The 42,204-nt window shown below is 68.6% G+C and carries 42 protein-coding genes (1 of these 42 running past the window's edge); 16 read left to right on the plus strand and 26 right to left on the minus strand.

Going from position 1 to position 42,204, the window contains the following annotated elements; translation table 11 throughout:
* On the plus strand, positions 1-703 hold the 3' portion of the coding sequence (locus tag VSO01S_RS02995; RefSeq protein WP_068640310.1) for a maleate cis-trans isomerase family protein. The gene continues 44 nt to the left of window position 1, outside the view; only the last 703 of its 747 coding nucleotides appear in the window; its start codon lies beyond the left edge, outside the window; the stop codon is at positions 701-703.
* 32 nt (positions 704-735) lie between these two features.
* Entirely contained in the window at positions 736-1,590 is an 855-nt protein-coding gene (locus VSO01S_RS03000) for an alpha/beta hydrolase (RefSeq protein WP_068640311.1), read from the plus strand.
* On the opposite strand, the gene VSO01S_RS03005 is transcribed toward VSO01S_RS03000, so the two are convergent.
* On the minus strand, positions 1,584-2,669 hold the full coding sequence (locus VSO01S_RS03005; RefSeq protein WP_084241645.1) for a GlxA family transcriptional regulator: 1,086 nt from the start codon (positions 2,667-2,669) through the stop codon (positions 1,584-1,586). The genes VSO01S_RS03000 and VSO01S_RS03005 overlap by 7 nt on opposite strands.
* 104 nt (positions 2,670-2,773) lie before the next feature.
* On the opposite strand from VSO01S_RS03005, the gene VSO01S_RS03010 reads away from it, so the two are divergent.
* Both VSO01S_RS03010 and VSO01S_RS03015 read left to right on the plus strand, forming a co-directional pair.
* Positions 2,774-3,562 (plus strand): alpha/beta fold hydrolase, encoded by a 789-nt coding sequence (locus VSO01S_RS03010; RefSeq protein WP_068640313.1) that lies wholly within the window; start codon positions 2,774-2,776, stop codon positions 3,560-3,562.
* A gap of 141 nt (positions 3,563-3,703) precedes the next feature.
* Entirely contained in the window at positions 3,704-4,588 is an 885-nt protein-coding gene (locus tag VSO01S_RS03015) for a tripartite tricarboxylate transporter substrate binding protein (RefSeq protein ID WP_068640314.1), read from the plus strand.
* A 330-nt stretch (positions 4,589-4,918) separates the two neighbouring features.
* Here the strand turns inward: VSO01S_RS03015 and VSO01S_RS03020 are convergent, their stop codons facing one another.
* The gene (locus VSO01S_RS03020; RefSeq protein ID WP_068640352.1) at positions 4,919-5,767 is read right to left on the minus strand and encodes a universal stress protein; all 849 of its coding nucleotides are present in this window, start codon (positions 5,765-5,767) and stop codon (positions 4,919-4,921) included.
* A gap of 272 nt (positions 5,768-6,039) precedes the next feature.
* Here VSO01S_RS03020 and VSO01S_RS03025 point away from each other — a divergent pair, with 272 nt between their 5' ends.
* The 8 genes from VSO01S_RS03025 (at position 6,040) to VSO01S_RS03055 (ending at position 13,069) form a co-directional block, all read left to right on the plus strand.
* Positions 6,040-6,465 carry an Hsp20/alpha crystallin family protein gene (locus VSO01S_RS03025; protein WP_068640315.1) on the plus strand — a complete coding sequence of 142 codons (426 nt, stop codon included), beginning with the start codon at positions 6,040-6,042 and terminating at the stop codon, positions 6,463-6,465.
* Between the two features lie 29 nt (positions 6,466-6,494).
* Complete coding sequence (locus VSO01S_RS03030) at positions 6,495-6,977, plus strand: universal stress protein (protein ID WP_068640316.1); 483 nt, start codon at positions 6,495-6,497, stop codon at positions 6,975-6,977.
* 67 nt (positions 6,978-7,044) lie between these two features.
* A complete protein-coding gene (locus VSO01S_RS03035; RefSeq protein WP_068640317.1) occupies positions 7,045-7,575 on the plus strand; it encodes a flavodoxin in 531 nt (176 codons plus the stop codon).
* A gap of 51 nt (positions 7,576-7,626) precedes the next feature.
* A complete protein-coding gene (locus VSO01S_RS03040; protein WP_068640318.1) occupies positions 7,627-8,001 on the plus strand; it encodes a TraR/DksA family transcriptional regulator in 375 nt (124 codons plus the stop codon).
* Between the two features lie 12 nt (positions 8,002-8,013).
* Positions 8,014-10,710: a bifunctional acetate--CoA ligase family protein/GNAT family N-acetyltransferase gene (locus tag VSO01S_RS03045; RefSeq protein WP_068640319.1), complete on the plus strand. Its 2,697-nt coding sequence runs from the start codon at positions 8,014-8,016 to the stop codon at positions 10,708-10,710.
* 26 nt (positions 10,711-10,736) lie between these two features.
* Complete coding sequence (locus tag VSO01S_RS27000; protein ID WP_153305114.1) at positions 10,737-10,982, plus strand: hypothetical protein; 246 nt, start codon at positions 10,737-10,739, stop codon at positions 10,980-10,982.
* Between the two features lie 60 nt (positions 10,983-11,042).
* Positions 11,043-11,717: a response regulator gene (locus VSO01S_RS03050; protein ID WP_068640320.1), complete on the plus strand. Its 675-nt coding sequence runs from the start codon at positions 11,043-11,045 to the stop codon at positions 11,715-11,717.
* Positions 11,714-13,069, plus strand: a complete 1,356-nt coding sequence (locus VSO01S_RS03055) for an ATP-binding protein (protein WP_068640321.1) — start codon at positions 11,714-11,716, stop codon at positions 13,067-13,069. Before VSO01S_RS03050 ends, VSO01S_RS03055 begins: the two co-directional genes overlap by 4 nt.
* 14 nt (positions 13,070-13,083) lie before the next feature.
* On the opposite strand, the gene VSO01S_RS03060 is transcribed toward VSO01S_RS03055, so the two are convergent.
* From VSO01S_RS03060 to VSO01S_RS03105, 10 genes are all read right to left on the minus strand, one after another.
* A complete protein-coding gene (locus tag VSO01S_RS03060; RefSeq protein WP_068640353.1) occupies positions 13,084-13,713 on the minus strand; it encodes a tetratricopeptide repeat protein in 630 nt (209 codons plus the stop codon).
* 102 nt (positions 13,714-13,815) lie between these two features.
* Positions 13,816-14,697 carry an SDR family oxidoreductase gene (locus tag VSO01S_RS03065; RefSeq protein ID WP_084241647.1) on the minus strand — a complete coding sequence of 294 codons (882 nt, stop codon included), beginning with the start codon at positions 14,695-14,697 and terminating at the stop codon, positions 13,816-13,818.
* Entirely contained in the window at positions 14,694-15,374 is a 681-nt protein-coding gene (locus tag VSO01S_RS03070; RefSeq protein WP_068640322.1) for an iron-containing redox enzyme family protein, read from the minus strand. The genes VSO01S_RS03065 and VSO01S_RS03070 overlap by 4 nt, the downstream gene beginning before the upstream one ends.
* Positions 15,371-16,861, minus strand: coding sequence for an AMP-binding protein (locus tag VSO01S_RS03075; protein ID WP_245684091.1), 1,491 nt, complete (start codon positions 16,859-16,861; stop codon positions 15,371-15,373). Before VSO01S_RS03075 ends, VSO01S_RS03070 begins: the two co-directional genes overlap by 4 nt.
* Positions 16,858-17,508: a thermostable hemolysin gene (locus VSO01S_RS03080; protein ID WP_068640323.1), complete on the minus strand. Its 651-nt coding sequence runs from the start codon at positions 17,506-17,508 to the stop codon at positions 16,858-16,860. The genes VSO01S_RS03075 and VSO01S_RS03080 overlap by 4 nt, the downstream gene beginning before the upstream one ends.
* Positions 17,509-17,782: 274 nt before the next feature.
* Positions 17,783-19,378: an MFS transporter gene (locus VSO01S_RS03085; protein ID WP_068640324.1), complete on the minus strand. Its 1,596-nt coding sequence runs from the start codon at positions 19,376-19,378 to the stop codon at positions 17,783-17,785.
* Entirely contained in the window at positions 19,375-19,773 is a 399-nt protein-coding gene (locus VSO01S_RS03090) for a DoxX family protein (protein WP_068640325.1), read from the minus strand. The genes VSO01S_RS03085 and VSO01S_RS03090 overlap by 4 nt, the downstream gene beginning before the upstream one ends.
* A gap of 21 nt (positions 19,774-19,794) precedes the next feature.
* Positions 19,795-21,687: an amidohydrolase gene (locus VSO01S_RS03095; RefSeq protein ID WP_068640355.1), complete on the minus strand. Its 1,893-nt coding sequence runs from the start codon at positions 21,685-21,687 to the stop codon at positions 19,795-19,797.
* Positions 21,688-21,803: 116 nt separating this feature from the next.
* On the minus strand, positions 21,804-22,109 hold the full coding sequence (locus VSO01S_RS03100; RefSeq protein ID WP_068640326.1) for a DUF1427 family protein: 306 nt from the start codon (positions 22,107-22,109) through the stop codon (positions 21,804-21,806).
* Positions 22,110-22,149: 40 nt separating this feature from the next.
* Positions 22,150-22,803, minus strand: coding sequence for a hydrolase (locus VSO01S_RS03105; protein WP_068640327.1), 654 nt, complete (start codon positions 22,801-22,803; stop codon positions 22,150-22,152).
* A 172-nt stretch (positions 22,804-22,975) separates the two neighbouring features.
* Between VSO01S_RS03105 and VSO01S_RS03110 the strand changes: the two genes are divergently transcribed.
* Positions 22,976-23,893, plus strand: a complete 918-nt coding sequence (locus tag VSO01S_RS03110; protein WP_068640328.1) for a LysR family transcriptional regulator — start codon at positions 22,976-22,978, stop codon at positions 23,891-23,893.
* Positions 23,894-23,911: 18 nt separating this feature from the next.
* Here VSO01S_RS03110 and dhaK read toward each other — a convergent pair whose 3' ends face one another.
* From dhaK to VSO01S_RS03160, 10 genes are all read right to left on the minus strand, one after another.
* A complete protein-coding gene (dhaK, locus tag VSO01S_RS03115) occupies positions 23,912-24,901 on the minus strand; it encodes a dihydroxyacetone kinase subunit DhaK (protein WP_068640329.1) in 990 nt (329 codons plus the stop codon).
* Positions 24,902-24,919: 18 nt separating this feature from the next.
* Positions 24,920-25,552, minus strand: a complete 633-nt coding sequence (gene dhaL / locus VSO01S_RS03120; RefSeq protein ID WP_068640330.1) for a dihydroxyacetone kinase subunit DhaL — start codon at positions 25,550-25,552, stop codon at positions 24,920-24,922.
* A gap of 22 nt (positions 25,553-25,574) precedes the next feature.
* Positions 25,575-26,612, minus strand: coding sequence for an ABC transporter ATP-binding protein (locus VSO01S_RS03125; protein ID WP_068640331.1), 1,038 nt, complete (start codon positions 26,610-26,612; stop codon positions 25,575-25,577).
* A complete protein-coding gene (locus VSO01S_RS03130) occupies positions 26,605-27,717 on the minus strand; it encodes an ABC transporter ATP-binding protein (protein WP_068640332.1) in 1,113 nt (370 codons plus the stop codon). The genes VSO01S_RS03125 and VSO01S_RS03130 overlap by 8 nt, the downstream gene beginning before the upstream one ends.
* A gap of 4 nt (positions 27,718-27,721) precedes the next feature.
* A complete protein-coding gene (locus tag VSO01S_RS03135) occupies positions 27,722-27,922 on the minus strand; it encodes a hypothetical protein (RefSeq protein WP_068640333.1) in 201 nt (66 codons plus the stop codon).
* The gene (locus VSO01S_RS03140) at positions 27,919-28,878 is read right to left on the minus strand and encodes a carbohydrate ABC transporter permease (RefSeq protein ID WP_068640334.1); all 960 of its coding nucleotides are present in this window, start codon (positions 28,876-28,878) and stop codon (positions 27,919-27,921) included. The genes VSO01S_RS03135 and VSO01S_RS03140 overlap by 4 nt, the downstream gene beginning before the upstream one ends.
* A 16-nt stretch (positions 28,879-28,894) precedes the next feature.
* A complete protein-coding gene (locus VSO01S_RS03145; protein ID WP_245684092.1) occupies positions 28,895-29,872 on the minus strand; it encodes a carbohydrate ABC transporter permease in 978 nt (325 codons plus the stop codon).
* 11 nt (positions 29,873-29,883) lie between these two features.
* Positions 29,884-31,209 (minus strand): ABC transporter substrate-binding protein, encoded by a 1,326-nt coding sequence (locus VSO01S_RS03150; RefSeq protein WP_153305118.1) that lies wholly within the window; start codon positions 31,207-31,209, stop codon positions 29,884-29,886.
* 82 nt (positions 31,210-31,291) lie between these two features.
* Positions 31,292-32,329 (minus strand): LacI family DNA-binding transcriptional regulator, encoded by a 1,038-nt coding sequence (locus VSO01S_RS03155; RefSeq protein ID WP_068640336.1) that lies wholly within the window; start codon positions 32,327-32,329, stop codon positions 31,292-31,294.
* Positions 32,330-32,469: 140 nt separating this feature from the next.
* A complete protein-coding gene (locus VSO01S_RS03160) occupies positions 32,470-33,525 on the minus strand; it encodes a CAP domain-containing protein (RefSeq protein ID WP_218002312.1) in 1,056 nt (351 codons plus the stop codon).
* A gap of 218 nt (positions 33,526-33,743) precedes the next feature.
* Between VSO01S_RS03160 and VSO01S_RS03165 the strand changes: the two genes are divergently transcribed.
* Positions 33,744-35,342 (plus strand): MFS transporter, encoded by a 1,599-nt coding sequence (locus tag VSO01S_RS03165; protein WP_068640338.1) that lies wholly within the window; start codon positions 33,744-33,746, stop codon positions 35,340-35,342.
* Between the two features lie 97 nt (positions 35,343-35,439).
* The gene (locus tag VSO01S_RS03170; protein WP_153305116.1) at positions 35,440-36,930 is read left to right on the plus strand and encodes an alkaline phosphatase PhoX; all 1,491 of its coding nucleotides are present in this window, start codon (positions 35,440-35,442) and stop codon (positions 36,928-36,930) included.
* 52 nt (positions 36,931-36,982) lie between these two features.
* On the opposite strand, the gene VSO01S_RS03175 is transcribed toward VSO01S_RS03170, so the two are convergent.
* From VSO01S_RS03175 to VSO01S_RS03185, 3 genes are read right to left on the minus strand one after another with little or no spacing between them, the layout of a single operon-like run.
* Positions 36,983-37,429, minus strand: a complete 447-nt coding sequence (locus tag VSO01S_RS03175) for a DUF6691 family protein (protein ID WP_068640340.1) — start codon at positions 37,427-37,429, stop codon at positions 36,983-36,985.
* Between the two features lie 11 nt (positions 37,430-37,440).
* Complete coding sequence (locus tag VSO01S_RS03180) at positions 37,441-37,875, minus strand: YeeE/YedE family protein (protein ID WP_068640341.1); 435 nt, start codon at positions 37,873-37,875, stop codon at positions 37,441-37,443.
* A 9-nt stretch (positions 37,876-37,884) separates the two neighbouring features.
* The gene (locus VSO01S_RS03185) at positions 37,885-38,247 is read right to left on the minus strand and encodes an ArsR/SmtB family transcription factor (protein ID WP_068640342.1); all 363 of its coding nucleotides are present in this window, start codon (positions 38,245-38,247) and stop codon (positions 37,885-37,887) included.
* A 102-nt stretch (positions 38,248-38,349) separates the two neighbouring features.
* Here VSO01S_RS03185 and VSO01S_RS03190 point away from each other — a divergent pair, with 102 nt between their 5' ends.
* Positions 38,350-39,216: an MBL fold metallo-hydrolase gene (locus tag VSO01S_RS03190; RefSeq protein WP_068640343.1), complete on the plus strand. Its 867-nt coding sequence runs from the start codon at positions 38,350-38,352 to the stop codon at positions 39,214-39,216.
* A gap of 19 nt (positions 39,217-39,235) precedes the next feature.
* Here VSO01S_RS03190 and treY read toward each other — a convergent pair.
* Positions 39,236-42,204: malto-oligosyltrehalose synthase (treY, locus tag VSO01S_RS03195; RefSeq protein ID WP_153305117.1), on the minus strand; the 2,969-nt coding region annotated here is incomplete at its 5' end.

Consider the following 42,204-nt stretch of genomic DNA (forward strand, 5'->3'; position numbering starts at 1 on the left):
CACCACGATGGAGACCGAGATTCCCGCCATGCTGCGCGCGCGCGAGGCGCTGCGGCCCGAGGAGCACTTCACCTTCCACTCCAGCCGCATGCGCATGCACAAAGTGACCAAGGAGGAGCTGGCCGCGATGAACAAGGAAGGCCTGCGCTGCGCCGCCGAGCTGGCCGACGCGCGGGTCGACGTGATGAGCACGGCCTGCCTGGTAGCCATCATGGCCATGGGCCTGGGCTACCACCGCCAGACCGAGCAGGAACTCACCGAGGTGGCGCGGGCGAACCATTGCCTCGCCCCGGTCATGACCTCGGCCGGCGCGCTGGTGGAGGGGCTGAAGACCCTGGGCGCCAGGCGCGTGTCGATCATGGCGCCCTACATGCGGCCCCTGACGGACCTGGTGGTGCAGTACATCGAGAACGAAGGCATCGAGGTGATCGACTCCATCTGCTTCGAGATTCCGGACAACCTCGAAGTCGGGCGCCGCGACCCGCTGCAACTTCTGGACGACGTGAAGCGCCTCAATACCAAGGGCGCGGACGTGATCGTCGCCTCCGCCTGCGTACAGATGCCCTCGCTGCCCGCCGTGCAGCGCATCCAGGACATGACCGGCATCCCCACCGTGTCCACCGCGGTGTGCACCGTGCGCCGCATGCTGGAGCATCTGAAGCTGGCGCCGGTGGTGCCCGGCGCCGGCGCGCTGCTCGCCTGACGCGAAGCCTTCTTCAAGCCAAAGGACAAGCGATGAAGACCGAGGACTGCTTTGTCGACACCCCGGCAGGTCGCCTGTCCGGGCGCCTTTCCGGCCCAAAGTCGCGCCCACGCGGGCTGGTGGTGGCGCTTCACGGCGGCACCTACGACGCCGGTTACTACGACATGGGGCCGGACTCGCTGCTGTCGCTGGGCGCGGCGCTGGACCTGTGCGTCCTGGCCCTGGACCGGCCCGGCTACGGCTTGGGACGCGCCCTCGATTCGCGCTGGTTGTCCTTCGACGGACAAGTCCAGCTCCTGGCCGCGGCCCTGGATCGGGCCGCGGGCGACATCGATCCGGAGACCGGCGTGGTGCTCATGGGCCACTCGATCGGCGGCATGCTGGCCCTGCGCGTGGCGGCCGAGGCGAAGCAGGCGCTGCGCGGCGTGGAGGTCAGCGGCATCGGGTTGCAGTGGCGCCCCGGCATGCAGGAGTTGTGGAGCTCGTTTGTCGGCGACCAGGCTGCGATCGACGTGCCGCCACAGGCCCACGCGCATGTGATGTTCGGGCCGCCCGGAACCTATGCCGAGAGTCGGCTGGCGCTCGATGCGCAGTTGCTCCGGCCCATGCCCATGCCCGAACTCATGGACGTGGTCCGCTGGGCAGATGCCTTCCCCTCGGTGGCCCGCGGCGTGACGGCCCCAGTGAGCATCACCTTTCCGGAGAACGACAACATTTGGATGACCGATGCGGATGCACGGGCCTGCGCTGCCGCCCTGTTCACGCACGCCGCGTCCGTCCGTGTCGAACTGCTGCCACAAGCTGGGCACTGCATCGAACTGCACAAGCGGGCCCGCAGCTACTGCCTGCGCCAACTCGCGTTCGCCGAGGAGTGCCTGGGCTACTGATGCGGCCGGGCCTGGGACTGCGGTTCGTTCTCCATCTGCTCCAGGCGCCAGCGGGCGCGCGGCGCCCGTTGCGTGTATTGCCGGCGATAGTCGGCGGGCGTCAGGCCGAACTTGCGCTTGAAGGCCCGCCGGAACGCGGTGACATCGACGTAGCCGCAATCGTTGGCGATGTCCTCCACTGACCGCAGCGTCACTTCAAGCCACATCTGGCTCTTCCTCATGCGCACGTCCGTGAGGAATTCATGGGGCGCAGTGCCCAACTGGCTCTTGAACAGCCGGCCCAGGGTTCTCTCGCTCACCGCGGCGTGCCGCGCGGCGTCCGCCACGGTGATGGCGGTCTGCGCATAGGTCGTCATCCACTGGACCGCGCGGTAGAGCGGGCTGTCGCGCGTGAGGCCGCCAACCTTCTCGATGGGCAGGGTCGATGCGATGAACTGCCTGCTCGCGTCGAAGACCAGCCGGTCCCGCGATGCACCCGCCAGGCCCTCGAGGCCGGCGCGCGCCATTAATTCCAACACGCATTCGTAGGCTAGCGAAGGCGTGCTCGCCAGCAGGATGCGCTCGGTGGCAAGGACGATCGGCTCGTTGGAGATCACGGCGTCCGGATAGGCCCGCCCGAAGCCCGCTTGATAGGCCCAGTGCACAGGCACCCGGCGCCCACCGAGCGCGCCGGCCGCGGCCACCATCCATACGCCGGCTCCCACTGCGCACACCAAGCGGTTTTCCATCACGGCGGCGCGAATCTGGCGCAGCGCGGCCTCGTCGGCTTCAATGCTCGCGCGCAGTTGAGGCACGGAGACCATTTCCAGCGGCGGGACAAGGAGCGCTCGCTCGCGTGCGCCCTCGGGCGCGCCTGGCGGCATGAAACCGGCGGGGATCGACGCTTGGGCCGTGGCGGGCGGCTGTCTATCAAGGCAGCGCCAGGTCACCACATGCCGGGATGCGCGCCCGCTTCGGCTGCGCTCGAAGCTGTTGGCCGTGCGAAATACATCGACTGCGGCGTGGATCACCCCGTCGAGCGCGCCGGCAGGCCGCAGCAGGTCGACATGGAGGGGGTAGTTGTCTGAAACGGCACCCACGATGTCCGGTTATAGCACGCTGGTTTTCCGAGGAAGGATCAAGAATTTCAGTGCGCGCACCGATCGATCTTTCTTATTTATTCCAACCTATTCAGGAGACCCGAATGTCTTACGTCACCTCATTCGACGGCACCCGCATCTACTACGAAACCTACGGCCAGGGAAAGCCTCTTCTTTTCATTCACGGTGGCGGTGGCAACACGATCTGCTGGTATCAGCAGGTGCCGTTTTTCGCGAAGAAATACAAGGTCATCGTGATGGACCTGCGCGGCTTCAAGAATTCGCCCTGCCCGGTGGAACTCAACCACACCCGCCATTACCCGGCCGACGTGCTCGCCCTGCTCGACCACGAAGGCATCGACAAGGTCAACCTGGTGTGCCAGTCGCTGGGCGCCTGGGCCGGCCTGCCGCTGGCCGTGAAGCACCCCGAGCGGGTCGAGTCGCTGTTCATCAGCGGCTCGCCCACCCCCGCCTATTCCCCGCAGACCTGGCAGATCCTCACCAACGCCGGCGAAGTCTTCGACGCCGCCGGGAAGGATTTACGCAGCAAGAGCGTGGGCTGGAACCGCCAGAACGTCGAAGCCCACCCCGAGATGCTGCACCTGTATAGCTGCATCAAGGCGCTCAATCCGGCCGGCTTCACGGCGCGCACCATGCAGTCCGACGATGTGAAGATTCACCCGGAAGAATTCAATAACTACAAGATTCCGACCCTGATGACTGGCGGCAGCCACGACGATTTCCTGACCCCCGACAGCCACCATCTGGTTGCGGCGCTCATTCCAGGCGCGAGCAAATACACCTTCGAAAATTCCGGGCATTCACCTTATTTCGAATCGGCCGATGAATTCAATCGAGTTCTTGCCGAATTCCTGAAAAAGACGATCGATTGAGCGTTGATTCAATTTTAAATTCATCGATTAAAGGAATTGAAAATGACTGCCACAAGAAGAACCTCCAGCCTCGCCCTGGCCGCCGCGCTCGCCCTTGGAGGCGCCGCCGCCGTGGCGCAAACGGCATACCCATCCAGGCCCGTGAAATGGGTTATCCCTTCGCCCGCGGGCTCGCCCATCGACGCCGTCGGGCGCAAGCTGGGCGAGCTGGCTTCGGCGCGCATCGGCGCACCAGTCGTGATCGACAACAAGCCCGGCGGCGCCGGCACCATCGGCGCGGGAGAAGTGGCCCGCGCCAAGCCGGACGGCTACACCCTGCTGCTGAGCGTGGGTGATCCGCTCATCTCCGCCGTGGCGACCATGAAGATCCCCTACAAGCCCGAGCGCGACTTCAAGCTCATCAGCAAGATCGCGGCCTCTGGGCCAGTGCTCATCGCGTCCAAGGCGGTGAAGGCCAACACGCTGACGGAGCTGGTGCGCGACGCCAAAGCATCGGCCGAGCCCCTCACTTACGGCTCGTACGGGCCGGGCTCTTATCCCCAGCTGATCATGGAGACGATGGGCAAGCAGGCGTCGATCAAGTTCACCGAGGTGCCCTACAAGGGCTCGCCGCCTGCGCTGACCGACCTGATGGGCGGCACGCTGGCGCTGTCCTTCACCTCGACCAACATCGCGGCGCCGCTCATCGCGGATGGCAAGGTCAAGGCGATTGCCGTCATCGGCGACCAGCGCTCGCCGCTGCTGCCGCAGGTCCAGACCTTCGCCGAGGCGGGCTACAAGTCCTTCGTCTTCCACAACAAGGTCTGGGTGGGCCTGGCCGGGCCCGCGGCGCTGCCGGACGAGGTGCTGCAGAAGCTCTCGGCGGCCGTTCAACAGTCGGTGCGCGACCCGGCCTTTGGCCAGTACCTACAGAACATCGGCTTCGATGCGGTGGGCAATTCGCCGAGCGAATTTCTCAGCGAATACCGCGAGGAATTCTCAGTCGTGCCGAAGCTGATCAAGGAACTCGGGGTCGTTGTGCAGTAGCGGCCGGTTCGGACTCTGCGGCTTGGCGTTCCTCGGGCTCCATCACCCGTCGCCCCTGCGCCGTCAACGGGTTGTGACGTAATCTGTACGTCCGCATAGGGCACGCAGGGGCCGAACTGCTTGAGTTCGATCGTTGGCTGCTTCGGCCGCAGAAAGCGGCCCTTCCGATCGGGCCGTGCGTACTTCCGCAACGGGCCCGAACCCGGAGTTCGACCTATCCAGATAGCCGACGTTCTTGCATGACCAGTCCCCCACTCTTACGGTGGCAGATGGCGGCGTTTCATATCCACAGCCAGGTCCTGGTGGCCAGGCGTTACACGCGGCCTGCCCTCAGTGCGCCATGAAGACCGGCACCGTCATCGACTCGAGCACACGGCGCGTTGCTCCGCCGAGCATCAGTTCGCGAAAGCGCGAGTGGCCGTACCCGCCCATCACCAGCAGGTCGGTATCCAGGTCGGCCAGGCGCGACAGCAAGGCATCGCCGATCTCGAAGTCGACCGTGTCGCGCTCGGCGCTCGCTGCCACGCCGTGGCGGCTCAGGTGCTGCAGCAGCAGCGGGACCTGCAGGTCCGCGCTCTCGTCTTCCTGCGCTGCGCCGGGCTTGCCATAGCTGACGACGGTGACGTGCGCTGCCCGCGCCAGCGCCGGCAGCGCCGCGCGCACCGCCATCGAAGCCTCCCGGGAGCCATCCCACGCGACCACCACCCGCCGGGGCATCCGGTCGAAGCGGCCCGCGTAGGGGTGCATGAGAACGGGACACCCCGTCTCCATCAGCACGCGCTGCGGCAGGGCGCCCAGCACCGGAAGGCTTTCGGGGTCGGAAGGATCGTGCTGGCCGACGATCACCAGGTCGCTGCAGCGCCCATGCCTGACCAGCGCGTCGATGACGACCATGTCGACCACCCTCACCTCGTGCTGGACCTGCTCGCCCACCTGCTCGCGAAAGCTGCGGCTGATGCGCTCGGTGCGCTCGGCCAGGAACTGCGCCGAGCGCGCCATGAAGTCCGAGGGCCCGCTGCTGAAGGCTTCGGCCGGAATGACGAGCCCGTCATACAGCCCGGAGGAAACGAGCCCGACCAGGTGCGCCTGGTGCGCCTTGGCCCACCGGACGGCGAATGCAACGCGGTCGTTGCCGCGGGCGGAAGAATCCAGATGGACGAGGATGGTCCTGTAGCTCATGGTCTGCTCCATTGGGCGAGTCTTTCTGCAATCCGCGATGCGGGTCCCGCGGCGAACTGCGGCCATCGTCCGCCCCCCGTTGCCCGGCACATTTGACGTGCATCAAGAAAAGCCTCGCTACCCTCCCTCGCCTGCAGCGCGCAATCGGCTTTGGTTTGACGCAGCGCAAAGACTGCGCGGCCGCTCGTTCCTACATTGAGCCTGCCTGGCCGGATTCGCAGTGGCGCGTTGTCCAAGGGCCAGCGAACCGATCAACCCTGGAAGGACGCACCATGAACTCGCTGACACGACTGGACCGCATCGAATCCATGTTTCCCGAACTCTTCCGGCGCTGGGCCCGGCCCATGCCGTTCTTCGAAGACGTCGAGCTTCCGGCGGACATCCGGATCGACGTCACCGAGAACGACAAGGAATTCATCGTGACCGCCGACCTGCCCGGCGCCAGGAAGGACGACGTGCATGTTTCCGTCGACGGCAACTACGTCTCGATCTCGGCCGAGGTGAAGAAGGACGAGGAGAAGAAGGAAGGCCGGTCGATCATCAAGGAGACCTATCGCGGCAGCATGTCGCGGGGCTTCACGCTGGCCAGCGAGGTGGACGACAAGGCCTCGATCGCCAGGATGGAAGACGGCGTGCTTCGGCTGACCCTGCCCAAGCGCCATGGCGCGGGCGGCAGCAAGCAGCTCACCATTCAGTGAACGGCCGGAACCGACCGGCCGCAAACGCCATGTACAGCAAGATTCTGGTACCAGTGGACGGCAGCCACACCGGCAAGCTCGGCGTGCAGGAAGCCATCCGGCTGGCCGCATCGCAAAAGGTGCCGGCCCGCCTGCGGCTGATCCACGTGATCGACGACTTTCCGATGCTGGTGGAAATGTCCAGCGTCGTGAGCTTCGACAAGGCCATGCACGTGCTGCGCGAGAGCGGGCAGGCCATCCTCGAGCAGGCCAGGCAGCTGGCCAGCGCAGCCGACGTGCATGCCGACGTGACCCTGCGCGAGGCGACCGGCAAGCGCATCGCCACCGAGGTCCTGGCGGAAGCCAGGGAATCGGGCTGCGACCTCATCGTGATGGGAACCCATGGGCGACGCGGCCTCACCCGCGTGGCACTGGGCAGCGACGCCGACATGGTGGTCGCCGCCAGCCACGTCCCGGTGCTGCTGGTGCGCGGCCAGGACAAGCCGGATGAAGGCAAGGGAGCAGGCACGTGAAGCCGGACGCGGGCTATCGCAGGCCGGCTGCGCGCACCATGGGCTCGTTCGCTGCAGGAGAAATCAGATGAGCAGGATCCTGGTGGTCAGCTTTTCATGGACGGGCACGTGCACCCGCCTGGCCAAGCTCATGTGCAGCCAGCAGCCGGGCTGGCAGCTTGGCGAGATCCGCCTGGAGAAGCCGCGCAAGGGCCAGGCCGGCTATTGGCGCTGCGTGCTGGATTCCGTCTTGCGGCTTCGCCCGGCCATTCGCTACGAAGGGCCGTTTCCGCGCGACTTCGATGCCGTGGTGCTCGTCTCGCCGATCTGGGCCTTCAGCCTGGCCGGGCCGATGCGAAGCTTCGTCCACACCCGGCGCGAGCATCTGCCCGACGTTGCGGTGATCTCCGTGATGGGCGGCGCCGGCGCAGCCAACGCCGTGCGCGAGGTCGAGCGCATCATCGGCCGGCCGAGCGCGCTGCATGCCGCCTTCACCATGCAGGACGTCGAGAGCGGCCATGCCGGCATCGGGTCCAGAAGGTTCGGCGACGCCCTGCGCGAGCTGGAGGACTCCAAGCATCCCGAAAGCTTTGCCGCCCTCTCGCCCCGCCCCGCGTGAGCCGGCCCTGCATGAGCCATCGCACACACACACCAGCGACAGAGGACGTCCATGAAGCATCTCACGCGCGAACAACGCAACGCACTGGCTCGGCAGCTCGACACGATGCGCCGACAGGTGCTCGACGAACTGAGCAACAGCACACCCGGTACCTTCGCCCAGCCCGCCCTCAACGCGGGTCAGGAAGTGCACACGCGTGCCGACGAAGCCGAGGCCGAGCGCGAAGACGGCGTGCACCAGGCCGAGATCGAGATCGACCGCCGGCGGCTGCAAGACATCGAACGGGCCCAGCTGCGGCTGAGCGAGGGGCGCTACGGCATCTGTGCCACCTGCGGGATGGAGATTCCCGCCGCACGCCTGCTCGCCCAGCCCACCGCCATCCGCTGCGCGGCGTGCCAGGCCGAGCTGGAAGCCCGGTCGCGCTAGGCACGGATCAGCATGAGCCTGCGCAACCTGGCCCAGTTGATGTCGCCGGCCTCGGTGGCCGTGTTCGGTGCTTCGAACCGGCCGTGCAGCGTCGGTGCCACGGTCTGGCACAACCTCCGGCAGGGGCGCTTCGCGGGTCCGCTCTGGCCGGTGAACCCCAAGCACTCGCAACTCGATGGCGTGGCGGTCTACCAGAATGCCCAGCAGCTGCCCGGGGTGCCGGAACTGGCCCTGCTGTGCACGCCGCCGCGCACCCTTGCGCCCCTGGTCAAGCAGCTCGGCGAAATGGGCACCCGCGCGGTGGTGGTCTACACCGCCGGCCTGAACGCGCAGCAGCGCCAGGCCATGCTGGAGGCCGCCCGCCCTCACCTGCTTCGGGTGCTGGGCCCCAACGGCATCGGCCTGATCAACCCCTATGCCGAACTCAACGCCAGCTTTTCCCACTGCGGCGCCCAGCCGGGCAAGCTGGCGTTCGTCTCGCAATCGGGCGCGCTGGTCACCGCGGTGCTCGATTGGGCCCGGGGCCGCGGCATCGGCTTTTCGAGCGTGGTGTCCCTGGGCGAGCAGGCCGATGTGGATTTCGGCGACATGCTGGACTACCTGGCCGGCGATCCGCAGACGCGCGCCATCCTGCTGTACATCGAATCGATCAAGGCGCCACGCAAGTTCATGTCGGCCGCACGTGCGGCCGCGCGCAACAAGCCGGTGATCGTGGTCAAGGGCGGGCGGTCCAGCCCGGGGCAGCGGGCCGCGGCCTCGCACACCGGCGCGCTCGCCACGTCCGACCGCGTCTACGACGCCGCCATCCGCCGTGCAGGCATGCTGCGCGTGGAGACGCTGCAGGCGCTGTTCGGCGCCGCCCAGGCCCTGGCGCACCTGCGCTTCACGCCCACGGAAGACCTGATGGTGGTCACCAACGGCGGCGGCGCCGGTGTGCTGGCGGCCGACGCGGCTGCGCGCCTGGGCGTGAACCTGGCCGAGCTCGGCCCGACGCTCGGCGCCCGGCTCGATGCATGCCTGCCGCCCGGATGGTCCGGCACCAACCCGGTGGACATCGTCGGCGATGCGCCCGCCAGCCGTTATGTCGACGCCGTCCGATGCCTGCTCGCCGCCGCACCGAAGGCCACCGTGCTCTTCCTGCACGCGCCGACGGCTATCGTGCGCAGCGAGGAAGTCGCCAAGGGGGTGCTGCCCTTGCTCGAAGAAGCACGGGGGCGCGTCATGACCTGCTGGCTGGGCGATGCCGCCGTGGCGAGGGCGCGCGAGCTGACCGCGCAGGCCGGCATTGCCGACTACGCCACGCCCGAGGAAGCGGTACATGCCTTTGCGGCATTGCAGACCTACAGGCGCAACCAGGAAGCGCTGATGCAGACGCCGGAATCCAGCGCGAACGCCGGGCCAGGCAAGGCGCAGGCCATGTCCGTGATTTCCACTGCCTTGAAGGAAGGCCGGGGATGGCTCAGCCAGGCGCAGGCCTTCGCCGTGCTGGCGGCCTACGGCGTGCCGGTCATCGAGGGCGAGACCGTGGCGCCGGATACGCGCTCGGTGCTGGAAGCCGCGGCCCGGCTGGGCTACCCGGTGGCGCTGAAGGCTGCGTCCGCCCAACTCATCCACAAGTCCGACGTGGGCGGGGTGTGCCTCGGCATTGCGGACCCGCCGGCTCTTGAGCGCGCGGTGGAGATCATGCGCGCCAGCGTCGCCCTCGCCCGGCCCGACGTGACCATCGAAGGCTTCACGGTGCAGGCCATGGCGCAGCGCCCGAAGGCCCGCGACGTCATCGTGGGGGCCGGCATCGACCCGGTGTTCGGGCCGGTGATCCTGTGCGGGCAAGGCGGCACCGCGGTCGAGGTGATGGACGATTGCGCCATCGCCCTGCCGCCGTTGAACCGCGGCCTGGCGAGCGAGCTGATCGGGCGCACCGGCCTGCCGCGGCTGCTGGGTGCCTGGCGCGACAGGCCCGCCGCGAAACAGCAGGCGCTGCAGGATGTGCTGGTGGCTGTTTCCAGCATGCTGGCGCAGCTGCCCATGCTGGCCGAGCTGGACATCAACCCGCTGCTGGTCGACGAGCATGGCGCCCTGGCCCTGGATGCACGGATCCGCCTGGCCCCGGATTCACCCTGCGGCATCGAACGGTTCGCCATCCTGCCCTACCCGGCCGACTGGGTGCGCACGCTCGAATGGCAAGGCCGGCAGGTGACCTTGCGCCCCATCCGCCCGGAAGACGAGCCGCAGCACGCGCGCTTTCTGGAGAGCGCGCCGCCCGAGGACATGCGCATGCGCTTCTTCTGCGCCCGCCATGCGCCGGCGCACACCGAGCTGGCCCGCCTGACGCAGATCGACTACGACCGCGAGATGGCCTTCATCATCGAGGCGAAGGACGCACGCGGCCAGGACGAAACGCTGGCGGTCGGGCGCACCGTCAGCGACCCCGACCTGGTGGAGGCGGAGTTCGCCTTGATGGTCCGCTCCGACCTCAAGCGCCACGGGCTTGGACGCCTGCTCCTGGTTGAACTGATCCGCCATGCCCGCCACCGTGGCATCGAACGGCTGTCCGGTATCGTGCTGCGGGAAAACCTTGCCATGCTGGCGCTGGCGCGAGACCTCGGCTTTGTCGAAGAAGCGGACGCCGCGACGGCGCCCGACGCCCGGCGCGTGGTGCTGCATCTGCGCGAGAGCGCCGGCGCACCCGCTCCTTCAGTCGTCTCTTAAGCAAAAACAAATCTCTGCGCGCGACGATGGCCGGATTTCGCCGGGAGGCCAATTTGCGCCCTTCATTGCCAGTCAGGTTCCGCGGACGACCCAAGTCCGAGTTTCGCCAGCGCGCTGCACGCATGTTTGCCGGCGCGGTCATCGTCACCGTGGTGCTCGCCGCGCTGGCCCTCCAGTGCGACATCTACCAGGCTGCCGGCGGCAACGGACTGCAGTTCGACGGTTCGGCATTGCGGCAGCTGCTGAGGTCCATCGGTCGCGAAAACCGGTGACGCAGCAGCCCATCCGCAGGAAGATCGCAGCAACCTCGTTCACACGGACCCTGCCCGCCAATGCGACTGATGATCGTCGAGGATGACAACCTGCTGGGCGATGCGATCGCCCAAGGCCTGCGCCAGCGCGGGCATGCCGTGGATTGGTTCCAGAACGGCGCGCTGGCCGACGGGGCGCTGTCGAGTGCGCCGTTCGATGCCATCGTGCTCGACCTGGGGCTTCCGGGCGGGGACGGCATGACCTGGCTGCAGCGCTGGCGCGAAGGCGGACTGAAGACGCCCCTGCTCGTGTTGACCGCGCGCGACGGTGTGGACCAGCGCATTGCCGGGCTGGACGCCGGTGCCGACGACTACCTGGTCAAGCCCATCGCGATCGACGAACTTGCCGCCCGCCTGCGGGCCCTGGTGCGACGGGCCGCGGGCCATGCCGAGGCGCTTTGGCAGCATGGCGCGCTGGAATACGATCCGGCCAGCAAGCTCGTGCGCTGGCGCGGGGAAAGCGTCGATCTGACGGGGCGCGAACTTGCGCTGCTCGAGGTGTTCCTGATGCAGTCGCAGCGCGTGCTGTCCAAGTCCTACCTGCTCGAGAAGCTGTACGACTGGAGCGGCTCCGAGCCCGAGGGCAACGCCTTGGAGGTCCATATCCACCACCTGCGCCGCAAGATCGACCCCGGCATCATCAGGACCGTGCGGGGCGTGGGCTACGCGCTGGGCACGGGCGAGGCCACGCCATGAGCCTGCAACGCAGGCTGTTGCTCTACCTGCTGGTCTGCGCCCCGCTCGTGTGGGGGGTCGCGCTGGTCTTCTCCATCCGGCAGGCACGGCTGGAGGTCAACGAGATGTTCGACACCGAGTTGATTCGTCTGGCGCGCCAGATCGAAGCCACGCTCGAGAACGCGCAGTCGCACCAGACGGTGACGTTGCCGCCGCCACCCGCGGAAGGCGCACCCAACGCCGGCCAATCCGATGTGCGGGACCTGGCAGTCGCCGTCTGGAACAGCGAGGGACGCGTGTCGTTGTCCGACAACGAAGGCATCGCCCTGCCCTACAGGCCCGATGCCACCGGATTCGTCGAGGTTCTGGTGGATGGAGATCCATGGCGCGTGTACTACGTCAGATCGCCCGAGAAGGGCTGGGTCGTTGCCGCAGGTCAAGCCGCATACGAGCGCGACGAGCTGGTCTACGGCCTCACGCTCGCGCAGGTCGTGCCATGGTTGCTGGTGCTGCCCGTGCTTCTCCTGGTCATGACCTGGGCAGTGCGCCGGGCGCTCGCGCCCATGCGCCATCTCACGGCCGAGCTGGCCCGGCGCGACGCGCAGGACTTGCGGCCCGTGGCTGGCGAGCGTGCACCCGCGGAACTCAAGCCCTTGCTGGCCGCCATGAACGGGCTGTTTGCTCGGATCGAGGAATTGCTCGTGCGCGAGCGCCGGTTCACGGCCGACGCCGCGCATGAGCTGCGCACGCCGCTGGCGGTGCTCGGAGCGCAGTGGGACGTGGTCCGCCATGCTGCCAGCGCCAAGGAGCGCCTGCAGGCAGAAGAGCAGCTGAGCAAGGGGCTCGACCGGATGGGCCGGCTGGTCACGCAGATGCTGTCGCTGTCCCGTGCGGAGTCGGGCAACACGCCCGCCATGAAGACCGAGATCGACTGGCACGCCATCGTGGAGCAGGCCATGAGCGATTGCCTTTCCCTGGCCGAGCGCAGAAGCATCGAGCTCTCCTGCGAATGGCCGCCGCCGGGCGTTCATCCGATGCCTTTGCTCGGCGACCAGTACCTGCTGACCGTGCTGCTTCGCAACCTGCTGGACAACGCGGTTCGATATGCGCCGCAGGCAAGCGCGGTCGTGCTGCGCATCGGGCGCGAGCATCTGGAGGTCGAGAACGGGGGAGCGCCGCTGTCCGAGGAGCAGCTTCTGCGCCTGGGGGAGCGCTTCCACAGGCCGGACGGCCAGGCCGAAGTCGGCAGCGGCCTGGGCGTCTCGATCGTGCGCCGCATCGCCCAGTTGCACGGCCTGGAACTGGTGGTCGGTTCGCGCAAGGACGGCACGGGTGTGCGCGCCGTGCTGCAGTTCGACGCGGCCCACCGCTGATTCGGACGCGCGTCTCAACGGCCCTTGATCTTGTCGAGCAGCGCCCGTGCCTCGTCCTTGCGGCCCGCATCGGCGACCTGACGTCCTGCGCGCGGCGGGGCATTCAGTGCTTTTTCCAGATAGGCCGAGGCCTGGTCCGCCTGGTTGGTCTCCACAAGGTACTCGGCGTAGAAGAAATTCGGGTCGACTCCCCTGGGATTGATCGACAACGCCTTCTGCAGCAGCTCCTTCGCCTTGGCCTTGTCGCCGAAGCCGATCGGCCAGCCGGGCACCTTGTAGTACAGCACGCCCAGGCTGTTGTACGCGGAGCCGTCGAGCACGCTGCCGTCGATGGCGATCGCCGACTCGTACAGCGCCTTCGCTTGCTTGACCAGTCCCAGGGCGCCAAGCCCGCCCTTCTCGCCGGCCACGGAGCTCACGACGATTCCTTCCCACACCAGGGGTTCGGCCCGGCCCGGATAGGCTTCGCTCGCCTTGCGGGCCTTGGCTGCGAGCGCCTCGAATCGCTTCTCGCGTTCGGCCGCCGGCGCCTGATAGCGGATGACCTCCCATTCGTGCTGGATGTCCTTGACCGCGTCGTCAACGGGTGCGGCAAGGCTGCCCGCCGGCACAAGAAGCACGGTACCTGCCGCCAGTGCGAGCATGCCGGCCAGCCACTGGCGGCGCGCGGACTCCTTCGGCGGGGCTGGTTGTCGATTGCGCATGATGCGTTCCTCCAAGGTCGTGTCGAGTTCAGTGGGTGGGACTCAAAGGGTGCGTTTGAGGAGCGAGTGGGAATCGACAATGGATCCCAGCGACTCTTCGGACCATTCGAGGACCGGTTTGGGGGGTTGGCTCAAGGGCTCGAGGCTGCTTCGGTGCTTGGCGAACGCGCCGTCGAGCCAGGCGGGCGCCAGGCCGTTGATGAGAACTGCCAGCTTTTCCGGAAAGCCGAGGAAGCGCTCGGCCGCCCCGCTTTCGATCAGCTGGACGAGCGCCCTGGCCACGGTGTCGGCCGAGTCCATGCGCGCCCCCGTCGCGTCGTTGTAGCGCTCGACCTGTTCGCTGTTGAAGTCCGTGCGGGTGCCGCGCGGAGCGAGGTACTGCACCCGGATGCGGGTGTCGCCCAGTTCCCGCCGCATGGACTCCGCGAAACCGCGCAGGCCGAACTTGCTTGCGCTGTAGACGCTGAAGCCCGGAAGCCCCAGGCGGCCGACCGCCGAGCCGATGAAGACGATCCGTGCCTGCGGCTGCTGCCGAAGGTGCGGGAGCATGGCCTGCGTGAGCAGCATCGGCACGAACAGGTTCAGGTGCAGCACCTTGGCCATCGACATCGTGTCGAAGGATTCGAGCCGTCCGAAGCCCGGCGTACCGGCGCCGTGCACCAGGACGTTGCACTGCCATTGCGCGGCGACGTCGGCCAGGGGGCCCAGGCTCGCGACCCGGGTGAGGTCGGCCGCATACCACTCCACGCGAGCGCGCTCCACGCCCAGGTCGCGCACGAGTGCGCGCGCCTGGGCCGACAGTTTGGCAGGCGAGCGCCCCGCAAGCATCACGCAGGCTCCGGCCTTCAACAGGTGCGAGGCGGCCGCGGCGCCGATGCCGCCGCTGGCACCTGTCAGGAGAACCCTGCTTTGCGAGACTCTCATGCGCCGGCTCCGGCCGCGATGCCCTCCGTCGGAGCCGGAAGACTGCGGAAGACCTCCCCGTAGAGGCGATAGAAGGCGCGCGCGGCGTGCACGATGGCTTCCTGGTCGCCCGGGTCCTGCACCTGGTTCATCAGCAGCTCGAAGTGCGCCGTGTGCTCGCGGTCCAGGGTGCCATGCGAGCGCAGGTAGCTGAATGCCGCGTCGGGCAGGCCCAGCGCTTTCTGGATCTGGTCGGCAGCCATCAAGGCAAGGGAAACGCTGGTGCCTTCCAGCACATGCACCATGCCGAAGAAGCCGACCGGGTTGCGCCGGTGGATGGTGTCGTACGCATAGGCCACCATCACCTCGGTGGCATGGCCGGGTGCACCGTTGCGCACGGCATCGGCATTGCCGCCGCAGGCGCGAATGTCATCCAGGATCCACTCGTCGTGTCCCTGCTCTTCCTCGGCGTATTCTTCCAGCGGCCCGTCGAGCCAGCGGTTGCGCTCGGGCAGCGCCTGCTTGCATGCCCGCATCAGCGGCACGGTGTGGCGCACGTGGTGATAGGCCTCTCGCAGAAAGGCCAGGTAGCTCGGCAACGAGACCTCTGCGCGCAGGCAGTCCTGGATGATGGGGGTGCTCAGCAGGCCAGCCCGCTCGTTGGCGGTCTGTGCGACCAGGCGGTCATGAAAGCTCATGAAGACTCCGATTTCGTCGGGTTGGAGGAAGCGTCCAGGCCGCCTGTGCCGCACAGACCGAGTGCCGCCGCGTGGAGCCGGAGGATGGCTGCGCGCTGGGGCCGTCCGTTGGCCGTGGCCATGCCCGCTTGCGGCGTGAAGGCGGCATGCGCGCGGCACCAGCGGCGCACCTGCGCGTAGTCGGGCAGTTGCGCATTGGCGGCGTCGACCGCGGACTGCAGCGCACCGTCGCCCAGTTCATCGCGCACCGGCCACAGCACCGCGCTCAGGGCGGGTTGCGCATCGCCGAACACCACCGCTTGCGCGATGGCGTTCTCGCCACGCAGCGCCGTCTCCACCCACTCGGGCGACACGTTGCGGCCAAAGGCGGTGATCAACAGGTTCTTCTTGCGGCCGTCGACATGCAGGAAGCCATCCGCATCGAGGTGACCGAGATCGCCCGTGGGCCACCACGGCGGTACAGGCGCGGTGTCGCCCAGGTAGCCGGCGAACAGGCTGCCGGCCACTTCGATTTCACCATCCGGCGCAATGCGCACGCTTGCATGGGGCAAGGCCCGGCCGGCGCTGCCGGCCCGATCGCCGTGCGGCAGATTGAGCGTCTGCACCGACGCGCCTTCCGACAGGCCATAGCCCTCGAAGGCCGGGATGCCCAGTGCGCGCGCCGACTGCAGCAGGCGTGCGCCGACGGCGGCGCCACCCACCGCCACCAGCTTCAGGGACGACGGCGCACGGCGGCCGGACTGCGCGAGCCAGGCGGCCCAGGCACGCAGCATCTGCGGCAGGAGGATCAGGCTGTGGGGCTGCTGCTGCACCACGGCCTCGTGGAAGCGCGCCGGGTCGAAGGCCGAGGACCCGGTCAGCCCGAGGGATTGCAATGGCAGGGTGATGCATGTCGCGCCGCGCCGCAGCGGTGCCATCAGGCCCGCGACGTTTTCCAGCAGCACGGCAAAAGGCAGCGCGCACAGGTGGCGGCGGATGTCCAGCGGCGCCATCGCCTCCACCAGGCCGTCCGCCACGCGCTCCATTGCGGCTGCCGTCAGGCATACGCCCTTGGGCGCACCGGTCGTCCCCGATGTGAAGGTGATCTTGACCGTGCCTTCTGGCATGGGTGGGGCGCGCCCCGGCAGGCGCAGCATGGCCAGGCCCTGCCCCGCCAGTTCGCACGAGACGGACGGTGCCTGTGGCCATCGCGCAGCCAGCTGCGGCAAGGCGAGCAGCGTGTCGGCGCCCGACGCAGCCATGGCGTGCTTGATCTGCTCGGGCGTGAAGAAGGCCGGCAGCGGCACATGGATCACGCGTGCGCGCTGGGCGGCGGCATCCGCCACCACCCAGGCGGGCGAGTTGTCCAGCAGCGTTGCGAGCACCCGGCTGCCCTGCTCTTGCAGGCGCTGGGCAAATGCCGCCACGTGCGCCTCCACCTCCCCGAAGGTCCAGTGCTGCTGGCCGTCGTCGAGGGCGACTGCGTCCAGGGACGGCCGCGCGTTCACCAGCGATCTCCCGCCGCCGCCCGGGCATGGCGCGCCAGGTACTGGCGCAGCGCCCGTCTCAGATGAATGGCCAGCACCACCGGACCATGCTCGTAGTACGTGCCCCAGTGCCTTGCCTCGCCGCCCAGAGACGAGGGATCGGCCGGCCCCAGCGTCAGGGGGGCCACGCCCAGGCGAACAAGCATGGCTCGCAGTTCCTGCGTCACCGTTCCCACCACCCACTGGAAGCCTTCGGCCACCAGGTAGGGGCCGAGGAACTGGATGAGCCGGCGGCCCTCGCCGCCGCGCTTCGTTGCAAGATGCCCCACTTCCACGATGCCTTCGCGGCCGACCACCTTGCCGGTCTGCGCACTGATCAGCGCTTCGACGGGCCGATCGAGGTAGGCCTCCAGAAACAGCGGGCCGGCTTTGGCGAGGCGATAGCCTGCGGCCGCGAGCAGGTCATCGCCGTGCTGCAGGGCCAGGAGCATGGGTGCGAAGGCGGGCACCCGTGCGCCATAGCGGCGCGCATAGATTTCTCGGATATAGCGCTCGACCGGAGCGCGATGCGGATCGCCTGGCAGATGCAGCACGAGCCGGCCTGCATCCAGGCGGTTGTGCGAGGGCGACAAGGGTTCGGGGTCGCGAAACGAAAGGGACTTGAGCATGCGTTTCATCCGCAAGCCACGCACATGCGCGGCTTGTCGATGAGCAATGCTCCGTTGCGGGCATTAAGGGCAGATTAAGGGACCGCGAGGCCATGCGCAGTTCCCCCGCCAAGTGACGGTGACGCGATGGGTTCGGCAAACCGGATGAAGCCATGAACGAGGATCCCTCCCCTGCATCCCGCTGGCGTTCGCCGCTGGGCATCTTCATGCTCGCGGCCCAGCCCATCGACAACAGCGCCCGCGCTCGCAGGCGCATCAGCCCCAACTAGACGGATCAGAGCGACAGGAAGTGATGCACCTGCGGCCGCTGTGCCCCCTGGTGGTAGCGGATCGCCTCGTTCTGCAGGTCCGCATCGGCATGCGACACCCGGTGGTGCTGGCGCATGTGCTCGGCCCACGATTCCACCAGGAACCACTCGACGATGCGCTCGCCGTCCTGCGAGTGCTCCTGCAGGCCCCAGGCGTAGGCGCCGTCGCGGCGGCGCTCGTGCGACAGGCGCTTCATCACCTCGATGAAGGCCGGCCGGTCTTCCTTGCGGATGCGGTATTCCACCTGCACCATCACCGGCCCGCGGTCGTGCGCCACCGGCTCGGCCAGCAGCGGCTCGGGCCAGTGGTTGGAGGGCTGCAGGTCGGCCTCGCCCGCGGGCAGCTTCACGCGGTGGAACACGAAGCCGGCCAGCGCCAGCCCCGCCGCGCCCACCACCAGCGTGGCCGGCACGCCGATGGCCTGCGCCACCAGGCCCCAGCCCAGGCTGCCGGCCGCCATCGCGCCGTTGAAGACCGTCAGGTAGACCGCCAGGCCCCGGCCGCGCACCCAGTTGGGCAGGATGGATTGCGCCACGCTATTGAGCGTGGTCAGCGCAATGATCCAGCCCAGCCCCAGCAGCAGCAGCAAGGCCACCGCCACCGGCTTGGGCGGCGCCAGCACCAGCACGCCCATCACCGCGGCGGTGAGCAGCGCGGCCAGCAGCAGCATGCCGTCGGCATCCAGCTTGGCGCGCAGCCGCGGCATCACCAGGGCGCCGCCGATGGCCCCTGCCCCCACCGCGCCCAGCAGCACGCCGTAAAAGCTGGCATCGCCGCCCAGCATCTGGCGCGCCACCAGCGGCAGCAGCGCCCACACCGCGCTGGCAAAGGCGAAGAACACGGCAGCGCGCAGCAGCACCACATGCAGCTCGCGGCTGGCGCGGGCGTAGCGCAGGCCGGCGCGGAAGGCGCCGAAGAAGCTTTCCGCGAGCGCGCTGTCTGCCGTCTCGGGCCGCTTCCACCACAGCAGCGCCGCGATGACGAACACATAGCTCAGCACGTCCAGGCCGTAGGTGGCGGCCGCGCCGAAGCTGGCGAGGATGAGGCCGCCGGCGGCCGGCCCGATGGCCCGCGCGATGTTGATGCCCAGCGAATTCAGCGCCACCGCGCCCTTCAGGTCGGCGCGCGGCACCAGTTCGGGCACGATGGCCTGCCAGGTCGGCCCCATCAGCGCCGCACCCACGCCGCCCACGAAGGTCAGCGCGATCAGGTAAGGCACCGTGAGCGCGCCCGATTGCGACAGCACCAGCAAGGTGGCACTGACGGCCGCCAGCAGGATCTGCACGAAGATCAGGAAGCGCCGCCGGTCCAGGATGTCCGACAGCACGCCGGCCGGAATGGCCAGCAAAAACACCGGCAGCGTGGCGGCGGTCTGGATCAGCGCCACCGCGGTCGGGCTGGCCGACAGGTCGGTCACCAGCCACGAGCTGGCCACGTCGCGCATGAAGCTGCCGATGTTGCCCAGCACAGTGGCGGTCCACAGCACGGCGAAGACGGTCTGGCGCAGCGGGGCGAATGCGCCCGGCGCGGGCGTGCTTTTTGTGGTGGTGGTTTCAGTCATTGATTGGCGCCTTCCTTCAGGTCATGCCAGGCGACCAGCAGGAAGCCGCCGACCAGCCCGAGATGCTCGAAGAAGGAGTTGGCGGCCATGAAGCGCTCATGTCCAGCGGGCATCTCCCAGAAGCGCAGCGCCACGAAGGTGGCCATGAGCGTGAAGCCGCCCAGGGCCAGGGCACCGAGCCAGCGCAGCCGGCCCGTGAGGATGAGCGCCGCGGCGCCCAGCTCCAGCACGATCACCGCCACGGCCAGGGGTGCCGCGGGCGACAGGCCGAAGTGGTTCATCTCGGCCATGGCCCCCGGAAAGTCGAAGGCTTTCTGCAGGCCGCCCTGCAGGTAGGCCGCGCACAGCAGCAGCAAGGCGATCCAGCGGATGGCGGGGGAAGTCGTCCAACGCATCTTGTTCCTTTTTCTTTCGCGTCAGACGGCCCAGCAGGCGCAGCCCAGCGCGCCCCAGAAGCTCTTCAGGTCCGACACCGGCGCCTGGCTGCCCCACGCGCTGGCATGCTGGTGGCCGTGCAGGTTGCAGTTGTTGGCGCAGCCACAGGACAGGGCTGCCTTGCGCACCGCGTTCTGCAGCGGCTTGCCTTCTTTCTCGCCCCAGGCGCCGTAGCCGCCGAAGCGCCGCACCGGCGACCAGTCGGGCATGGCCGGCGGCACCGAACCTTCGTCGTTCTTCGCAAAGGGCCCCGCGCCCCACACCACCTTGCCGCCCACCATGGTGAGCAGCGAGGTGATGTCGGTGATCTCCGATTCCGGGCAGGCGAAGTAGTCGCGGTCGGGCACCATCAGGTCGGCAAACTGGCCCACCGCAATCTGACCCTTCTTGCCGTCTTCGTTGGAAAACCAGGTGCCCTTCTCGGTCCAGAGGCGCAGCGCCTGTTCGCGGTCGAGCAGGTTGCGCTGGGGCGTGATCTGCAGCCCGCCCACCGTCTTGCCCGTGACCAGCCACGACAGCGACACCCATGGGTTGTAGCTGGCCACCCGCGTCGCGTCGGTGCCGGCCGAAACCTTCAGCCCGCGCTCGAGCATGCGCTTGACCGGCGGCGTGGCCTCGGCGGCCGCCGCGCCGTAGCGCTCCACGAAGTACTCGCCCTGGTAGGCCATGCGGTGCTGCACCGCCACCCCGCCGCCCAGCGCGGCGATGCGGTCGATGGACTGGTCGGAGATGGTCTCGGCATGGTCGAAGAACCAGTTCAGGCCGGCCAGCGGCGTGTCCTTGTTGACCTTCTCGAACACGTCCAGCGCGCGCGTGATGGTCTGGTCGTAGGTGGCATGCATGCGCCACGGCCAGCGGTTCTGTGCCAGCACGCGCACCACGCCTTCCAGGTCGCCCTCCATCTCGGCGGGCATGTCGGGGCGGGGCTGGCGGAAGTCCTCGAAGTCGGCCGCGGAGAACACCAGCATCTCGCCCGCGCCGTTGTGGCGGAAGTAGTCGGTGCCCTGCTTGTACTTCGACGTGGCGGTCCAGTTCAGGAAGTCTTCCTTCTCCTGCTTGGGCTTTTGCGTGAACAGGTTGTAGGCCAGGCGGATGGTCAGCTGGTTCGCATCGGCCAGCTGCTGGATGACCTGGTAGTCCTCGGGGTGGTTCTGGAAGCCCCCGCCCGCGTCGATGGCGCTGGTCAGGCCCAGGCGGTTGAGCTCGCGCATGAAGTGGCGCGTGGAATTGAGCTGGTATTCCAGCGGCAGCTTGGGGCCCTTGGCCAGCGTGGCATACAGGATGGCCGCGTTGGGCTTGGCCAGCAGCAGCCCCGTGGGGTTGCCGGCGCTGTCGCGCACGATTTCGCCGCCCGGGGGCGCCGGCGTGTCCTTGGTGTAGCCCACGGCGCGCAATGCTGCGCCGTTGAGCAGCGCGCGGTCGTACAGGTGCAGCAGGAACACGGGCGTATCCGGCGCCACCGCGTTGATTTCTTCCAGCGTGGGCAGGCGCTTCTCGGCGAACTGGTGCTCGGTGAAGCCGCCCACCACGCGCACCCACTGCGGCGCGGGGGTGATGGCCACCTGCTTGCGCAGCATGGCCATGGCGTCGGCCAGGCTCTTCACGCCGTCCCAGCGCAGCTCCATGTTGTAGTTCAGGCCGCCGCGGATGATGTGCAGGTGGGTGTCGATGAGGCCGGGCAGCACGCGCTTGCCCTGCAGGTCGATCACGCGGGTGGCGCGCCCGGCCAGCCGCACGATGTCCCGGCTGCGGCCCACGTGGGTGAAGCGGCCTTCGCGGATGGCCACCGCGTCGGCTTGGGGGTTGGCGCGGTCCAATGTGGTGAAGCGGCCGTTGTGAAGGATCAGGTCTGGGGTCTGGGCGTCGTTCTTCATGCGCTGTTGGCTCCAGGATGGGGACGGGATGAGGCCGGAGGCCGCCAGGGTGGTGGCGCCGGCCGCGCCGAGGATACGGCGCCGGCCCGCGTCGGGCGCGTGGGTGGTGGTGTTGGTCATGCGCGATCGCCCCGCGAAGGCGCCCCCGCATCGGCTGTCTTCACCGCGGCGCCGGGCTGTGCGCACTTGGGCAGCTCGCCGAACATGTGCGGCTTGACCTGGTCGCGCAGCCATGTGCCCGAGACCGCCGCCTGGCGGTGGTCGAAGGCCTGCTTGACCAGCGGCGGAATCTGCTCGCCCAGCAGGATGCCCAGGAGCCCCACCAGCGCGATCACCGGCGGCGCCGGCGAGCGCACCTGGAACAGCGCGTAGATCACGCCGACCAGCAGGCCCAGCGCGAGGGAGACAAGGTAGGTTTTCATGGCCTGTGTCGTGCGTGTTGGCATGCGCGCTGCGTGCGGTTCAGCCTTCGTGCGCGCCGAACATGGTCTTGGCGTAGGTGATGCCCAGCCCGTAGGCGCCGCCCACCTTCTTCGCGATGCCGGTGGTGAGCTCGTAGGTATCGCCGCGCGCCCAGTCGCGCTGCAGCTCCAGCAGGTATTGCAGCGAGGTCATGGGGCGTGCGCCGGCCTGCACCATGCGCTCCATGGCGCGGTTGTGCGCTTCGGCGGAGACGTCGCCGCAGGCGTCGGCAATCACGTAGACCTCGAAGCCCTGGTCCAGCGCCGACAGCGCCGGGCCGACGATGCACACGCTGGTCCACAGGCCCGCCAGCACGATACGCGGCTTGCCGATGCGGTTCACCTCCTCGATGACGGCCGCGTCTTCCCAGGTGTTCATCGAGGTGCGGTCGAGCATGGCCTTGCCGGGGAAGGCCTCGCCGATCTCGCTGAACATGGGGCCGGAGAAGCTCTTCTCGGCCACGGTGGTCAGGATGGTGGACACCTTGAAGCCGGCCGCCGCCTGGGCCACCAGCGCCGCGTTGTTGCGCAGGGTCACGGCGTCAATGGAATGCGTGGCAAAGGCCATCTGCGACTGGAAGTCGATCATCACCAGCGTGTGGTCGTTGGGCGAGAGCAGCGTGGCGCCGGGTGCGGGGGTGGCTTTGACGGTCATGTGAGGCTCCTGATGGTCTGTTGAAATGGGTCAGAATTCAATTGAATTCACGATCTGCTTTCGGATTCGAATTCCTTGGCAGTGACGCGATCATCGGCACCTGGCCCGGCCGATTTGACGAAAGTTTTCGCCCCCTATCATCGAAATCTTCGAACATTCCCGAAGACGCCCCATGCTCAAGCTCACCCTCGAAGCCATCGAAGTCGTCGACGCCATTGCACGCCACGGCTCCTTTGCGGCGGCCGCGTCGCGGCTGAACAAGGTGCCCTCCACCATCTCCTATGCCGTGGCCAAGCTGGAAGAGCAGCTGGGCCTGCCCCTGTTCGAGCGCAACGGCCCCCGGGTCAGCCTCACGGCCGCGGGCGAAGAGATGCTGCGCGAAGGCCGCTGGCTGCTGGGCGCCGCCGGCGACCTGGAGTCGCGCCTGCGCCAGATCGCCACCGGCTACGAGTCGGAACTGCGGCTGGTGCATGACTCGGTCATTCCCACCGAAACGCTCATCGGAGACATCCGCGCCTTCGAGGACCTGCGCTGCGGCACCCGCCTGCGCGTGGGCACCGAGGCCCTCACCGGCACCTGGGAGGCGCTGCGCGAAGGGCGTGCCGACATCGTCATCGCGGCCGGCGAAGGCCCGGCGGGCGGCGGCTACCAGGCGGTGTCGGTGGGCAGCATCGACTTCGCCTTCTGCGTGGCGCCCGCCCACCCGCTGACGCGCCTGGGCCGGCCCTTGCGGCGCGGCGACCTGATGGAATTCAACGCCGTCGTGGTGGGCGACAGCGCCCGCACCCTGTCGGACCGCACGGTGGGCCTGCTGGCCGGGCAGCCGCGCATTGCCGTGCCGACCATGACGGCCAAGATCGCCTGCCAGGTGGCGGGCCTGGGGCACGGCTTTCTGCCGCGCAGCTGCGTGGCCCTGGCGCTGGAGCGCGGCCTGCTGGTGGAGTTGCCCACCGAGGAGCCGCGCCCGCCCGAATCCTTCTGGCTGGCATGGAAGACCGGCGCGCAGGGCCAGGCGCTGCGCTGGTGGCGCGAGCGCCTCAACCGCTCGCTGGTGCCGGCGCTGCTGCCGCGCACCTTCTGGATGCCCTGAAGGCGGGGGCCGGCCGCTTCACATGCCCCAGCGCAGCGCCGCGGTATGGACGGGCGCATCCCACAAGGCCAGCTGCGCCTCGTCGAGCGCACTGACCGTCACCGAGCAGCCCGCCATTTCCAGCGACGTGACGTAAGAGCCGGTGAGGTGTCGCGCCACCTTCACCTGGTGGCCGGCCAGCACCTTGTGCACGGCGTTGACCATGAGGTAGAGCTCCAGCATGGGCGTGCCGCCGAATCCGTTGACCAGCAGCAGCACCTGCTGCCCGGCCTTGAGCGACAGGTCCTTCAGGATGGCGCCCGTCAGTTCATGCGCGATGTCGTCGGCGCTGGCCAGCTTGATGCGGCGCCGGCCCGGCTCGCCGTGAATGCCCACGCCCATCTCCATTTCGTCCGCGCCGATCTGGAAGGTGGGCTTGCCGGCCGCCGGCACGGTGCAGGAGGTGAGCGCAACGCCCATCGAGGCAGTGGCCTTGTTCACCGCGTCGCCCAGCTGCTTGAGCTGGCGCAGCGACTGGCCGCGCTCGGCGGCGGCGCCCAGCACCTTCTCCACCACCAGCGTGCCGGCCACGCCGCGGCGGCCGGTGGTGTAGGTGGAGTTCTCCACCGCCACGTCGTCGTTCACCACCACCGTCTCGTTGTCGCAGTCGAGCATCTCTGCGGCCATCTGGAAGTTCATCATGTCGCCGGAGTAGTTCTTCACGATGAAGAGCACGCCGGCGCCGGTGTCCACCGACTGTGCGGCGGCCAGCATCTGGTCGGGCGTGGGCGAGGTGAAGACCTGGCCCGGGCAGGCCGCGTCCAGCATGCCGTGGCCGACGAAGCCGGTATGCAACGGCTCGTGGCCCGAGCCGCCGCCCGAGATCAGCGCCACCTTGCCCGGCTTGGGCGTGCGGCGCCGCACGAACTGGCTGCCCTCCCCCAGCGCCACGATGTCGGCATGCGCCGTGGTGAAGCCGTCCAGCGATTCGGACAGCATGGTTTCGACGTCGTTGATGAGCTTCTTCATGATGCGTGGCCTGGCGGATCAGGCAGAAAGGGAAGACTTGGCGGCGCTCGCGGGGGCAGCAAGGCTTTCACAGATCGCGCCGATGATCAATGCCATCGAACGCGAACCCGGGTCCACATGGCCCAGCGCCCGGTCGCCGAGGAAGGAGGCGCGGCCCTTGATGGCATCCAGCGCGGCGGTGGCATCGGCCGCGGCCAAGGCGCAGGCGCGCACGCGCTCCACCAGGTCGTCGCCGCCGGCGGCCAACAGCTTCTGCACCGGGTCCAGCACGTCCAGCAGCGTCTTCTGGCCCACCTGCGCCTTGCCCAGCCGGGTGAGCGCCTGGATGGCGGCGTCGAGCGAGCGGGCCAGGCCCGCCGCATCGGGCGGGTCGGGCAGCTCCTTGCCCAGCGTGACGAGCAGCGTGCCGAACACCGGGCCCGACGAGCCGCCGATGGTCGACATGCAGGTCATGCCCATCGTGCGCAGCGCCCCATTGAGCGACTGGCCGGCGATCTCGCCCAGCTTGCCCTGGATGGCGAGCGCGCCGCGCCGCATGTTCAGGCCGTGGTCGCCGTCGCCGATGGCCTGGTCCAGGGCGGTGAGCTCGTCCACGTGGTCGATCAGCGTCTGGGTGGCGCTGCGGATCAGGTCGGTGGTGCTGGGTTTCAATTGAGTCTCCCGGAGGTTGGGGTCAGGCGGGGGTGGCACCCACACGATGCCCGGCGGCATCGAACCAGAGCGGCCGCAGCAGCTCGATGCGCACCGCGTCGTCGGGCGCAAAGCTCTCGCCGCCGGGTGCGGAGACGATCCATTCCTGGTCGCTGCCTTCCGGCGCCACGTGCACCAGGTGCAGGTCGCTCAGGCGCTCGATGCGGCGCACACGGGCGGCGCGGTGCGCGTCGTTGGCAGACTGGCGGTGGATGCGCAGGTGTTCGGCGCGCACACCCACCGTCACCGCCTCGCCCGGCGCATTCACCGCCGGCACCAGCGAGCGCGCGAAGAGATTGATGCGCGGCGACCCCAGCCGCGTCGCAACCTGGCTGGTGCTCGGGTTCTCGTAGATCTCGCGCGGCGTGCCCACCTGCACCAGCCGCCCGCCTTCGAGCACGCCGATGCGGCTGGCCATGGTCATCGCCTCGATCTGGTCGTGCGTCACGTAGAGCATGGTCGCGCCCAGGTCCTGCTGGATGCGCTTGAGCTCCAGCCGCAGGTCGTTGCGCAGCTTGGCATCGAGCGACGACAGCGGCTCGTCCATCAGGTAGAGCTGCGGGTCGCGCACCAGGGCCCGGCCGATGGCCACGCGCTGCATCTGCCCGCCCGACAGGCGCGTGGCGGCGTTCTTCAGCTTGTCCTCGATGCGTAGCAGGCGCGCCACCTCCGTCACCTTGGCGCGGATCTGCGCCTCCGGCATGGGCCGCAGCGGCGAACGCAGCGGAAACGCGAGGTTGTCGTACACGCTCAGGTGCGGATAGAGCGAGTACTGCTGGAACACGAAAGCCACGTCGCGCAGTGCCGGCGCCAGCGTGGTGACGTCGTGCCCGCCGATGTAGACATGGCCGGCATCGGGCTGCTCCAGCCCGGCGACCAGACGCAGGGTGGTCGTCTTGCCCGCGCCGCTGGGCCCCAGCAGCACGAAGAACTCGCCGCTGGGCATGTCCAGGTGCAGGTCGGCCACCGCCTGCACGGCGCCGAAGCGCTTGCCGATGCCTGTCAGGCGCAGCTCAGCCATGGCGTGCTCCCGTGCGCATGGCCTCGTTGCGGGCAGTGTTCAGGGCGCGGCCGCTCGCGGCGTCGAAGAGCGAAACGGCCTGCGCATCGAAGGCCAGCCCCACATGGTCGCCGCGCCGCGCCGGCGTGGCCGCGTCGACCTTGGCGCGGATGGTGGCCCCCTGCGCGGTGGCCAGCGTCACCACGGTGCGGGTGCCCAGGTACTCGGTGCCCAGCACCTCGGCGCGCAGTGCCGAATCGTCGGCAAAGCGCACATGCTCGGGCCGCACCCCGGCCAGCAGCGCCCGGGCCGACACGTCTTCGTGAAGGCGCGGCACGCCCAGGCTCGCGGGGCCGATCTGGATGGCCTCCTCGCCTTGTACCAAGGCCGCCTCGAAGGGCAGGAAGTTCATCGCCGGCGCGCCGATGAAGTCGGCCACGAACACGCTGGCGGGGCATTCGTACACCTCGCGCGGCGCGCCCAGCTGCTCGATCACGCCCTCGTTCATGATGGCGATGACGTCGGCCATGGCCATGGCCTCCATCTGGTCGTGCGTCACGTACACCGTCGTGGCGCCGATGCGGTCGTGCAAGGCGCGCAGCTCGCGGCACATCAGCTCGCGGAACTCGGCATCCAGGGCGCCCAGCGGCTCGTCCATCAAAAAGGCCTTCGGCTGGCGCACGATGGCTCGGCCCAGCGCCACGCGCTGGCGGTCGCCGCTGGAGAGCTGCGACACCGGCTTGTCCAGCAAGTGGCCGATGCGCAGCGTGCGCGCCGCCGACTCGACCTGGCGCGCGATCTCGTCCCGGGACATGCCCTGCGTCACCAGCGGAAAGGCAATGTTGCGGCGCACGTTCATGTGCGGATAGAGCGCGAACATCTGGAACACGAAGGCGATGTCGCGCTCCGACGCGCGCTTGAAGCTCACGTCCTCGTCGGCCAGGAAGATCTGGCCCGAAGTGGGCAGCTCCAGCCCGGCGATCATGCGCAGCGTGGTGGTCTTGCCGCAGCCCGAAGGCCCCAGCAGGCAGAAGAATTCGCCGTCGCGCACCGCGAAGCTGGAGTCCTTGACGGCGGTGAAGTCCGCGAAGGCCTTGTGCAGATGGTGGACCCTGATTTCTGCCATCTCGTTACTCCGGGAACTTCGACACGATCATGAAGAGCGCGGTGCCTGCGAGCGTGGTCAGGAAGGACCAGGTGAACAGCACCATGGCCAGCGGCTGCAGCATCATCAGCAGGCCCGCGGCAATCACCGCGCAGGCCACCATCTCCATGGGGCCGCGCCGCAGCCAGCGCGGCCAGCGTCTTGGGGTACCGGGGGACGGGTTCATTTGCGCACCGCTCCGAAGGTGATGCCGCGCAGCAGGTGCTTGCGCAGCAGCACGGTGAACACCAGGATGGGAATGAGGAACAGCGTCGTGCCCGCGGCCACCGCCGGCCAGTCCTGCCCGCCCTCGCCGATGATGATCGGGATGAAGGGCGGCGCCGTCTGCGCCGTGCCCGAGGTGAGCAGCACCGCGAAGGCGTATTCGTTCCACGCGAAGATCAGGCAGAAGATGGACGTGGCCACGATGCCGGTGGTGGCCTGCGGCAGCACCACCTTGCGAAAGGCCTGCAGGCGCGTGTAGCCGTCGACCATGGCCGCCTCCTCGTACTCGCGCGGGATCTCGTCGATGAAGCCCTTGAGCAGCCACACCGCCAGCGACACGTTCACCGCGCTGTACAGCAGGATCATGCCCAGCCGCGTGTCCGACAGGCCCAGCTCGCGGTACATGAGGTAAATCGGAATGGCCACCGCGATGGGCGGCATCATCCGCGTGGAGAGGATGAAGAACAGCAGGTCGTCCTTCAGCGGCACCTTGAAGCGCGAGAAGGCATAGGCCGCCATCACGCCGAAGCCCACCGAGAGAACGGTCGAGCCGAAGGCGATGATCAGCGAGTTGATGAAGCGCGGCACGTAGTTCGAGGGCCCCGCAATCACCATGTTGTCGGCGCGCGCCACCTTGTCGCAGGTCTCGGTGGCCGGCGGCAGCGCGGCAATGTACTCGGGCGTCTGGCGCGAGCGCGTGCTGAAGAGGTTGCAGTAGCCCTGCGGCGAGGGCGTGAACAGGATCTTGGGCGGATAGCTGATGGAATCCGGCGGCGTCTTGAAGCCGGTGAGGATGATCCACACCAGCGGAATCATCGTGAGCAGCGCATAGAGCACGACCACCGTGCCCGCGAACCAGCGCGTGCCGGCGCGCGGCTCGACCACCGAATGTGCCGTGCTGATGCCTTGGCTGGTCATGCGGGGCCCTCCTCTTTCAGCGACTCTTCACGTGGTTGAGGGCCTTCACGTAGATGTTCGCCAGGCCGAACACCGCCACGAAAAGGATGATCGCGAACGCCGACGAATAGCCCGTGCGCCACTTCTCGAAGGCCTCGCGCTTGAGCGTGATCGACGCCAGCTCGGTGGCCGAGCCCGGCCCGCCCGAGGTGAGCAGGTTGACCATGTCGAACATCTTGAAGTTCTCGATGCCGCGGAACAGCACGGCCAGCATGATGAAAGGCAGCACCATCGGCAGCGTGATCGACCAGAACTGCCGCCAGGGCGATGCGCGGTCGACCTCCGCGGCTTCATAGATGTAGTCGGGAATGGAGCGCAGCCCCGCCAGGCAGATCAGCATGACGTAGGGCGTCCACATCCAGGTGTCCACGATGATGATCGCCCACGGCGCGAGCTTCACCGAGCCGATCATCTCGAAGGAAGAAGGCGGCACGCCGGTGAGGAAGGCCACGGCGTAGTTGAAGAGGCCCGTCTGCGGCTGGTAGAGAAAGGCCCAGAAGTTGCCCACCACCGCCGGCGACAGCATCATCGGAATGAGGATCACCGTGGTCCAGAAGCCGTGGCCGCGGAACTTGCGGTCGATCAGGTAGGCCAGCGTGAAGCCGATCAGCGTTTGCAGCGTGATGGTCCAGAACAGGAAATGCGCGGTGGCCTGCATGGCCGCCCAGATGTCCGGATCGGTGAGCACCGACACGTAGTTGTCGATGCCCACATCGATCACGTTGGCGTTGGGCCGGTTGGCCCGGTAGTTGGTGAACGACAGCTTGATCGTCCACACCAGCGGGAAGATGTTGATGGCCAGGAGCAGCACCATCGTCGGCCCCACGAAGAGCCAGGCGAGCGCCTTGTCCGACAGCCCGCGCAGGCGCAGCGCAACGCCGGGCGGCGTGGCATGCACCGCGCGGGTGGCGAGCGCGGGCGGGCCTTTCATGATGGGCGGGCGGATGGCGCTCACGGCATTCTCGCTTACTTGGAGGTCTTGCCGTCGTCCTTGAAGACCTTGCGCCAGTCGACCACGAGGGCGTCCAGCGCTTCCTTGGCGGTGCCCTTGTCGGCCACCACGTAGTCATGCGCGCGCTTTTGCATGGCCAGTAGCAGCTGCGCGTACGAGGGTTCGGCCCAGAAGTCCACCACCATGCCCATGGAGTCGAGGAAGGCCTGGGCAAAGGGCGAGCTCTTCGGGTAGGCCGGATCGTCCAGCACCGCCTTGGCGGCCGACGAGCCGCCGATGGCCTGCCACTTCTTCTGCACATCGGGGCTGGCGAACCACTTGATGTACTGCAGCGACTCGTTGCGGTTGGCCGAGTACGACACCACCGAGATGCCCTGCCCGCCCAGCTGCACGCCGCGGGTCTTGTCCGAAGGGTTGGTGAAGAAGCCGATCTTGTCGCCGCCCACGTTCGGGTCCTTGTACAGGCCCGGGAAGAAGGCGAACCAGTTCATCATCATCGCCACCTGGCCCGACTTGAAGGCGTCCAGGCCCTCGCTCATGTAGGCGTTGGTCAGGCCCGGCGGGGTGCTGCCCTTATACAGCGCCTTGTAGAACTCCAGGCCGCGCACCGCGTCGGGCGAATTGACGAAGCCGTCCATGGCATAGGGCTTCTTCGGGTCCTCGTACTTGAAGCCGAAGGGATAGAGCACGTTGGTCACGCCCATGGTGATGCCCTCGGAGCCGCGCTCGGTGAAGATGTAGGCGCCGTAGACCTTCTTGCCGTCGATGGTCTTGCCCTGGAAGAACTCCGACACCTGCTTGAACTCGGCCCAGGTCTTGGGGGGCGCCAGGTCGCGGTTGTGCAGCTTCTTGAAATCGGCCTGCAGCTCGGGCCTGGCGAACCAGTCCTTGCGGTAAGTCCAGCCCACGGCGTCGGCCATGGCGGGCAGCGCCCAGTAGTTGGGGCTGTTCTTCGGCCACTGCGCATAGCCCACCACGGTGGCCGGCGCGAAGTCGGTCATCTTGATGCCTTCCTTGGCGAAGAAGTCGTTGAGCTTGACGTAATGGCCCTGCTCCGCCGCGCCGCCGATCCACTGGCTGTCGCCGATGATCAGGTCGCACAGCTTGCCCTTGGAGTTGAGCTCGTTGAGCATGCGGTCGGCGAAGTTGGTCCAGGGGACGAACTCGAACTTCATCTTCACGCCGGTCTTGGCGGTGAAGTCCTTCGACAGCTCGACCAGCGCATTGGCCGGGTCCCAGGCGGCCCAGCACAGCGTGATGGTCTTGTCCTGCGCGCGCACCGCGGTGCTGGCCAGGCCCATGGCAGTGACGGCGGCCAGGGCGACCATCCCCGGCAACATCTTTTTCGGGAGCAGATTCATTTGAAGTCTCCAAAAAGTTTCGGGTTCAGGCACTTACCGGGCAGCCGCGCCTTGGTGTTCCTCAGTGAAGGTTCTCGGCCGTCAGGATCTCGATTCGCGGCTGCACCACGTTGAGCGCGCCGCGCACGTTCTCGCAAAGGGCGCGCAGCACGCGGCCCGCCGTCTGCACGCAGTAGTGGATGTCCTGGTGCAGCACATAGGAAAGATGGTTGGCGCCCAGCAGCGAGGCATGGGCGTCGGTGAAGTCGTGCGCCACCACGCCGGCCTTGGCCGTGAGGCCCGCCTGCGCCAGCGCGCGCGCGACGCCGGCGCTGCCGGAGCCCACGTTGTAGATGCCCGCCACGCGCTCGGGCTCGATCTCGCTCTTGAGTATTTGCAGGAGGGCCTCGCAGGCACCGTCGTCGTCGGCCGGCAGGTCGGCGGTGCGCAGCATGGTGAGTTCGGGAAAGCGTTCTTCCAGCACCTGCGCGAAGCCGATGCGCCGCTCGATCTCGGAGGACAGCCGCGTGGCCTGCGACGACAGCAGCAGCACGTCGCGGCGCTTCTGCTGGCCGGCCATGCGGCCCAGCAGCAGCCCGGCCGTGCGGCCGGCGGCGCGGTTGTCGGCGCCGATGTAGGTCTCGCGCATGCAGCCGGCCACGTCGGAAAACAGGGTGACCACGTGCACGCCGGCGCGCACCAGCTCGTTCACCGCGCGCTTGATGGGCGGCAGGTCGGGCGCGAGCAGCGCCACGCCGTCGCAGTCGGCCACCTCGGCCAGCTGCTCGGCGAAACGCGCCGGGTCGGCCGCGTCGATGCGATGCGTGACCTCGGTGATGTGGGCATGCCGGAAGTCGCTGGCGGACTGGGCGATCTGGCGCTCCACCAGCTCGAAGAAAGGCGTCTCCTCGGCCGGCAGCACGTAGGCAAAGCGGGCGTTGGCGCTCTTGCGCGGGCGGCCGGGCTGCTGCTGCGGCGCCCCCAACTCCTCGACAGCCTGCAGGACTTTCTGGACCGTTTCGGCGTTCACCCCCGGGCGACGATTGAGCACCCGATCCACCGTGGCCGTGCCCACCCCCGCGGTGCGGGCGATGTCGGCGATGGTGGGTGCGGCGGACATGCTTGATGCGGATTTGATGTGCTTGATCGTATTGGCATCAATAATTAAATCAATCAGGGTTTTGGAGCATCGGGCCGGACCTGCGCCAGGCAAAAAAAAAGCCCGCATTGCGCGGGCCCTGTCGCTTGGTCGGACTCGGCTCAGGACGCACCTGCGGTTGTGAAAGTGAAGGGCTTCAGGCTCACCGCGCCGGTGCTGTTGCTTGTGATCATCGGATTCGTGCCGGTGCTGGTCAGCGGCCCTTGCCGGGGACCCGTGGCCGTCTGGTTGGTCACCGACAGGGTCACCGTGTACTGGGTGCCAGCAAGCAGCGGCGCGTCCGGCAGGACCACCGCCTCGTTGGATCCGATGCGGCCGTTCGGGTCGTTGGCCTGGGTCATCACGGGCCGCAGGGCCACCGGGGTGCCGTCCGAGGTCCTGACCATGGCGGCGGAGGTCACGTTCAGGATCTGGCCCTCGCGCACCATCACCATCACGCCCTGGCCCACGGGATTGGTGTTCAGGTCGCGACCGGGGACGGGATTGGGCGACTCGCCGCGCAGCTCGTACTTCACATCCGTGCTGCCTTCGCAGGGATAAGTGAGCACCACCGCGCTGCCAGGCTTCTGTGTCGCCGACCCTTGCATCACGCCGGCGTCGAACTGCCCGATGATGCGGGGGCCATGGGTGGCGGTGGTGCCGGTGGCGTCCGAATTCATCACCGAGATGCCGACATCGAGCATGCCGCGCAGCATCGACAACGCGTGATAAGGCGCACTCAGCAGGCCTCGCACGGATTTCGGCCCGTAGTTGGCCAGGTTGGTTGTGCTGCGGAAGTCGATGATGTTTTCCTGGACCTCCGAGTAGTTGTAGCCGGCGGCCTCGGCGCGCGTGCCAGGGTTGGTGCCCGTGAAGTGCGGGTCGGTCGCCGACTGGAAGTGGCCCGAGATGTTGTTGTAGAGCTGGTAGAAGGCGTGGCCGCGGGCCGCCTGGTCCAGCGCCGTGCTCTGCCTGAGCAGACCGAAGCCGCAGCGTGCCCGCTCTGCGTTGAGCAGGCTGAAGGCCTTGAGTTCTTCCGAACCCGCGGCGTAGGTGGGTGCCGGCACGCTGGTCACCAGGGTCGAATCGGCTGCGTCCTGGACGGTCGAAGGGCTGTCGGGCGGCGGGCTCCCGTTGCCGTTGCCGCCACCCCCTCCCCCGCCGCAGCCCGCGACCATGGCAAGGCACAGCGCATAGGCCGGGAGATGACGTCGTGCTGGGGATCGGCGGGCGGATGTCATGAGGGGCGGTGCGATGCAGTGACTGCAGGCTGGGGCAGGGTCAAATATTCCATGGCCGCCCCGGGCCCCGGGGTCGGACCAGGCCGGCAAGCGGCGTGCGCCTTCTTCTTCAACGCTAGGATCGCGCCTGTCTTTTTTTCAGCGACCCACCCGCCTTGTCCTCCTCCCGCGACTTCTCCCTGCACCATCCCCTGGCCTTCTGGATCGGCTGCTGCGCCATCATCGGCGGCGTGCTCGCGCATGCGCCCATGTTCCTCATGGGCCGCCACACGGGCTATGAGATGGTGGGCATGGCGATGGACGCGCCCATGCTCGTGGGCATGGCGCTGATCCCGCTGGGCGTGCTGCTGGCGGCCTATGGCCTGCTGCCGCGCATCGCGCAGCTGCGGCGCAGCCTGCACCCCGCGCAGCCGCACCTGCAGTTCCACCTGGCCGACGGCGTTGCGCTCAACCGCGAGCACTGGAAGCTGGTGGTGGTACTGGTCGTCGCGCTGGCGGTGGACGTGCTCAAGCCCGCCACCCTGGGCTTCGTCATGCCGGGCATGACGCGCGAATACGGCATCAGCAAGGAAACCGCCGGGGTGCTGGCGCTGGTGGCGCTCACCGGCACCACGGTGGGCTCCATCGTCTGGGGGCGGCTCGCGGATGTGTTCGGGCGGCGCTCGGCCATCCTGCTGTCGGCGCTGATGTTCATCGGCACCGCCATCTGCGGCGCCATGCCCGCCTTCGGCTGGAACCTGGCGATGTGCTTCCTGATGGGCGCCTCCGCCGGGGGCCTGCTGCCCATCGCCTTCACGCTCATGGCCGAGACGGTGCCGGCCGCGCACCGCGGCTGGCTGCTGGTGGCGCTGGGCGGCGTGGGCACCTCGGCCGGCTACCTGATGGCCGCCGGCGCGGCCGACCTGCTGGTGCCGCTGTTCAGCTGGCGCGCGCTGTGGCTGCTGGGCTTGCCGACGGGCCTGCTGATCATCCTGCTCGGGCGCTACATCCCGGAGTCGCCGCGCTTTTTGGCGAATGCGGGTTTGTTCGACGCGGCGCGCACCGTGCTGGCCCGCTTTTCCGGCCGCGATGCGGCGGGCGCTGCGGCCAGCGATGCGGTGGTGGCCGAACCCGAAGCACCGCCCGCCGAACTGGGCACCCTCCTGCGCGGCCCGCACGCCCGCATCACCTGGGGCCTGATCGTCGCGGGGCTGGCCTGGGGCCTGGTGAATTTCGGCTTCCTGCTGTGGCTGCCGACCAACCTCGGCGCGATGGGCATGGCCCCGGCGGCGGCCAATGCCCTGCTCGCGCGCTCTGCCCTGCTGGCGCTGCCGGGCACGGCGCTGGTCATCTGGCTGTACCACCGCTGGAGCAGCGTGAAGGCGCTGGTGCTCTTCGTCGCGCTCACGGCCGGCGCGCTGCTGCTGTTCGCGGCGCTCGGCACGCTGCAGGTGGCCTCGCCGGCGGCCGTGGTGGCCGCCACCGGCCTGCTGCTGTTCAGCTCCAGCGGCGTGATCGCCATGCTCATTCCGTATGCGGCCGAGATCTATCCGGTGCGCCTGCGCGGCACCGGCTCCGGCGTCATCGCCGCCAGCTCGAAGGCCGGCGGCATCCTCGGCGCGGGCCTCGGGGTGCTGGGGATGTTCGGCCACCTGTCGCTGTCGGCGGTTGCCATTGCCGTCCCGATGGCGATGGCGGCCGCCCTGCTCGTGCGCAGCGGGGTCGAGACGCGCGGGCGCCGGCTGGAAGAGATCCAGGCCGAACTGGCGCCGTAGCGTGCGACGCGCCCCGCGCGGCGTCACCGAACCGTCATGCGCGGCTCCTAAATTGACTGTCCCACCGATGACGACGACACTGAAGGAGCCTCCTCCCATGACCTTGACCCGAAGAAACCTGCTGGGCCGCTCGGCGGTCGGCGCCGGTCTTGCCGCCACCGGCAACCTTGCCGCGCTGATCGCCGGCACCTCCGCCTCAGCCTCCGCTTTCGCTACCGGCAACGGCAGCCCCACCGCAGGCGCCTACGGCGAACTGATCACCGACCCCGCCGGGCTGCTGGACCTGCCTCCCGGCTTCTCGTACACCGTCGTTTCGCGCGTGGGCGAAACCATGCCCAACGGCAAGCGCCTGCCCGGCCGCTTCGACGGCACCGGCACCTTCTCCGGCCCGGACAAGTCCATCTTCATGGTGCGCAACCACGAGCAGGGCGCGACAGCCACCGCCATCGGCGCGCCCACGCAGGACGCGGTCACCGACCCGGCCTTCATCTACGACGCCGGCACGCGCGTCGTGAACGGCGCGACGCTGTACGCGGCCAACGGGGGCACCTCCACCGTGGTGCTCGACAAGCACGGCAGGAAGACCGACGAGTACGTGAGCCTGGCCGGCACCTTCAACAACTGCGCCGGCGGCGTCACGCCCTGGAACACCTGGCTGACCTGCGAGGAGACCGAGGTCAAGATGGGTGCCAACGGCGCCCTCAAGGACCACGGCTTCGTCTTCGAGGTCGACCCCTTCGACCCGCAGAACAACCGCAATCCCTTCCCGCTCGCCGGCCTGGGCCGCTTCGCCCACGAGGCCGCGGTGATCGACCCGCGCACCGGCGAGGTCTACCTCACCGAAGACGCCAGCAATCCGCATGGGCTGCTGTACAAGTGCGTGCCCAACAACCCGAACCCCGGCTACGGCAACCTGCGCGCAGGCGGCAGCCTGTTCGCGCTGCAGGCCCGCGACGGCAACGGGCCGGTGGCCGACCTCTCGGTCTACAGCGTGGTCGGCACGATGCTCCAGGTGGGCTGGCTGGCGGTCAACGATCCGCTGGCGGCCGTCACCTCGACGCGCAAGCAGTTCCGCCATGCCGCCAACCCGAGCGCACCGGTGGCCACCCGCAGCCGCAAGCTCGAGGGCGCCTGGTTCGGCAATGGCAAGGCCTACATCGTGTGCTCGTACGCCTCGCCCAGCGACGGCTCGGGCGGCCGCCACGACGGGCAGGTGTGGGCGCTCGACCCGCAGGCCGGCACGCTGACGCTGGAGGTGTACTTCCCCTACGCCGGCCCCGCCGGCGGCGGCGCGGAAGACTCGGTGCCCGACCAGCCGGACAACATCACCGTCTCGCCCTACGGCGGCCTGATCCTGGCCGAGGACTCGGCCGGCGGCCAGAACATCCTGGCCGTGGCGCCGGACGGCAGCACCTCGCTGCTGGCGCGCAACCGCCGCGACATCGTCACGCCGGCATCCGAAGACATCAGCGAGTTCGTCGGCGTGGTGTTCTCGCCCGATGCCAAGACGCTGTTCTTCAGCACCCAGGAGCCGGGCATCACCTACGCGGTGACCGGACCCTTCGCGCGCATCAACCGGGCGAAGTAGCACAGACAGAGGCAGGGCAAGAAGCCAGGCGCGCCCGCGCGGCGCGCCTGCCTCAGCGCGCCGCGCCGGCCTGCGCCGCCTTGGCGCCGCCCCTGCGATCCAGCAGCTGCAAGCCCAGCATGCCCACCAGCATCGCGGCCACGAAGACCGCCGCCTTGATCTCGCCCGCGGCCATGGCCACGATGCCCGGCCCGGGGCAGAAGCCCGCCAGGCCCCAGCCCGCGCCGAAGATCAGCGAGCCGGCGATCAGGCGCCTGTCGATCTCATTGGAAGCAGGAAGCCGGATCGGACCGCCCAGGATGGCGCTGGTTCGGCGCCTGGCCAGCGCGAAGGCGAAGATGCCCACGGCAATCGCCCCGCCCATCACGAGCGCAAGCGAAGGATCCCAGTGGCCGAACAGGTCGAGGAAGCCCTGGACCTTGCCCGGGTCAGTCATGCCCGACAGCAGCAGGCCCCAGCCGAACACAAGGCCGACAAGAAATTCGATGGTGCGTCGCATGACGGAACTCCTCACAGGTGACGGATCAGGAAGACGGTGAGAAAGCCCGCGCCCATGAAGGCCAGTGTGGCCACCAGCGAGCGCGGCGACAGGCGCGACAGCCCGCACACGCCGTGGCCGCTGGTGCAGCCCGAGCCCAGCCGGGTGCCGAAGCCCACCAGCAGGCCGGCCGCCACGACGGCGCCATAGCCGGCTTCGATGCGCGGCGCCGGCACCAGGCCTGCGGGCGCGATCCAGGAAAAAGTCACCGGCGCGGCCAGCATGCCCAGCAGGAATGCGATGCGCCAACCCGCATCCCCCGCGCGCGGCGAAAGCAGGCCGCCCACGATGCCGCTGATGCCGAGGATGCGGCCGCTGAACAGGATGAAGACGGCCGCCGCCAGGCCGAGCACCAGGCCGCCGGCCAGGGACGCCCAGGGCGTGAAGTGGGTCCAGTCGATGGTCATGGCGCTTGCTTACTCCTTCGTCTTTGCCTTGGATGCGGTGCGCGCACGGCCCCTGGCCGCGGCGGGCTTGCAGTACTGGGCGTACAGGGTCTGGATGACGGCCACGGCCTCGTCGCTGGCCAGCGAGTAGTAGATGTTCTTGCCCTCGCGCCGGGTGTTGACCAGCTCTTCCTCGCGCAGCACGGTGAGTTGCTGCGACAAGGTGGGCTGCACGATGCCCAGCCCCTCCTCCAGCTCGCCCACGCGGGCCTCGCCCTGCGAGAGGTAGCACAGGATCAGCAGCCGGTCGGGGTTGGACAGCACCTTCAGCAGGCCGCACGCCTCGCGCGCGGCCGACTGCATCTGTTCGAGGGAAAGCGGCAAGGCGGCCATGGTGTGGATGGATATCAGTTTCAGTTTCTGAAGCGATATTCTATTGAATAACAATATATCTTGCAATATATTAGCGTCAAGCAAACTGAAGGAGTTCCCGCCATGTCCAAGCCCCAGGTCCACGGCATCTTCGACCCCGCCACCTGGACCGTCACCTACGTCGTCCACAACGGACCGGGCACGGCCTGCGCCATCGTCGACTCGGTGCTCGACTACGACCCCAAGTCGGGCCGCACCCGCGCCGCGTCGGCCGACAAGGTGATCGACTACGTGCAGGACCAGAACCTGCGGGTCGAGTGGATCCTGGAGACGCATGCCCATGCCGACCACCTCAGCGCCGCGCCCTATCTCAAGCAGCGCCTGGGCGGGCGCACCGGCATCGGCGAGCACATCACCGCCGTGCAGAAGGTCTTCAAGGGCATCTTCAACCTCGAGCCCGGCTTTGCGCAGGACGGCTCGCAGTTCGACCACCTGTTCAAGGACGGCGAGGTCTTCCGCATCGGCGAGCTGCGGGCCGAGGTGCTGCACGTTCCCGGCCACACGCCGGCGGACGTGGCCTACCGCATCGGTGACGACGCGGTGTTCGTGGGCGACACGCTCTTCATGCCCGACGTCGGCACGGCGCGCTGCGACTTTCCCGGCGGCAACGCGCACACGCTGTACGCCTCCGTGCGCAGGATCCTGGCGCTGCCGCCGCAGACGCGCCTCTTCATGTGCCACGACTATCCGCCCGAAGGCCGGCCGGTCGCGTTCGAGACCACGGTGGCCGAAGAGCGCGAGAAGAACATCCACATCCGCGAGGGCGTTTCGCAGGACGACTTCGTGGCCATGCGCACGCGGCGCGACGCCACGCTGGACATGCCGGTGCTGATCCTGCCCGCCGTTCAGGTGAATGTGCGCGCCGGCGAGATGCCGCCCAAGGAAGACAACGGCGTGTCCTTCCTCAAGATACCGATCAACGCGCTCTGAAACGGGCCGGCCGGCCGCGTCAGGTGCGCGGGGCCGCCTCGTTCACCAGCACCGCGCCCGGGAAGTGCGTGAGCAACTCGGCCAGCGGCATTTCAGGGCCGAGCGTGCGCACCTGGCCCGTCAAGCAATCCGTCATCCTGCAGCCGGCCAGATCCGCAGGCAGCCGCACGCACGTGTCGCCCCAGGCGGCGCCGCGCCAGGCGGGGGCCCGTGCGTTCGAGTCGCCGCTCACCGCCGTCGCGAGTGCGGCGAACAGGCGCACCGCAATCACCAGCACGCAACGGCCTTCGTGCCGGCGCAGGAAGGCCACCACATGCTCGGCATGAAGGCCGCCCGTTTCGAGGGCCTCGTAGCTGCCCAGCTGGAACAGCGCCGGCATCCGCTCGCGCAGCTTCAGCATCCGCCAGCCGGCCCACATCTTCGCGCGACCATCGGGGGCCTGCTCGACCAGGCGCAGCACGGCCGCGGGCAGGTCCTCGGCCTGCGCCAGCTGCTGCAATCCGTCGAGCGTGCGCTCGCGCAGCGCATAGTCCACCGGGCGCCGGTTGTCGGGGTCGACCAGGCTGCGCTCGATCAGCTCGCAGCCCTGGTACACGTCCGGCACGCCCGGCGAGCCGAACTTGAGCAGGGCCAGGCTCAGGCCCGAGAGGGCGCTGAAGGCGTCGATGGCATGCACGAAGTCCAGCAGGTCGGGCAGGAACGCATTGCCGCCCTCCTCCGCCAGCGCGCCACGCACAAAGCCTTCCAGCGCCGCTTCGTAGGCCGTGTCGGGCTGCGTCCAGCTGGTGCCCCATTTGCTCTCGCGCGCAGCCTTGTGCATGTAGCCCGTCATGCGCGCCACGAAATCCGTGGCCGGCGCCGAGGTAACGGGCAGCGCGCCCACCAGCGTCTGGTAGAACAGGTATTCGTGCGCCGGAAGCACACCCGCGTGCAGCGGTGCGTTCATCTCGCGCCAGCGCATGACCGCATCGCGCCAGGCGTCCACCCGCTCCGACAGCACGTCGATGCGCAGGCGCACATCCTCCGAGCGCTTGCTGTCGTGCGTCGAGGTGGCCAGCATGGTGTGCGGCCAGCGGCGCTGGCGGTCCAGGCTGGCTTCGTGAAAGGCCAGCACCGTCAGGCCGATGCGGTCCGGCTCGCCGCCCACCTCGTTGAGCGAACTGAGCGGAAAGTAGCGGTAGAAGGCCGTGTCCTCCACGCCCTTGGCGGCCACCGGCGCGCTGTACTGCTGGAAGCGCCGCGCAAAGCGCTGCACATCCGGCAGCAGTTGCGGCGACGCACCTGCCACGCAGCGGCCCAGCAAGGCTTCGCGCAAAAAGGCCCACAGGCTCGGCTCGAGCCGCTGCACGCGTTCGCGCGCGGTGGCGATGGCCTGGTCGACGACGCGCACGTCCTGCTCGCTTGCCTCTTCGCCGTTGTAGGTGCGGTAGACCGGCATGCCCGCCGCCACGGCCGCGATGGCCTCGCGCAGGCCGTTGAGCGTGTGGTCGCGCGTGCGCCGGTCCGCCTTGGCGATGGCGTGCAGCGTGCGGGCCAGCACCTCCAGGTCGGAAGCCAGCGTGCCGGTGGCCACCGACAGGCGCGCCTCGTACGCCACCTCGGCAAAGTCCTGCCGGTTGCCGGTGAACGCGTGCCACAGCGCCACCAGCGGCGCTGCCGCGCGCGGGTCCACCAGCACGCCGTTGGCCACATTGGCAAAGCGATAGCCGGTGGTGCCGTGAATCGGCCAGGCCACGGGCACGTCCTCGCCCGCCGCGGCGATCTTTTCCGCCACCACGTACAGCGGCCGCAGCGGCTTGCCGCTGGCCACCAGCCGGGCCGCATGGCCCGACTGCAGCCGCGCGAAGTAGCCGGCCGGATCGAACAGGCCGTCCGGATGGTCGATGCGCAGCCCGTCGACCCAGCCGGCCGCCGCCAGGTCCAGCGCCAGGCCGTGCGTGGCCTCGAACACGTCCGCGCGCTCGGTGCGCAGGGCCGCCAGCTCGTTCACGTCGAAGAAGCGCCGGTAATTGATCTCGTCGGCCGCGCAGCGCCAATGCGCCAGGCGCCAGGCTTGCGAGTCCATCAGCGCATGCAGGCTGTCGCAGCCCTCCGGCGCGTTGATGGCGTCGATCTCGCGCTGCAGCGCCGCCTCGTCGCCGCCGGCCAGCGTGTCCTGCAGGCGCTTGAAGAGGCTGTCGGGCGCTATCGGAAAGCGGTGCTCGAAGTAGCGCACGCTCCAGCGGTTGTGCTCGCGCTCGTAGGCCAGGCTCAGCTCGCCGCGCGCCAGCGCCTCGCCATAGGGCACGCCGAGCACGGGCAGCAGCACCTTGCCGGCCAGGCCCGGCGTGGCGGCATGCCAGTCGATGTCGAAGAAGCCGGCGTACAGCGAGGCCTCGCCCTTTTCCAGCACGTCGTTCCACCAGGCGTTGTCGCCGCCGATCACGCCCATGTGGTTGGGCACCAGGTCGATCAGCTGGCCCATGCCGTGCCGCTGCAGCGCATCGCACAGGCGCCGCCAGGCCGGCATGCCGCCCAGCTCGGGGCTGATCTCGTCATGCGCCACCACGTCGTAGCCGTGCAGGCTGCCGGGCCGCGCGCGGTGGATCGGCGAGCAGTACACATGGCTGATGCCCAGCCGCGCCAGGTACGGCACGACGGCCGCCGCCGCGTCGAAGCCGAAGTCCTTGTGCAGCTGCAGCCGGTAGGTGGCGCGCGGAATGGTCGCGGCGCTGCGCTGCGGGCGGGCGTCGGCCACCGCGGCAATCACCTGCCGCAGCGGCGGGGACTGCCACAGGGTCTGCAGGTCCGCCGAGTACTTGCGGCGCCAGTTGGGATGCTCGCCCACGGTGCCGGGCATGTTGGCCTGCTCGGGCTGGCCCAGCAGGTCTTCGAGCTGCACCGCCATCAGGCTGGACGGCGCGCTCGCCAGGTGGGCATGCACGGCGGCATGCAGCCCGGGCGGCGGTGGCTCGCCCATGCGCTCGGGCGCCTCGACGGGCCGCCCCA

Source organism: Variovorax soli NBRC 106424 (assembly GCF_001591385.1).
GTDB classification, from domain to species: domain Bacteria; phylum Pseudomonadota; class Gammaproteobacteria; order Burkholderiales; family Burkholderiaceae_C; genus Variovorax; species Variovorax soli.

Coding starts and splice junctions, on each gene's coding strand:
- VSO01S_RS03080 (WP_068640323.1), bottom strand. CDS start 17,508: ATGCTCAAGTCCCTTTCGTTTCGCGACCCCGAACCCTTGTCGCCCTCG.
- VSO01S_RS03055 (WP_068640321.1), top strand. CDS start 11,714: ATGAGCCTGCAACGCAGGCTGTTGCTCTACCTGCTGGTCTGCGCCCCG.
- VSO01S_RS03100 (WP_068640326.1), bottom strand. CDS start 22,109: ATGAAAACCTACCTTGTCTCCCTCGCGCTGGGCCTGCTGGTCGGCGTG.
- VSO01S_RS03155 (WP_068640336.1), bottom strand. CDS start 32,329: ATGTCCGCCGCACCCACCATCGCCGACATCGCCCGCACCGCGGGGGTG.
- VSO01S_RS03185 (WP_068640342.1), bottom strand. CDS start 38,247: ATGGCCGCCTTGCCGCTTTCCCTCGAACAGATGCAGTCGGCCGCGCGC.
- VSO01S_RS27000 (WP_153305114.1), top strand. CDS start 10,737: ATGGCCGGATTTCGCCGGGAGGCCAATTTGCGCCCTTCATTGCCAGTC.
- VSO01S_RS03040 (WP_068640318.1), top strand. CDS start 7,627: ATGAAGCATCTCACGCGCGAACAACGCAACGCACTGGCTCGGCAGCTC.
- VSO01S_RS03045 (WP_068640319.1), top strand. CDS start 8,014: ATGAGCCTGCGCAACCTGGCCCAGTTGATGTCGCCGGCCTCGGTGGCC.
- VSO01S_RS03030 (WP_068640316.1), top strand. CDS start 6,495: ATGTACAGCAAGATTCTGGTACCAGTGGACGGCAGCCACACCGGCAAG.
- VSO01S_RS03110 (WP_068640328.1), top strand. CDS start 22,976: ATGCTCAAGCTCACCCTCGAAGCCATCGAAGTCGTCGACGCCATTGCA.
- VSO01S_RS03050 (WP_068640320.1), top strand. CDS start 11,043: ATGCGACTGATGATCGTCGAGGATGACAACCTGCTGGGCGATGCGATC.
- VSO01S_RS03035 (WP_068640317.1), top strand. CDS start 7,045: ATGAGCAGGATCCTGGTGGTCAGCTTTTCATGGACGGGCACGTGCACC.
- VSO01S_RS03090 (WP_068640325.1), bottom strand. CDS start 19,773: ATGCGTTGGACGACTTCCCCCGCCATCCGCTGGATCGCCTTGCTGCTG.
- VSO01S_RS03105 (WP_068640327.1), bottom strand. CDS start 22,803: ATGACCGTCAAAGCCACCCCCGCACCCGGCGCCACGCTGCTCTCGCCC.
- VSO01S_RS03190 (WP_068640343.1), top strand. CDS start 38,350: ATGTCCAAGCCCCAGGTCCACGGCATCTTCGACCCCGCCACCTGGACC.
- VSO01S_RS03020 (WP_068640352.1), bottom strand. CDS start 5,767: ATGAGCTACAGGACCATCCTCGTCCATCTGGATTCTTCCGCCCGCGGC.
- VSO01S_RS03175 (WP_068640340.1), bottom strand. CDS start 37,429: ATGCGACGCACCATCGAATTTCTTGTCGGCCTTGTGTTCGGCTGGGGC.
- dhaK (WP_068640329.1), bottom strand. CDS start 24,901: ATGAAGAAGCTCATCAACGACGTCGAAACCATGCTGTCCGAATCGCTG.
- VSO01S_RS03025 (WP_068640315.1), top strand. CDS start 6,040: ATGAACTCGCTGACACGACTGGACCGCATCGAATCCATGTTTCCCGAA.
- VSO01S_RS03095 (WP_068640355.1), bottom strand. CDS start 21,687: ATGAAGAACGACGCCCAGACCCCAGACCTGATCCTTCACAACGGCCGC.
- VSO01S_RS03070 (WP_068640322.1), bottom strand. CDS start 15,374: ATGAGCTTTCATGACCGCCTGGTCGCACAGACCGCCAACGAGCGGGCT.
- VSO01S_RS03180 (WP_068640341.1), bottom strand. CDS start 37,875: ATGACCATCGACTGGACCCACTTCACGCCCTGGGCGTCCCTGGCCGGC.
- VSO01S_RS03130 (WP_068640332.1), bottom strand. CDS start 27,717: ATGGCAGAAATCAGGGTCCACCATCTGCACAAGGCCTTCGCGGACTTC.
- VSO01S_RS03085 (WP_068640324.1), bottom strand. CDS start 19,378: ATGACTGAAACCACCACCACAAAAAGCACGCCCGCGCCGGGCGCATTC.
- VSO01S_RS03170 (WP_153305116.1), top strand. CDS start 35,440: ATGACCTTGACCCGAAGAAACCTGCTGGGCCGCTCGGCGGTCGGCGCC.
- VSO01S_RS03140 (WP_068640334.1), bottom strand. CDS start 28,878: ATGACCAGCCAAGGCATCAGCACGGCACATTCGGTGGTCGAGCCGCGC.
- VSO01S_RS03135 (WP_068640333.1), bottom strand. CDS start 27,922: ATGAACCCGTCCCCCGGTACCCCAAGACGCTGGCCGCGCTGGCTGCGG.
- VSO01S_RS03000 (WP_068640311.1), top strand. CDS start 736: ATGAAGACCGAGGACTGCTTTGTCGACACCCCGGCAGGTCGCCTGTCC.
- VSO01S_RS03150 (WP_153305118.1), bottom strand. CDS start 31,209: ATGTTGCCGGGGATGGTCGCCCTGGCCGCCGTCACTGCCATGGGCCTG.
- VSO01S_RS03160 (WP_218002312.1), bottom strand. CDS start 33,525: ATGGTCGCGGGCTGCGGCGGGGGAGGGGGTGGCGGCAACGGCAACGGG.
- VSO01S_RS03010 (WP_068640313.1), top strand. CDS start 2,774: ATGTCTTACGTCACCTCATTCGACGGCACCCGCATCTACTACGAAACC.
- VSO01S_RS03125 (WP_068640331.1), bottom strand. CDS start 26,612: ATGGCTGAGCTGCGCCTGACAGGCATCGGCAAGCGCTTCGGCGCCGTG.
- VSO01S_RS03060 (WP_068640353.1), bottom strand. CDS start 13,713: ATGCTCGCACTGGCGGCAGGTACCGTGCTTCTTGTGCCGGCGGGCAGC.
- VSO01S_RS03065 (WP_084241647.1), bottom strand. CDS start 14,697: ATGAGAGTCTCGCAAAGCAGGGTTCTCCTGACAGGTGCCAGCGGCGGC.